Source organism: Stenotrophomonas sp. Ste86, from assembly GCF_024519465.1.
GTDB lineage: Bacteria > Pseudomonadota > Gammaproteobacteria > Xanthomonadales > Xanthomonadaceae > Stenotrophomonas.
Genome location: NZ_JALJRW010000026.1, coordinates 1 through 54,774, shown reverse-complemented (window position 1 = coordinate 54,774; position 54,774 = coordinate 1). Strand labels below are relative to the sequence as shown.

45 protein-coding genes and 3 tRNA genes are annotated in these 54,774 nt (G+C 67.3%); 20 read left to right on the top strand and 28 right to left on the bottom strand.

The window, feature by feature from the left end; genetic code table 11:
* Positions 1–208: 208 nt before the first annotated feature.
* Positions 209–295, bottom strand: a tRNA-Leu gene (locus tag NR101_RS17190).
* 187 nt (positions 296–482) lie between these two features.
* Positions 483–569: transfer RNA gene (locus tag NR101_RS17185), tRNA-Leu, on the bottom strand.
* A gap of 153 nt (positions 570–722) precedes the next feature.
* On the opposite strand from NR101_RS17185, the gene NR101_RS17180 reads away from it, so the two are divergent.
* Entirely contained in the window at positions 723–1,409 is a 687-nt protein-coding gene (locus tag NR101_RS17180) for a glutathione S-transferase family protein (protein ID WP_256777433.1), read from the top strand.
* Between the two features lie 75 nt (positions 1,410–1,484).
* Here the strand turns inward: NR101_RS17180 and NR101_RS17175 are convergent.
* A tRNA-Leu gene (locus NR101_RS17175) sits at positions 1,485–1,571 on the bottom strand.
* Positions 1,572–1,831: 260 nt separating this feature from the next.
* Between NR101_RS17175 and rnr the strand changes: the two genes are divergently transcribed.
* The 3 genes from rnr (at position 1,832) to rlmB (ending at position 5,664) form a co-directional block, all read left to right on the top strand.
* The gene (gene rnr, locus NR101_RS17170; protein ID WP_256777436.1) at positions 1,832–4,165 is read left to right on the top strand and encodes a ribonuclease R; all 2,334 of its coding nucleotides are present in this window, start codon (positions 1,832–1,834) and stop codon (positions 4,163–4,165) included.
* A 129-nt stretch (positions 4,166–4,294) separates the two neighbouring features.
* Positions 4,295–4,756: a GFA family protein gene (locus NR101_RS17165; protein WP_256777432.1), complete on the top strand. Its 462-nt coding sequence runs from the start codon at positions 4,295–4,297 to the stop codon at positions 4,754–4,756.
* A 161-nt stretch (positions 4,757–4,917) separates the two neighbouring features.
* Positions 4,918–5,664, top strand: a complete 747-nt coding sequence (rlmB, locus tag NR101_RS17160) for a 23S rRNA (guanosine(2251)-2'-O)-methyltransferase RlmB (RefSeq protein ID WP_256777431.1) — start codon at positions 4,918–4,920, stop codon at positions 5,662–5,664.
* Positions 5,665–5,811: 147 nt separating this feature from the next.
* Here rlmB and NR101_RS17155 read toward each other — a convergent pair whose 3' ends face one another.
* The 3 genes from NR101_RS17155 to NR101_RS17145 are packed head-to-tail and all read right to left on the bottom strand — an operon-like array spanning position 5,812 to position 10,456.
* A complete protein-coding gene (locus NR101_RS17155) occupies positions 5,812–7,248 on the bottom strand; it encodes a TolC family protein (protein ID WP_256777430.1) in 1,437 nt (478 codons plus the stop codon).
* Positions 7,248–9,218, bottom strand: coding sequence for a MacB family efflux pump subunit (locus NR101_RS17150; RefSeq protein WP_256777429.1), 1,971 nt, complete (start codon positions 9,216–9,218; stop codon positions 7,248–7,250). The genes NR101_RS17155 and NR101_RS17150 overlap by 1 nt, the downstream gene beginning before the upstream one ends.
* Positions 9,215–10,456 (bottom strand): efflux RND transporter periplasmic adaptor subunit, encoded by a 1,242-nt coding sequence (locus NR101_RS17145; protein WP_256777428.1) that lies wholly within the window; start codon positions 10,454–10,456, stop codon positions 9,215–9,217. The genes NR101_RS17150 and NR101_RS17145 overlap by 4 nt, the downstream gene beginning before the upstream one ends.
* A gap of 201 nt (positions 10,457–10,657) precedes the next feature.
* On the opposite strand from NR101_RS17145, the gene NR101_RS17140 reads away from it, so the two are divergent.
* The 4 genes from NR101_RS17140 (at position 10,658) to NR101_RS17125 (ending at position 16,198) form a co-directional block, all read left to right on the top strand.
* Positions 10,658–11,386, top strand: a complete 729-nt coding sequence (locus NR101_RS17140; protein WP_256777427.1) for a response regulator transcription factor — start codon at positions 10,658–10,660, stop codon at positions 11,384–11,386.
* Positions 11,383–12,786: an ATP-binding protein gene (locus NR101_RS17135; RefSeq protein WP_256777426.1), complete on the top strand. Its 1,404-nt coding sequence runs from the start codon at positions 11,383–11,385 to the stop codon at positions 12,784–12,786. The genes NR101_RS17140 and NR101_RS17135 overlap by 4 nt, the downstream gene beginning before the upstream one ends.
* A 153-nt stretch (positions 12,787–12,939) precedes the next feature.
* Positions 12,940–15,963, top strand: coding sequence for a ligand-binding sensor domain-containing diguanylate cyclase (locus NR101_RS17130; protein ID WP_256777425.1), 3,024 nt, complete (start codon positions 12,940–12,942; stop codon positions 15,961–15,963).
* Positions 15,964–16,033: 70 nt separating this feature from the next.
* Entirely contained in the window at positions 16,034–16,198 is a 165-nt protein-coding gene (locus tag NR101_RS17125) for a hypothetical protein (protein WP_256777424.1), read from the top strand.
* A gap of 76 nt (positions 16,199–16,274) precedes the next feature.
* On the opposite strand, the gene rnt is transcribed toward NR101_RS17125, so the two are convergent.
* The 14 genes from rnt to NR101_RS17055 form a co-directional block, all read right to left on the bottom strand.
* Entirely contained in the window at positions 16,275–16,862 is a 588-nt protein-coding gene (rnt, locus tag NR101_RS17120; RefSeq protein WP_256777435.1) for a ribonuclease T, read from the bottom strand.
* Positions 16,863–16,968: 106 nt separating this feature from the next.
* A complete protein-coding gene (locus NR101_RS17115; RefSeq protein ID WP_256777423.1) occupies positions 16,969–17,478 on the bottom strand; it encodes a DoxX family protein in 510 nt (169 codons plus the stop codon).
* A gap of 23 nt (positions 17,479–17,501) precedes the next feature.
* The gene (locus NR101_RS17110; RefSeq protein ID WP_256777422.1) at positions 17,502–18,257 is read right to left on the bottom strand and encodes a putative DNA-binding domain-containing protein; all 756 of its coding nucleotides are present in this window, start codon (positions 18,255–18,257) and stop codon (positions 17,502–17,504) included.
* Positions 18,250–19,092 (bottom strand): DUF692 domain-containing protein, encoded by an 843-nt coding sequence (locus NR101_RS17105; protein WP_256777434.1) that lies wholly within the window; start codon positions 19,090–19,092, stop codon positions 18,250–18,252. Before NR101_RS17105 ends, NR101_RS17110 begins: the two co-directional genes overlap by 8 nt.
* 16 nt (positions 19,093–19,108) lie before the next feature.
* Positions 19,109–19,486 (bottom strand): hypothetical protein, encoded by a 378-nt coding sequence (locus tag NR101_RS17100; protein WP_256777421.1) that lies wholly within the window; start codon positions 19,484–19,486, stop codon positions 19,109–19,111.
* Between the two features lie 669 nt (positions 19,487–20,155).
* Positions 20,156–20,863, bottom strand: a complete 708-nt coding sequence (gene phoU / locus NR101_RS17095; protein ID WP_256777420.1) for a phosphate signaling complex protein PhoU — start codon at positions 20,861–20,863, stop codon at positions 20,156–20,158.
* Between the two features lie 35 nt (positions 20,864–20,898).
* Positions 20,899–21,729, bottom strand: a complete 831-nt coding sequence (pstB, locus tag NR101_RS17090) for a phosphate ABC transporter ATP-binding protein PstB (protein WP_256777419.1) — start codon at positions 21,727–21,729, stop codon at positions 20,899–20,901.
* A 19-nt stretch (positions 21,730–21,748) separates the two neighbouring features.
* Positions 21,749–22,615, bottom strand: a complete 867-nt coding sequence (gene pstA, locus NR101_RS17085; RefSeq protein WP_256777418.1) for a phosphate ABC transporter permease PstA — start codon at positions 22,613–22,615, stop codon at positions 21,749–21,751.
* The gene (gene pstC / locus NR101_RS17080; RefSeq protein ID WP_256777417.1) at positions 22,615–23,583 is read right to left on the bottom strand and encodes a phosphate ABC transporter permease subunit PstC; all 969 of its coding nucleotides are present in this window, start codon (positions 23,581–23,583) and stop codon (positions 22,615–22,617) included. Before pstC ends, pstA begins: the two co-directional genes overlap by 1 nt.
* A gap of 134 nt (positions 23,584–23,717) precedes the next feature.
* Positions 23,718–24,809 carry a phosphate ABC transporter substrate-binding protein PstS gene (gene pstS, locus NR101_RS17075; RefSeq protein WP_256777416.1) on the bottom strand — a complete coding sequence of 364 codons (1,092 nt, stop codon included), beginning with the start codon at positions 24,807–24,809 and terminating at the stop codon, positions 23,718–23,720.
* Positions 24,810–25,871: 1,062 nt separating this feature from the next.
* Positions 25,872–27,458: a multidrug efflux MFS transporter permease subunit EmrB gene (gene emrB, locus NR101_RS17070; RefSeq protein ID WP_256777391.1), complete on the bottom strand. Its 1,587-nt coding sequence runs from the start codon at positions 27,456–27,458 to the stop codon at positions 25,872–25,874.
* A gap of 7 nt (positions 27,459–27,465) precedes the next feature.
* A complete protein-coding gene (gene emrA, locus NR101_RS17065) occupies positions 27,466–28,647 on the bottom strand; it encodes a multidrug efflux MFS transporter periplasmic adaptor subunit EmrA (RefSeq protein ID WP_256777390.1) in 1,182 nt (393 codons plus the stop codon).
* A gap of 10 nt (positions 28,648–28,657) precedes the next feature.
* Positions 28,658–30,151 (bottom strand): efflux transporter outer membrane subunit, encoded by a 1,494-nt coding sequence (locus tag NR101_RS17060; RefSeq protein ID WP_256777389.1) that lies wholly within the window; start codon positions 30,149–30,151, stop codon positions 28,658–28,660.
* Entirely contained in the window at positions 30,148–30,591 is a 444-nt protein-coding gene (locus NR101_RS17055; protein WP_256777393.1) for a MarR family transcriptional regulator, read from the bottom strand. The genes NR101_RS17060 and NR101_RS17055 overlap by 4 nt, the downstream gene beginning before the upstream one ends.
* Before the next feature lie 148 nt (positions 30,592–30,739).
* On the opposite strand from NR101_RS17055, the gene NR101_RS17050 reads away from it, so the two are divergent.
* Both NR101_RS17050 and parC read left to right on the top strand, forming a co-directional pair.
* Complete coding sequence (locus NR101_RS17050) at positions 30,740–31,618, top strand: helix-turn-helix transcriptional regulator (protein ID WP_256777388.1); 879 nt, start codon at positions 30,740–30,742, stop codon at positions 31,616–31,618.
* A gap of 58 nt (positions 31,619–31,676) precedes the next feature.
* The gene (gene parC / locus NR101_RS17045) at positions 31,677–33,920 is read left to right on the top strand and encodes a DNA topoisomerase IV subunit A (protein WP_256777387.1); all 2,244 of its coding nucleotides are present in this window, start codon (positions 31,677–31,679) and stop codon (positions 33,918–33,920) included.
* A 392-nt stretch (positions 33,921–34,312) separates the two neighbouring features.
* On the opposite strand, the gene bfr is transcribed toward parC, so the two are convergent.
* The 3 genes from bfr to asnB all read right to left on the bottom strand — a co-directional run bounded on the left by bfr (position 34,313) and on the right by asnB (position 38,133).
* A complete protein-coding gene (bfr, locus tag NR101_RS17040) occupies positions 34,313–34,801 on the bottom strand; it encodes a bacterioferritin (RefSeq protein WP_256777386.1) in 489 nt (162 codons plus the stop codon).
* Positions 34,802–34,967: 166 nt separating this feature from the next.
* A complete protein-coding gene (locus NR101_RS17035) occupies positions 34,968–36,368 on the bottom strand; it encodes a cation:proton antiporter (RefSeq protein WP_256777385.1) in 1,401 nt (466 codons plus the stop codon).
* Positions 36,369–36,441: 73 nt separating this feature from the next.
* On the bottom strand, positions 36,442–38,133 hold the full coding sequence (asnB, locus tag NR101_RS17030; protein WP_256777384.1) for an asparagine synthase B: 1,692 nt from the start codon (positions 38,131–38,133) through the stop codon (positions 36,442–36,444).
* Between the two features lie 367 nt (positions 38,134–38,500).
* Here asnB and NR101_RS17025 point away from each other — a divergent pair, with 367 nt between their 5' ends.
* Together NR101_RS17025 and NR101_RS17020 are read left to right on the top strand one after the other, a co-directional pair.
* On the top strand, positions 38,501–39,394 hold the full coding sequence (locus NR101_RS17025) for a tetratricopeptide repeat protein (protein ID WP_256777383.1): 894 nt from the start codon (positions 38,501–38,503) through the stop codon (positions 39,392–39,394).
* A 153-nt stretch (positions 39,395–39,547) separates the two neighbouring features.
* On the top strand, positions 39,548–40,231 hold the full coding sequence (locus NR101_RS17020; protein WP_256777382.1) for a pentapeptide repeat-containing protein: 684 nt from the start codon (positions 39,548–39,550) through the stop codon (positions 40,229–40,231).
* Between the two features lie 236 nt (positions 40,232–40,467).
* Here NR101_RS17020 and dapE read toward each other — a convergent pair whose 3' ends face one another.
* From dapE to map, 5 genes are read right to left on the bottom strand one after another with little or no spacing between them, the layout of a single operon-like run.
* Positions 40,468–41,595 carry a succinyl-diaminopimelate desuccinylase gene (gene dapE, locus NR101_RS17015; RefSeq protein ID WP_256777381.1) on the bottom strand — a complete coding sequence of 376 codons (1,128 nt, stop codon included), beginning with the start codon at positions 41,593–41,595 and terminating at the stop codon, positions 40,468–40,470.
* Positions 41,592–41,954 carry an arsenate reductase gene (locus tag NR101_RS17010; RefSeq protein WP_256777380.1) on the bottom strand — a complete coding sequence of 121 codons (363 nt, stop codon included), beginning with the start codon at positions 41,952–41,954 and terminating at the stop codon, positions 41,592–41,594. The genes dapE and NR101_RS17010 overlap by 4 nt, the downstream gene beginning before the upstream one ends.
* A gap of 8 nt (positions 41,955–41,962) precedes the next feature.
* Positions 41,963–43,024 carry a 2,3,4,5-tetrahydropyridine-2,6-dicarboxylate N-succinyltransferase gene (gene dapD / locus NR101_RS17005; protein ID WP_256777379.1) on the bottom strand — a complete coding sequence of 354 codons (1,062 nt, stop codon included), beginning with the start codon at positions 43,022–43,024 and terminating at the stop codon, positions 41,963–41,965.
* Positions 43,024–45,669: a [protein-PII] uridylyltransferase gene (locus NR101_RS17000; RefSeq protein ID WP_256777378.1), complete on the bottom strand. Its 2,646-nt coding sequence runs from the start codon at positions 45,667–45,669 to the stop codon at positions 43,024–43,026. The genes dapD and NR101_RS17000 overlap by 1 nt, the downstream gene beginning before the upstream one ends.
* Before the next feature lie 2 nt (positions 45,670–45,671).
* Positions 45,672–46,445, bottom strand: coding sequence for a type I methionyl aminopeptidase (gene map / locus NR101_RS16995; RefSeq protein WP_256777377.1), 774 nt, complete (start codon positions 46,443–46,445; stop codon positions 45,672–45,674).
* Between the two features lie 259 nt (positions 46,446–46,704).
* On the opposite strand from map, the gene NR101_RS16990 reads away from it, so the two are divergent.
* The 8 genes from NR101_RS16990 (at position 46,705) to tsf (ending at position 54,539) form a co-directional block, all read left to right on the top strand.
* Positions 46,705–47,235 carry a spore coat U domain-containing protein gene (locus tag NR101_RS16990; RefSeq protein WP_256777376.1) on the top strand — a complete coding sequence of 177 codons (531 nt, stop codon included), beginning with the start codon at positions 46,705–46,707 and terminating at the stop codon, positions 47,233–47,235.
* Positions 47,236–47,244: 9 nt separating this feature from the next.
* A complete protein-coding gene (locus tag NR101_RS16985) occupies positions 47,245–47,985 on the top strand; it encodes a molecular chaperone (protein ID WP_256777375.1) in 741 nt (246 codons plus the stop codon).
* Positions 47,986–47,998: 13 nt separating this feature from the next.
* Complete coding sequence (locus NR101_RS16980) at positions 47,999–50,344, top strand: fimbria/pilus outer membrane usher protein (RefSeq protein WP_256777392.1); 2,346 nt, start codon at positions 47,999–48,001, stop codon at positions 50,342–50,344.
* Complete coding sequence (locus NR101_RS16975; protein ID WP_256777374.1) at positions 50,341–51,390, top strand: spore coat U domain-containing protein; 1,050 nt, start codon at positions 50,341–50,343, stop codon at positions 51,388–51,390. The genes NR101_RS16980 and NR101_RS16975 overlap by 4 nt, the downstream gene beginning before the upstream one ends.
* Before the next feature lie 68 nt (positions 51,391–51,458).
* Positions 51,459–51,737, top strand: coding sequence for a hypothetical protein (locus NR101_RS16970; protein ID WP_256777373.1), 279 nt, complete (start codon positions 51,459–51,461; stop codon positions 51,735–51,737).
* The gene (locus NR101_RS16965) at positions 51,737–52,453 is read left to right on the top strand and encodes a fimbria/pilus periplasmic chaperone (RefSeq protein ID WP_256777372.1); all 717 of its coding nucleotides are present in this window, start codon (positions 51,737–51,739) and stop codon (positions 52,451–52,453) included. Before NR101_RS16970 ends, NR101_RS16965 begins: the two co-directional genes overlap by 1 nt.
* Positions 52,454–52,667: 214 nt before the next feature.
* Positions 52,668–53,534 carry a 30S ribosomal protein S2 gene (rpsB, locus tag NR101_RS16960; RefSeq protein WP_256777371.1) on the top strand — a complete coding sequence of 289 codons (867 nt, stop codon included), beginning with the start codon at positions 52,668–52,670 and terminating at the stop codon, positions 53,532–53,534.
* A gap of 126 nt (positions 53,535–53,660) precedes the next feature.
* Positions 53,661–54,539: a translation elongation factor Ts gene (tsf, locus tag NR101_RS16955; protein ID WP_256777369.1), complete on the top strand. Its 879-nt coding sequence runs from the start codon at positions 53,661–53,663 to the stop codon at positions 54,537–54,539.
* Positions 54,540–54,774 lie beyond the last annotated feature (235 nt).

Below are 54,774 nucleotides of genomic sequence, written 5' to 3'. Positions count from 1 at the left end.
ATGGCGTACGCGAGCCTCCAGGGATGGATTCACGGCGTGTCCCGCGAACTCACACATCCCCGCCCAGCCCGGCGCAGGCGCAAACGCAACGCACTGGCTCTGGGCTCTGGCTCTGGGCTCTGGCCTTGGCTTCAAAAAAAAAGAAACAAACCCCAAACCCCACACATGAAAAAACCCGCTTGCGCGGGTTTGATCATTGTCTGAGTCATGGTGCCCAGGAGAGGACTCGAACCTCCACGAAGTTGCCCCCGCTAGCACCTGAAGCTAGTGCGTCTACCAATTCCGCCACCTGGGCGACTCAGGAGGAGAATTCTGCGGGAGAACTGAAATTGTGTCAACAGCATGTCGCGGAAAATTTCGACGGCCGCGCGCTGCCCCATCACCGCGCTGCATGTCGCGAAAGTCGTGCGTTCCAAGCGCGTGTCATCGAACGCCAGAAACGAAAAAACCCGCTTGCGCGGGTTTGATCATTTACCGAGTCGTGGTGCCCAGGAGAGGACTCGAACCTCCACGAAGTTGCCCCCGCTAGCACCTGAAGCTAGTGCGTCTACCAATTCCGCCACCTGGGCGACTCAGGCGGAGAATTATGCGGAAGCATTCGAACACTGTCAATGCATGCCCAAGTCACATCCGAGCGAGAGCGCTGGCGGGTGGCGCGGCGCGGCTTGACCGGGGCGGCAGACACTGAAAATACTCGCCCCACCAAGCAGCAAGGCGTTCCCATGGCGACCCCGATCCTGCATGTCCACCCGCTTTCTTCGTGCTGCCAGAAGGTGCTGATCGCCGCCCGCGTGCTGGGTGTGGCGCTGGACGAGCGCCTGTTGAACCTCGGCGACCCGGTCGAGCGAGCCGCGTTCCGGGCGCTGTGGCCGCTGGGCAAAATGCCGCTGCTGGTGGAGCAGGGCGCGCCCATCGGCGAGACCAGCATCATCATCGAACACCTGCAGCTTCATCACGCCGCCGACGGTAGGCGGCTGCTTCCGCAGGACCCGGCGCAGGCCCTGGAGGTGCGGCTCTGGGACCGGGTCTGCGACCTGTACGTGATGACCCCGATGCAGGCGCTGACCGCTGCCCTGCTGAAGCCGGGCAGCGACGGGAATGGCGCTGCGACCGAGGCCGCCCGCGCGACCCTGCTGAACAGCTATGCCCTGTTGGACCAGCAGTTGGACGGGCGTCGCTGGCTGGCGGGCGAAGCCTTCACCCTGGCCGACTGCGCCGCGGCGCCGGCATTGTTCTATGCCGTGGCTTACGTGCCGCTGCCGGATGCGCATGCGGCACTGTCTGCCTATGTGGAACGGCTGATGGCGCATGCGGACGTGGCGGCAGTGATCGATGCCGCCCGGCCCTGGTTCAAGCACTTCCCGGGAAGGGCGGGACTGGCGCGCCGCTACTACATTCCCGATGCCTGACCCGGCCAGGGTGACGTGGGCAGGCCCCGGAAACGAAAAAACCCGCTTGCGCGGGTTTGATCATTGTCTGAGTCATGGTGCCCAGGAGAGGACTCGAACCTCCACGAAGTTGCCCCCGCTAGCACCTGAAGCTAGTGCGTCTACCAATTCCGCCACCTGGGCGACTCAGGAGGCGAATTGTGGAGATACCGACGGCCCTTGTCAACGCTTTTACGAAATTTCTTCACAAACCTGCATATGGATGCGCCTCGACTGCCTCTGCACACCGTCAGCGGTTACCATGGAGGGCAATGAAACCAAAGAAACCGACCCGGGGCGCGAAAGCCCCCAAGTCCCCGGCGCCCCAGGCTGCCGGTCCGTCGGGCAAGCCCCGCGCTGCCGCCAAGAAGGCCGGCAAGCTGCCACCGTGGATGCCCGAATCGATGAACACCCCGGCGCCAGCGCGTGGCGGCAACCGTGGCGGTCCGAAACCGGACGCCGGCGCGCCGATCCCGACCCGCCGCCGCCCGCACCCGACATCTACCGACATGAACGTCGTCGACCCGCACGCCGCGCGCGAAGCAGAGCGCTACGCGCAGCCGATCGCCAGCCGTGAGGCGATCCTGCAGCTGCTGGAACGCTGCGACGGTCCGCAGACCGCTGACGAGATCGGCGTCCATCTCGGCCTGACCGAGCCGGACCGCGCCGATGCACTGGGCAAGCGCCTGGGCGCGATGGTGCGAGACGGCCAGCTCGTACAAAACCGCCGCGGCGGCTTTGCCCCGGTGCAGGCCACCAACCTGATCACCGGCGTGGTCATCGCCAACCCGGAAGGCTTCGGCTTCCTGCGTCCGGTGGAGGGTGGGGATGACCTGTTCCTGCCGCCGTATGAAATGCGCAAGGTCATGCACGGCGACCGCGTGTTGGCCAACGTCACCGGCATCGACCGTCGTGGCCGTCGCGAAGGCAGCATCGCGCGCGTTCTCGAGCGCGGGATGACCCGTCTGATCGGCCGCTTCAGCGTCGAGTTCGGCATCAACTACGTGGTGCCCGACGACAAGCGCGTGCAGCGCAACGTACAGATTCCGCCGGACCAGACCGGCGATGCCCGCGACGGCCAGCTGGTGGTCTGCGAGCTGACCCAGGCACCGGATACGCGTCGCCCGCCGATCGGCCGCATCATCGCGGTGCTTGGCGACAAGCTGACCGCATCGCTGATCGTGGAAACCGCGATCCATGGCCACGAGCTGCCGTTCGAGTTCCCGCAGGAGGTGCTCAACGAGGCCTCGGCGGTGCCGATGGTGGTCGAGCCGGACAGCATCGGTGGGCGCGTGGATCTGCGCACCACGCCGCTGGTGACCATCGATGGCGAGGATGCCAAGGACTTCGATGACGCGGTTTACTGCGAACCCAACGCCGAAGGCTTCCGCCTGGTGGTGGCCATCGCCGATGTGTCCAACTACGTGCGTCCGGGCACCCCGCTCGACGATGAAGCACAGAAGCGCGCCACCTCGGTGTACTTCCCGGGCTTCGTGGTGCCGATGTTGCCGGAGACCTTGTCCAACGGCATCTGCTCGCTGATGCCCAAGGTCGACCGGATGTGCTTCGTCTGCGATATGCAGGTGAACCGCGACGGTGACGTGATCCATTCGCGCTTCTACGAAGCAGTGATGAATTCGCACGCACGCCTAACCTATAACCAGGTCTGGCAGGCGGTGGGCGAGAACGATGTCGCGGTGCGCAACCAGATCGCCGCGGTACTGCCGCAGGTCGAGCACCTGCACCAGTTGTACAAGGTGCTGGCCAAGGCGCGTACCCGTCGCGGTGCGATCGAATTCGAATCCTCCGAAGTGCGCTTCGTGCTGGACAACACCGGTGAGGTGTCCCAGGCCGGCATGCTGGTGCGCAACGATGCGCACAAGTTGATCGAAGAATGCATGATCGCGGCCAACGTGCAGGCCGCGCGGTACCTGCTGCACAAGCAGGTGCCGGCGCCGTACCGCGACCACGCCAAGCCGCCGGAAGCCAAGTACGACGACCTGCTCGAGTTCCTCAAGGAATTCAAGCTGAGCCTGCCGCCGTGGGCCAAGGTGCAGCCGGGCGATTACACCAAGCTGCTCAAAAAGGTGCGCGAGCGCCCGGACGCGGCCCTGCTGGAATCGGTACTGCTGCGCAGCCAGAGCATGGCGGTGTATTCGCCGGACAACCAGGGGCACTTCGGTTTATCGCTGGATGCGTACGCACACTTCACCTCGCCGATCCGTCGTTACCCGGATTTGCTCGTCCACCGCGCGATCAAGTACGCGCTGTCGGGCGGCTCGCTGGACAAGTACACCTACTCGGCACGCGAAATGGCCGCCCTGGCCGTGCAGTGCTCCGAACGCGAACGCCGTGCCGACGAGGCCGAGCGTGAAGTGGACGAGCGCTACCGCGCGGCATGGATGGAAAAGCACGTCGGTGGCCAGTTCGATGGCGTGATCAGCGGCGTAACCAGCTTCGGCCTGTTCGTCGAACTGGACGAGTCCAAGGTCAACGGCCTGGTCCACGTGACCCAGCTGCCGCACGACTATTACCAGTTCGACGCCACCCGCAAGACGCTCAGCGGCGAGCGCCGTGGCAAGGCGTACCGGTTGGGTGACCGGGTGCGGATCCTGGTGCTCAAGGCGAGCATGGAAGAGCGCAAGATCGACTTCCGCCTGGTCGAGGAGAATGACGACGAGACGGCCGAACTGCCGCCGCGTGGTCAGCCCGCCAAGCGCAAGAAACAGAAGTACTGAACGACGCGCGTACCGGGACCACCCGGAGCGCAGCCCCGGTAGTGCCGGCCGTTGGCCGGCTCCACGCATACAACGATCGGAGTACCGGCCCCAGCCGGCTCCATACCCACCACGATCGGAGCGCATCCCATGCCCGACGACCTCCCCGAATACAGCGGCGGCTGCCAATGCGGCGCGATCCGCTTCCACGTCCGTGGCGAACTGACCGACAGTTCGATCTGTCACTGCCGCATGTGCCAGAAAGCGTTCGGTGCCTACTACGCGCCGCTGGTCTCGGTACGCCGGGTTGAATTCAGCTGGACCCGGGGCGAGCCACGCCGGTTCGCCTCGTCCAACCTGGTCAAGCGCGGCTTCTGCCCTGAATGTGGCACGCCGCTGACGTATGAAGCGCCCGACGGCATGGCCGTCGCCGCCGGTGCCTTCGACGATCCCGCCCGCCTGCCACCGACCGTGCAGTACGGGGTGGAAAGCAAGCTCCCGTTCGTGGATGGATTGGGCACCCTGGCCGACATCCGCGACGAGGACGATCCGGAAATGGCGCTGCTGCAGGGGCTGGTCTCTCATCAGCACCCTGACCACGACACCCCGTGAGGGTGGGGCGCAGGGCGTGAAAAGTGCGGATCTGCGCGCGCCAGCGCGGCCCGCCCAGTGGGTCGCCAGGGCCCCGTGGGCCATGGGGTGAACGCCCGGCAGGGCAGGGCGGGCCCTGATGCTCTACCATTACCACCCCCTGTACCGGTCGTGCCCCCGCAATGAGCAAGCAAAGCCAGTGGATCGTCGGCGTCAACGCCGTCGCCTCTTCAATCGAGAACGATGCCGAGAACGTCCGCGAGGTGCTGATCGAAGCCAGCGCGAAGAATCCGCGTCTGGTCGAGATTGAAGAGAATGCGCGGCGCAAGGGTATCGACGTGCGCAAGGTCAACACCCAGGCGCTGGACGGCGTGGGTGGTTCGGTGCGCCACCAGGGCGTGGCGGCGCGCTACCAGGCGGCACGCACCTACGGTGAAAACGAACTGGAAGGCCTGGTCGAGGCCGCCGAGGGCAAGGCCCTGCTGCTAGTGCTCGACGAAGTACAGGACCCGCACAACCTCGGTGCCTGCCTGCGCAGCGCGGCGGCGGCCGGTGCCACGGCGGTGATCATTCCCAAGGACAAGTCGGCCACGGTCAACGCGACCGTGCGCAAGACATCGGCCGGCGCTGCCGACCGCATCCCGGTGGTGGCGGTGACCAACCTGTCGCGCTGCCTGAAGGACCTGCAGAAGCTGGGCGTGTGGATCTACGGCCTGGCCGGTGAAGCCACCGCGTCGCTGTACTCGATCGACCTGAAGGGCAACGTGGCGCTGGTACTCGGCGGCGAAGCCGACGGCCTGCGCCGCCTGACCCGTGAAAACTGCGACAGCCTGGTCAAGATCCCGATGCCGGGCGACATCGAAAGCCTCAACGTGTCGGTTGCCACCGGCGTGAGCCTGTTCGAAGCAGTCCGCCAGCGCGGTCTGTAACCGCGCACCCGTAGAGCCGACCGTTGGTCGGCTGCTCTACGCGGTGGCCTGCAGCCGACCAACGGTCGGCTCTACGGGGTGGTGGGTAGCCGACCAACGGTCGGCTCTACGGGGTGGTTGGTAGCCGACCAACGGTCGGCTCTACGGTTACCCCGCGCTGCCGCCCAGCGCCTTGAACAACGTTACATCGTTGATCAGCTGCTTCTGCTTCACCGAGGCCAGCGACAGCTCCGCATCGCGGCGGGTCTGCTGCGCTTCCAGCCAGGTGCGCAGGTCCGTGGCGCCGACCCGATAGCGCACCTCGTACATCCGCTCGATCTCCACCGCTTCATCGAACGATGCCTGCGAGGCCGCCACCTGGGTGGCGAACTGCTCGCGTGCCGACAGCGCGTTGTCCACCTCCGACAGGGCCGTGTACAGCGTGCGGCGGAAGTCGTTGGCGGCCATCTGGTAATCGGTGCCGGCCAGGCGGGTGTTCAACCGCGCCTGACCGATGTTGAGGAACGGCAACGACAGACCGGCACCCAGCGTAGCCACCGGATTCTGCAGCACGTTCGACAACGACGTCGCGCTGCTGCCGACGCTCCCGGTCAGGCTCAGCGCGGGGTAGTACTGGGTGGCGGTGACCTTGATCGTCTTCAGGCTGTTGCGCAGCCTCAGTTCGGCCGCGCGCAGGTCCGGGCGCCGGCCCAGCAGTTCGGCCGGCAGGCCTTCGGCCACCACCGGGCGTCCACCGTCCAGCAACTGCTGCGGCTCGTCGTCCAGCGGCCACGGCTGCCCGTCCAGCAGCACCGTCAACGCGTTGCGGCTGGCCACCCGCTGCTGTTCCAGCGCGCTTTGCGTGGCCCGTTGCGCTTCCAGGCTCTGGGTGGCCTGGCGGACTTCCAGGCGCGATACCGCACCGGCGTCGAAGCGTGCCTGCACCAGTTGCCGGGTGCGCTGCAGGCGGTCCAGGTTGGCTTGGCCGGCGCGGATCGACTGATTGAGGAAGGCCAGCGTCCAGTACTGCGTGGCGACGTCGCCGATCACCAGCAACGCGGTGTTCTGCAGGTCTTCCTCACGCGCCTGCGCTTCCCACTGGGCGATGTCGCGCTGGGTGCGCAGGCGGCCCCACAGGTCGATTTCCCACTGCAGCGACACACTGGCCGAACTGCCGCGATTCCACTGCGCGCCCTGGTCGATCGGACGACTGCCGTTGCTGCCGACGCTGCCCGAAGGCTGCGGCCACAGCGCGTTGTCGGCCAGCCCGGCCTGCAGGCGGGCGCGCTGCACGGCCAACCCGGCCGAGGCCAGGTCGGTGTTGGCGGCCAGGGCGCGGTCGATCACCCGCGCCAGGCGCGGATCGCCGAACTGGGTCCACCAGGGATCGTCGCGGACCTCGGTGCGGTCGGTATGCGGCAGGGTCTCCACCACGTCAGTGGGGACATTGCGCGAGGCATCGCCGCGACCATAGCTGGCCGGCACGCTGGGAGCGTCGACGGCGTAATGGCCGGTGCTGACGCAGGCCGACACAGCCAGCGTGGTCACGCAGGCCAGGGCGAGCGGGCGCAGGTGGCCGCGGATGAGCGGGAAAAGGGGATTCATCATTCGCGCGCCAGCGCCTCCACGGGATCAAGTTGGGCGGCACTGCGCGCCGGAAGAAAACCGAACGCCACGCCGATCAGGCTGGAGCAGGCGAACGCGGCGACGATCGAAGCCGTCGAGAACAGCATCTGGAAATCCGGGGCGAATTTGCCGAACAACCAGCCGACGATCAGCGACAGGCCCACGCCGAGCAGGCCGCCAAGCAGGCACACCAGCACCGCTTCAATCAGGAACTGCTGGCGGATGTCGCTCTGCCGCGCACCGACGGCCATGCGCACGCCGATCTCGCGGGTGCGCTCGGTGACCGACACCAGCATGATGTTCATCACCCCGATGCCGCCGACCAGCAACGCGATCGCGGCGATCGCGCTGATCAGCAGCGTCATGGTGCGCGTGGTCTGTTCGATGGTTTCGCGGATCTCGGCGCTGTTGCTGAGGAAGAAGTCCTCGGTGCCGTGGCGCATGATCAGCAGCTTGGAGATGGCCGCCTGCGCGGCATCCATCGGTGTGCTGTCGTCCACCCGCACGGTGATGCTGGAGACGTAACTTTGCCCAAGCATGCGCGACATCACCGTGGTGTAGGGCACCCACACGCCCAGGCTGGTACTGCTGCCCATGCCGAAACTCTGCCGCTGTGCGACGCCGATCACCCGCACCGGCACGTTGCCGAGCAGGATCACCTGGCCGATCGGATCTTCACCGGACGGGAAAAACTGGGTACGGGTGTTCTCGTCGATCACCGCGACCTGCGCCAGGCCCTTGACCGCATCGCCGTCGAAGAAGCTGCCCGCGCTCAAGGTAACGCCCTTGACCCGGAAGTACTGCTCACCCACGCCGCTGACCTGCGCGGTCGCCGACTGGTTGCGGTAGCGCGCAGTCACCGACGAGGACACGCTGGGAGTGGCGCTGTCCACATAGCTCTGCCGCGCCAGCGCGTCGGCATCGCTGGCCTTGAGCGTCTGCACGCGCGCCGAGCGCATGTCGCCGAAGCCGCGACCGGGATAGACATCGATGGTATTGGTACCCAGCGCGCTGATGTTCTGCAGGATCTGCTGCTGCGAGCCGTTGCCCATCGCCACCACCGACACCACCGAGGCAATGCCGATGATGATCCCGAGCATGGTCAGGAAGGTGCGCAGACGATGGGCGTTCATCGCCAGCAGCGCCATCCGGAACGCTTCGGTGAAGCGATCGCGGGCGGCCCGCCAGCTGTTGCCGCCGCCCGCGGCCACGGTCGGCTGGCGCTGCGCGCGGTAGCTGGGCGCGGACGGGTTGGTGCGGTCGGTGATGATCTCGCCGTCGCGGATTTCGATGATGCGCTGTGCGTGTTCGGCCACGCTCATGTCGTGGGTGACGATGATGATGGTGTGGCCTTCGGCATGCAGCTCGCCGAGGATGCCCATTACCTCCTCACCGGATTTCGTGTCGAGCGCACCGGTCGGTTCGTCGGCCAGGATCACCTCGCCACCGTTCATCAACGCGCGCGCGATCGACACGCGCTGCTGTTGGCCGCCGGAGAGCTGGCCGGGCGTGTGGTTCATGCGGTCGCCCAGGCCCAGGCGCTGCAGCAACTGTTCGGCACGCGCGGTACGCACCGGCCCCGGGCTGCCGGCGTAGACGGCCGGCACGGCCACGTTGCCGCGCGCATCCAGGTCGCCGAGCAGGTGGTAGCGCTGGAAGATGAAGCCGAAATGCTCGCGGCGCAGCGCCGCCAGTTCGTCCGGCAGCATGCTGCCGGTCTCGCGCCCGGCCACCTGGTAGCTGCCGCGGGTGGGGCGGTCCAGGCAGCCGAGGATGTTCATCAGCGTCGACTTGCCCGAGCCGGACTGGCCGACGATGGCGACCATCTCGCCAGCGCCGATGTCCAGGTTGACGTCGCGCAGCACCGCGATGGTGTCATCGCCGGCGGGAAACTCGCGGCGCAGGTCACGCAGGCGCAGCAGCGGCGTGCCCATCGAGGCCGGACTCATCGACGCGGCCCGCCCATGCCGGCCCCGCCCATGCGCATCTGCGCGCCCCCGCGGCGGCCACCGCCGGCACCGGTTGCGGCTGCACCGCCTTCACCGACCACGACTTTCTCGCCTTCCTGCAACCCGGACAGCACTTCGGCATTGGCGCCGTTGTTGATCCCGATCCTGACCTTGCGCGGGGTCGGCACGCCGTCCTTGTCGGCCACGCGCACCATGTACTGGCCGTCGCGGGTCTTCGGGCCCAGCGCGACGGCGGGAATGGTCAGCACGCCCTTGGCCTGGCTGAGCATCACCGAGACCTGCGCGGTCATGTCGATGCGCAGCGTACCGTCGGGGTTTTCCACGTCGAACAGCGCGTTGTAATACACCGCGCTGCTGGAGCTGGAACTGGAGGAACTGGAACTGGACGAACTGTCGTTGGCGATCGACGACGGCGCCGGATTGATCTGGCGCAGCGTGGCGTGGTACTTGCGGTCCGGCTCGCCCAGGGTGGTGAAGTACACCGGCATGCCGGCCTTGATCTTGACCACGTCGGCTTCGGAAACTTCGGCGTTGACCGTGACCAGGTCCAGCCGCGCCAGCATCACGATGGTCGGTGCGGTCTGGTTGGCGTTGACGGTGCGGCCTTCCTCGGCGACCACCGCCACCACGGTGCCGTCCATCGGCGCGGTGATGCGGGTGTAGGCCAGGTTGGCGCGGGCGGTGCCCAGCTCGGTTTCGCGGCCTTTGATCTGCGCATCGTAGGACTGGATCTGCGCGCGGGCGGTTTTCAGCTTGGCGTCGGCGGCGTCGTATTCGGCGCGCGAGGTCGCTTCGGCGGCCAGCATCTGCTGCTGCCGCGCGAATTCCAGCTCGGCCTCGCGCAGGCTGGCCTGCTGCACCGCGCGCTGCGCCTTGACCTGGTCCAGCGTGGCCTCGGCGTTGAGCACCTGGTTCTGCTGGGTGGTGGCATCGATCTCGGCGATCAGGTCGCCTTGTTTGACCGTATCGCCCAGCTGCACCCGCAGCGATTTGATCTGGCCGGAGGCCTGCGCGCCCACGCTGACCAGCTTGTAGGCATCGATCACCCCGGTGGCCTCCACCGTCTGCTCGATGTCGCCACGGCCAACCGGGGTGGTGGCCAAGGTCGGGGCGGTCGGCTTGCGCAGGTACCATGCGACAATCGCAGCCAGCACGACGACAACGGCGATCAACAGCAGCACGCGGCCGCGACGGGTGATGGGCAGGCGGGGCTTCACGATGATCGTCTACTCGGCAGGCCGGGATGCGGCGTTGTCAGCATTGTGAAGACCGCACCCGTGCGGCTCAACACTCGCCCTGTGTCGCGAGGTAACCAAAGGCCTGCTTTTGTATGTCGCCGTGTGTCTGTTGCCTGCTTTGAAACATGCGTACGCAAACCACTGGATGCGGTTCAGCTCCCGACAGGGGATCATGGCCGCATGGAGACTCCCAATCCGATGCATCGACTGCTGATCGTCGACGACGACCACGACATCCGCCAGCTGCTGGCCGAACAACTCGGCCGCGCCGGCTACCAGGTCAGTACCGCCAGCGATGGACAGGCCATGCGCCAGGTCCTCGAGCGCGAGCACGTGGACCTGATCGTGCTCGACCTCAACCTGCCACGCGAAGATGGCCTGACCCTGTGTCGCGATCTGCGCGCGCGGTCTAGCACGCCGGTGATCATGCTCACCGCACGCAGCGAGCCGATCGACCGCGTGCTGGGCCTGGAGATGGGCGCCGACGACTACCTCGGCAAGCCGTTCGAGCCGCGCGAGCTGCTGGCGCGCATCCGCAACGTGCTGCGCCGTACCGAAGCGCTGCCGGCCAACCTGGAGCCGCTGGCGATCCGCCGGGCACGCTTCTCGCAGTGGATCTTCGACCTGGAGCATCGCCACCTGCTTGATCCCGATGGCCGCGTGGTGGTGCTGTCCGGGGCGGAGTTCCGCTTGCTGCGGGTGTTTGTCGGGCATGCCAACAAGGTCCTCTCGCGCGAACAGCTGGTGGCGCTGAGCAGTGGCCGCAGCTATGAATCGCAGGATCGGGCGATCGACCTGCAGGTCAGCCGGCTGCGCAACAAGCTGGCCGATGACGGTGGCAGCGATGGGCTGATCAAGACCGTGCGCAACGAAGGCTATGTGCTGGCCACGGCAGTTACCCTGGAATGAAACGCCTGGGCCGGTTCTTCGCCTCGATGGTCGGGCGCCTGTTCCTGATCCTGCTGCTGGGCATGAGCGTGGCGGCGATCGGCGCGACCATGCTGGCCAGTGCCAAGCGGCAGCAGGAGTTCGAGCGGCAGAATCTCAACCGCATCGCCGACCGCCTGCAGGGCTTCGTCAACATGCTCGATGGCAATCCCGAGCTGCGCGACCGGCTGCTCGACAGCGGTGGTCCGAGCGTGCGGCGGCTGCCGCCGGGCGCACGGGTAGGTCCGCCGGATGCCGCGCTGATGGAGGTCCTGGATGACCGGCCGGGGCCGGTGTCGAGCAGCCAGGTCGCCTTTACCTCGTTCCGTTCGTGCCTGCCGCGTCTGCCCGAACTGCCGCACCCGAAGAAACCGCGCAACGGCCCACCGCGCGAGCGCGATCCGGCCTTCATCCCGCCCAAGTGCCGGATGGTGGCGCTGCGCCTGAGCGATGGCACGCCGCTGCAGCTGGCGCTGGACTCGCCGGCGGTGGCGCACAACGGCATCCTGGCGGTGGACCCGCTGTTCCTGACCCTGCTGGTGATGGCCATCGCGGTGCTGGCCTACGTGGTTGCGCGGATGGCCAGTGCGCCATTGCAGCGGCTTGCCTCGGCGGCCGCCGCGCTGGGCGACGACCTGCAGGGCGCGCCGATGCCGGTGACCGGGCCACTGGAGGTCAAGCGCGCCGCCGAAGCCTTCAACGCGATGCAGAAACGCCTGCAGCGGCACCTCGGCGAGCGCACCCAGATGTTGGCGGCGATCACCCACGACCTGCAGACGCCGGTCACCCGGCTGCGCCTGCGCCTGGAGAACGTCACCGATGACGCCCTGCGCGAGCGCCTGATCGGCGATCTGGCCGCGATGCAGGCGCTGATCCGCGAGGGCCTGGAGCTGGCGCGCAGTGCCGAAAGTGCCGAGCAACGTGCAGCGCTGGACCTGGATTCGCTGCTGGAGAGCATCGTCGAAGACGCCGTGGAAGCCGGCGCCGACGTGCGTTTCGACGAGCCCAGCGGCGCGGTGTTGATGCTGCGGCCGCTGGCCATGCATCGGCTGTTTTCCAACCTGGTGGACAACGCGGTGACCTACGGCCAGTCGGCGCGGGTCAGCGTGGAGCAGGACGCGGACAAGGTGGTGGTGCGCATCCGCGACCGGGGACCCGGCCTGGCAGACGACGAGCTGGAGGCGGTGTTCGACCCGTTCGTGCGGCTGGAGACCTCGCGCTCGCGCGAAACCGGCGGCGCCGGGCTGGGCCTGACCATCGCGCGGGCGCTGGCCGAGAAGGATGGCGCGCGGCTGGCGCTGCGCAACCATCCGCTGGGCGGGCTGGAGGCGGTGGTGGAGTGGCCGGCGAGCCTGCGCGCGGCGGGCAGCCGTCCGGGCTGAGCGCTCTCGACACAAAGCGGCGTGGTTTTGCCTACTATGGGCAACCCCACCCGCTTACTTTCGCATGAGCGCGCCTTTCCCCGTCGCTTGCAAGTCCAGTGCACCGCCGCCCGTCGCACGGCCTCCCGCCCGTTTCCTGGCTGGTCCTAACGGATGAGCCAAGCGGGGTGCGGTAGCCGGTGGCGGCCGGTGCAACGCAGTGTCCATCGGCGTCTCGGCGCAGCCCTGTTGTGGCTGTGCCTGTGCTGCGCACTGCCGTGGCCGCTGTCGGCGCAGGACGGCCCCCCGCCGCTGCGCGATTACGCCACCGATGTGTGGACCTCGCGCAACGGCCTGCCGCACAACTCGCTGCGCGACATCGCCCAGACCCCGGAAGGGCATTTGTGGTTCGCCACCTGGGAAGGCCTGGTGCGCTACAACGGGCTGGATTTCACCGTGTTCGACCGCAGCACCAAGCCGGGCCTGCGCGACAACGGTGTTGGCGCGCTGTTCGTCGACCGTGCCGGTGCGCTGTGGATCAGCGACTCGCGCGGCAACGTCACCCGGCGTGGCGCGGATGGACGCTGGCAGGTGTTCGAACACGCACCGGGCGCGCCGGAGGTGCTGATCCAGGCGATGCAGATGGACAGCCATGGGCGGCTGTGGCTGCTGTATGAAGGCCAGGGCATCGGCAGCCTCGGCCCGGACGGGACCTTCCAGTACCAGAAGCCGCCGGCCGACGTGCCGATGGCGATGAGCTTCACCAAGCTGGTGGTGGACGCGCAGGACCGGGTCTGGGTGGGCACGCTGGACGGGCTGGTGGTGCGCGACAACGACGGCGTGCTGCGGCGCGCGCCGGAGAGTTTCGGGCTGGGCCGTGGCCTGGTCTGGCCATACCGCGCCCCGGACGGGGTGATGTGGATCGTCGCCGGCGAGCGCGTCTACCGCATGCAGGATGGGCTGCCGCAGTTGCAGCACCGCCTGCCCGGGGTGATGCATATCACCGCGATGCTGCAGGACCGACATGGCGACCTGTGGCTGGGTACCGAGAACCAGGGCCTGCTGCGGCTGTCGCGGCACGGGCTGGAGCGCCTGCCGAACGGGTTGTCGCTGCCGGGCGGACGGGTGGTCAGCCTGCGCGAAGATGCCGAGGGCAGCATCTGGGTGGGCGCCAACGGCGGTTTGTACCGCCTGCGCGAAACCTTGTTCAGCAGCTTTACCGAGCGCGATGGACTCAGTGGCGATTACGTACGCACGGTGCTGGAAGACCAGAATCGGCAACTGTGGATCGGCAGCGCCAACGGCCTGGACCGTCGCGATGCGCAGGGCCGGTTCGTACCGGTTGCATTGCACAACAGCGGCGGCAAGACGCCTTCGGTGCTGAGCCTGGCCCAGGACCATGACGGCGACCTGTGGGTAGGCACCTTCGGCGATGGCGTGTTCCGGCTGGATGCACAGGGCCGCACGCGGCGGTTCTACGGCACCGCCGACGGGCTGCCGGGCGGCAACATCCGCGCGATGAGCGTGGACCGCGCCGGCGCGGTGTGGGCCGGTACCCAGAAGGGTGTGGTGCGGATCGACGGCAACGGCGTGCACGTGCCCGACATGCCCGGAATGCCCGGTGGGCTGATCACTGCGATGACACACGACGCCGATGGCGCGTTGTGGATCGGCACCATCGAAGGGATCAAGGTGCTGCGCGGTGATCGCGTGCAGAGCATCGACCTGGCCCCGCTGGGCGGTGGCCGCAGCGTGTTCGGCTTCCAGCAGATCGACGATGCGATGTGGATCAGCAGCGATCGTGGCCTGTACCGCTGGGAGGACGGCACGCTGGCGCGGGTCGGGTTGGAGCAGGGCATGCCGGTGGACACGGTGTTCCAACTGGTGCCCGACCGGGTCGGCAACGTCTGGATCAGCAGCAACCGCGGGGTCCTGCGCACCGACATGGCCATGCTCAACCAGGTCGCCGATGGCCGTGCCCAGCGGATCGAGGTCGAGCATTACAACGAGATCGATGGCATGGCCAACTCGCAGGCCAACGGCAGCTCCGGGCCGTCGGCGATCCTGCGCCAGGACGGCACGTTCTGGGTGGTCACCGCCGGCGGCCTGAGCACCGTCGACCCGCTGCGTCTGCAGCGCTTCCGCGAGCGGCTGGCACCCCCGGCGGTGATCGAGAACGTACTGGTCGATGGCAAGCCGCTGCACTGGCAGGGCAGCGACCACAACAGCATCCCCGGCGGGCGTCGACTCAGCGTGAGCTATGTGGGCTTGAGCTACCTGATGTCCGAGCGGATCCGTTACCGCACCAAGCTGACCGGGCTGGACAATGGCTGGATCGAACGCGGCCAGCAGCGCAGCGTCGAATTCGTCGGCCTGCCGCCGGGCAACTACACCCTGCACGTGTCCGCGGCGCATCCCGGCGGCAGCTGGAGCGACAGCGAGGCAGTATGGGAGTTCACCGTTGAACCGTTCCTGTGGCAGCGGCGCACGGTGCAGCTGATCGGCGTGCTGCTGTTGGTGGCCGGGCTGATCGCGCTGTACCGCTATCTGATCAACCGCTACAAGGCCAGCAATATCCGCCTGGCGCGGATGGTCGACGAGGCCACCCGCGACCTGCAGGCGCAGACGGTCAACCTGCAGGCCTTGAACCAGGAAAAAACCGAGCTGGCCGACCGGCTGGCAGTGCAGGCCGAGCAGTTCGGGCGGCAGGCGCGCGAGGATGCGTTGACCGGGCTGCCCAACCGGCGCGCGTTCGACGAAGCGCTGGCGCGCGATTTCGCTCGCTCCCAGCGCAGCGGCCATCCGTTGTGCCTGGTGGTCCTGGACATCGACCACTTCAAGGAGGTCAACGACCAGCACAGCCACAGCGTCGGCGACCTGGTGCTGGTGGAAGTGGCGCGGGTGATCGCCTCGGCCTGCCGCGACTCGGACATGCCGGCGCGTACCGGCGGCGAAGAGTTCACCCTGCTGCTCAATGACACCCGGCTGGCCGAAGCGGCGCAGGTCTGCGCACGCCTGCGCGGGCTGTTCCATGACCATCCGGACTGGGCCGGCGTGCCCGGCCTGAAGGTGACCTTCAGTGCCGGCCTGGTCGAGCTGGATGCGGCCGACCGCACCCCGATGCTGCTGTATCAGCGCGCCGATCGCGCGTTGTACCGGGCCAAGAGCGAGGGGCGCGACCGCACCGCGATCGGGTAGAGCCGACCGTTGGTCGGCTGCACGCGATGATCGACACCCGGTAGAGCCGACCGTTGGTCGGCTGCACGCGATGATCGACACATCGGTAGAGCCGACCGTTGGTCGGCTGCGCGCGATGATCGACACCCCGGTAGAGCCGACCGTTGGTCGGCTGCACGCGATGATCGACACCTCGGTAGAGCCGACCGTTGGTCGGCTGCACGCGATGGGTGGTGTGCAGGCGGTTGGCGCTTGAGAGCAGCCGACCAACGGTCGGCTCTACCTTCGGGGGGTATGTGCCGCGCTTGAGAGCAGCCGACCAACGGTCGGCTCTACGGTCGCGGCCACGCGTTGGCGATGGTGCAAAACAGCTTGGCGGTCTGCTCGGTGTCGTACACCGCGCTGTGTGCTTCGTCGGCGTCCCAGCCCAGGCCTGCGGCGGCGGCCGCACGCGCGAGCACGGTCTGGCCATAGGCGATGCCGGCCATGGTGACGGTGTCGAACACGCTGAAGGGATGGAACGGATTGCGCTTGTGGCCCACGCGGTTGACCGCGGCATTGACGAAGCCGAGGTCGAAGTGCGCGTTGTGGCCGACCAGGATCGCGCGCTGGCAGCCGTATTTCTTCACTGCCGCGCGGACCGGGGCGAAGATGTGGTCCAGCGCGTCCTTTTCGGATTTGGCCAGGCGGAACGGGTGGTCCAGGATGATGCCGGTGATCTCCAGCGACTTCGGGTCGATCTCCAGCCCTTCGGCCGGAATCACGTGGGCGCTGGCGGTCTGGCCGGGGTAGAGCAGGCCGTTGTCGTCCATTTCGATCGGCACGGCGGCGATTTCGAGCAGCGCATTGCGGTTGCAGTCGAAGCCACCGGTCTCCACGTCGATCACTACCGGCAGGAAGCCGCGGAAGCGCTGGGACATGGCCAGGTTCACTGCCGGGGCAGCAGGCGCCGGAGCGGCGGTGGGGGGCAAGGCGGCATCTGTCATGCGGCGATTCTAGCAGAGGGGGACTGTACGCCCCCCGCGCTCAGGCCAGCGAAGGCGTGCGTGCCAGACAGCGCTGCAGCAACCGGTCCAGGCTCAGCGGGCCGGCCCCTTGCAGGACCAGCGGCAGCAGCATGGCCATAAACAATACGGGCAGCTTGAAGTTGCCAAAGCCCTGGTCGGTAATGGCATAACCCATGGCCAACTCGCCCAGCCCGTCCCAGTGCATGGGCCAATGCACGGCGGCGGTGGCCACCACGGTCAGAACCAGCAGGCTGCTGGCGGCCATGCGCGTGCCCAGGCCGACCAGCAGGCAGGCCGCGCCCACCAGTTCGAACCACGTGGCCAGCTGCCAGTTGACGCTGGCCGGTACCTGGTCGAAGGGAAACGGGAACGCCTGCTGCAGCTCGCCGAACCAGTTGCTGCCGTGCAGTTTCTCGCGGCCGGATTCGAAATACTCCCAAGCCAGCAGAAGGCGCAGGCCAAGCGGGGCAATCCACGGGCCGAGCGGGTCCAGCCGGCCGCGCAGGGCGGCCAGATACGGTGTCTTCATCAACGGAATCCTTGGTTGGGGGATCAAGAAGCGGGAGGGGCCGGGCCGATCACGCCGCTGTCCTGGAACTGGTGCAGCAATGCTGACCCGGGGGCGAGCAGCGCATCGGCGGGCAGGCCGTGGGCGCGTGCAAGTTGCTGCAGGTGCCACGTGCCGGCATGGCCGGGCTGCTGGCCGATCTGTTCCAGCAAGTGCGCGGCCATCGGGCTGATGGTCGCAAAACGCACCTGCCCATCCGGGTCACGCCGCACCAGCAGCCCGGTGGGGTCGTCACCTGGTGTGTGGGGAGCGTCGTCGCTGCCCAGCCGGTGCACCGGCCAGTGGTACAGCAGCGGCCACGCCAACGGCGAGCGCAGCAGGGGGACGTGCATCGGGTCCAGCCCGGGCGTGGCCGGCAGCGGCTGGGCATCGAGCTGGTACAACGCGGTTTCCACCCACTCGTAGTGCGCCAGTTCGGCCAGCGCCGGGTGTGGCAGCGTCGGCTGGACCTGCAGCCACTGCACGAACTCGGCGGCCAGTTCAGTAAACAGCGGGGTCTGCGCGCGGTGTTCGGCCACGAAGCGCCTTACCAGCACGGTCCACTCGGGATCGCCCAGCAGCTGCACGCAGACCGGAAAGCCGGTGCCCAGCAGGCCCAGCAGGTTGTTGAACACCAACCGCCGGTAGACCGCCAAGCGCCGTGCGTCCAGCCCGGCGGGCGGAGCCACCTGTGCCGGGTCGCGCAGGTGGGTGGTGAGTGCCCGCTGTTGGGCGTGCAGGCGGGCCGGTGCGTCACTCATGGTGGGCTCCTGCGTGCGCGGCCATCAGCTGGCGGATGGTGCGCAATTCGTCGCGCAGTTCGGGGTAGGGCGGAAAGTTGAAATCGCGTTCGAGCAGGGTGGGGCGTGCACCGATGCGCGCGTAGGTGCGGGCCAGCAGGTCCCAGACCGGATCGATCACGGCGCTGCCGTGGGTGTCTATCTTGAGGTCCGCAGCTTCGTCCAGGTGGCCGGCCACGTGCAGGCAGACGATGCGCTCGGCGGGCAGGCCGGCGATGAACGCGTCGGCGTCGTAGCCATGGTTGCAGGCGTTGACGTAGACGTTGTTGACGTCCAGCAGCAGGTCGCAATTGGCTTCGGCCAGCACGGCGTTGGTGAAGGCCAGTTCGTCCATGGCCGGTTCCGGCGCCAGGTAATAGGAGACGTTTTCCACCGCGATGCGCCGGCCCAGGACATCCTGCACGCGGGCGATGCGTGCGGCGGTGTGGTGCACGGCTTCGTCGGTGAAGGGGATGGGCAGCAGGTCGTAAAGGTGGCCATCGTCGCTGCAGTAGCTGAGGTGCTCGCTGTACAGCGGTACCCGGTGCTGGTCGAGGAACCGGCCCACCTGTGCAAGCAGTCGGGTGTCCAGCGGCGCGGTGCTGCCCAGCGACAGGGACAGGCCGTGGCAGCTCAGCGGGTAGCGCTGGGCGAGGTCGGCCAGGGCCTCCCCGGCAGGGCCGCCCACGCCGATCCAGTTTTCCGGGGCGCATTCGAGGAAGTCGAGGTCGCCGGCCGGGGCATCACGCAGGGTCTGCAGCAGTGCGCGGCGCAGGCCCAGCCCGGTCGCCGCCGCAGGCAGCGGCGACCGGTGCATGCCCGGGGCGATGGGGTCAGTGCCTGGCACCGCACTTGCCTTCGCCGCACTTGCCTTCCGCGGCCTTCTTGTCGCCGGCGGCTTTGGTCTTGGCCTCGGTGCCCTTGCCCTTGTCGGCGCCGCACTTGCCTTCGCCACACTTGCCTTCGGCGGCCTTGGCGCCGGTTGCGGTGGCCGTTTTGTCAGCGGCCTGGGTGCCGGTCTTGTCGCCATGGGCGCCACACTTGCCTTCACCGCACTTTCCTTCGGCGGCCTTGGTCGCGGCCTGGCCGGCAACGAGGTAGCCCTGGGCCAGGTCGGTCATGCTCAACGCGGACGCTGATGCAGTGGCGCCCAGGCCAGCGGCCAACGCGGTAGCGGCCAGCAGGGACATCGAACGGGTGGATTTGGTCATCGAAACGGAACTCCTTTGGTGGTGAGCCAGTGGCCCGGAATGGAGCCGCAGGTGCAGCGCCTGGATGGATCATGTCCTGCGAACCCTCAACGAATCCTCCCATGCAGTTAAACAATCGGTGAATACAATTTGTTGCCGAAGGCGCAGCCTGCGATGCCGCCCGTGAACCGGTACGCGCTGAAGGGACCACCAGCAGCATTCTGCCTTCCGCGAGAAACAAGGTTGTTCTCCCCCGGCAGGGAACCGTGCTGTTCCAAAGACTCTGGCGGGAAGGTGCAGGGCGCGCTTCATGCTTGCCATCTGGACGGGAGAACGACCCATAAAGGTGCTTCTCCCTTCTGAGGGGAGCATCTTGGTGCAGGGCCGTCGCAGCCTGAGGACGACGCTACGCGTGTGGACGGGCAGTGCCCGCGGCGCGTGTATCGGGCTGTGTCTTCGCTCGGGTCTGTCGCGCGCGTGATAGCCCCGTGGCGGTCGGCAGGCCCCTGGCGCAAATGTCCCCTGGCCGCGTGGCGGCCTCCTCCTATATTTTGCCCAGCGCCCGATCCACCGACTGCCGCGCCCGGAAAGGGTCAAAACACGCTTCTGCTTGCTCCGCATAGGGGAGAAAAGCAAAAAAAAGCCGCCACCCGAAGGCAGCGGCTTTTGCTTTTGTTGCAGCGGGGGAACTCAGACGTGATCGGTGCTGCTGGTTTCGTCGCGCTTTTCGCGCGGCGGCAGGACCTGTTCGCCGTGTACCAGGAACCAGACGTTCTCGGCGATGTTGGTGGCATGGTCGCCCACCCGTTCCAGGTTCTTGGCCATGAACAGCAGGTGCGTGCACGGGGTGATGTTGCGCGGGTCTTCCATCATGTAGGTCAGCAGCTCGCGGAACAGCGCGGTGTACTGCGCGTCCAGGCGCGCGTCGTCATCGCGCAGCGTCAGGGCAGCGGCGGCGTCGTTGTCGCGGTAGGCCTGGATGGCGCGGCGAACCTGCTCGGCGGCCAGCCGGCCAAGCGAGCGCAGGCCTTCGATCTGCGGCAGCGGCGGCACCTTGCTCAGCGCGATCGAGCGCTTGGCCACGTTGGCGGCGTAGTCGCCGATACGCTCGATATCGGCCGGGATGCGCAGGCCGGCGAGGATCTCGCGCAGGTCGCGGGCCATCGGGCCACGCAGCGCCAGGCGCATCACGTCGTGGCTGATCTGCTGTTCCAGTGCGTCGATCGCTTCATCGTTGGCGATGATGCGATGGGCGGCGTGGTCGTCGCGCTTCTCGATGACGTCCATGGACGCCTCGAGCTGGGCGACGGCCATCTCGCCCATGCGCACGATCTCGGCCACCAGGCGTTGCTGCTCTTCGTCGTAGCTCTTGACGATGTGGTCGTTGGGAATGCTCATGCGGTTCTATCCAGAGGTTCGTGGGCGGGCCAGGATCAGCCGAAGCGGCCGGTGATGTAGTCTTCGGTCTGCTGCTTGTTGGGCTGCGAGAAGATCACTTCGGTGCGGTCGTGTTCGATCAGGTCGCCCAGGTACATGAAGGCGGTGTAGTCGGACACGCGCGCGGCCTGCTGCATGTTGTGGGTGACGATGACGATGGTGTAATCGTGCTTGAGCTCTTCGACCAGCTGCTCGATGCGGCTGGTGGAGATCGGGTCCAGCGCCGAGGTCGGCTCGTCGAGCAGCAGCACGTCCGGGCGCAGGGCCACGGCGCGGGCGATGCACAGGCGCTGCTGCTGGCCACCCGACAGGCCCAGCGCGCTCTGGTTGAGCTTGTCCTTGACCTCGTCCCACAGCGCGCCCTGGCGCAGTGCCTGTTCGACGCGCACGGTCATGTCGGCCTTGGACAGCTTTTCGTGGTGGCGGATGCCGTAGGCGACGTTCTCGAAGATGGTCATCGGGAACGGCACCGGCTTCTGGAACACCATGCCGACCTTGCTGCGCAGGCGGTTCATCGGGTACTTGGGCGAGAGGATGTTCTCCCCGTCCAGCAGCACCTCGCCGCGCGCTTCCATCTTCGGGTACAGCGCGTAGATGCGGTTGAAGATGCGCAGCAGGGTGGACTTGCCGCAGCCGGACGGGCCGATCAGCGCGGTGACGCGCTTTTCCGGTATTTCCAACGCGATGTTCTTCAGTGCGTGGAACTTGTCGTAGTAGAAGTCCAGTCCACGCGCGGCCAGCTTGATCGGCGCCGGGGTCTGCAGGCTTTGATGCGAGGCCGGCACCACGATGCGCTGCATCGGCACGGCGTTGGAGAGATCATTCATGGCGAGGTCCGCGGAGAGGTCAGTCATTGGAGATACGGTTGCGCAGCAGGATGCCGCGCGCGGAGAGGCTGACCAGCAGCACGAACACGGTCAGCACCAGCGCGCCGGCCCAGGCCAGCGTCTGCCAGGATTCATATGGGCTGCCGGCGAACTGGTTCATCACCACCGGTACCGAGGCCATCGGCTGGAACACGTTGTTGTTCCAGTACTGGTTGCCGAAGGCGGTGAACAGCAGCGGCGCGGTTTCACCGGAGATGCGCGCCAGCGCCAGCAGGATGCCGGTGACGATGCCGGCCGCGGCGCTGCGGTACAGCACCTGCACGGTCACCTTCCACTGCGGAATGCCCAGCGACAGCGCCGCTTCGCGCATCTGCGAGGGCACCAGGCGCAGCATTTCATCGGTGGTGCGCACCACCACCGGCAGCACGATGAAGGCCAGCGACAGCGCACCGGCAAACGCCGAGAACTGCCCGCCGGTCTGCATCACGTACAGGGTGTAGACGAACAGGCCCAGCACGATGGACGGTGCCGAGAGCAGGATGTCGTTGACGAATCGCACCACCGTGCCGGTCTTGCGGAAGTTGCCGTACTCGGCCAGCCAGGTGCCGGCCAGCACGCCGAGCGGCGTCCCGATGGCGATGGCCAGGCCACACATCACCGCGCTGCCGAAGAACGCATTGGCCAGGCCGCCTTCCTGCATCGGCGGCGGTGTCATTTTGGTGAACAGGTCCAGGTTGATCCCGGCCAGGCCCTTGGAGGCCAGCGTGAGCAGGATCCAGCCGAGGAAGAACAGGCCGAACAGTGCGGTCAGGCAGGACATGAGCAGCGCGACGACGTTGACGATGCGGCGGCGCAGGTACAGCGGTTGGGCGTTGGCGGTGGACATCAGTTGCCCTCCTTGCGGGCCAGGCGCATCAGCATCAGGCGGGCAATGGCCAGCACCACGAAGGTCACGATGAACAGCACGAAGCCGAGCAGCAGCAGTGCCGAGCGGTAGGTTTCGGTGGCCTCACCGAAGTCGTTGGCGATCAGCGCGGCGATGGTGGTGCCCGGCTCCAGCAGCGACGGCGACAGACGCACGCTGTTGCCGATCACGAAGGCCACGGCCATGGTTTCGCCAAGCGCGCGGCCCAGGCCGAGGAAGATGCCGCCGATCACCGCCGAGCGGGTGTAGGGCAGCACGATGTCCCAGCTGACTTCCCACTTGGTCGAGCCCAGCGCGTACGCCGATTCCTTCAGGCGGGTAGGCACGGTGAGGAACACTTCGCGCATCACCGAGGAAATGAAGGGGATGACCATGATGGCCAGCACGAAGCCGGCGGTGAGTACGCCGATGCCCAGCGGCGGGCCCTGGAACAGCGGGCCGATGATCGGTAGCGTGCCCAGGTGGTCGTTGAGGAACGGGGTGATGTATTCGGTCATCACCGGCACCAGCACGAACAGGCCCCACATGCCGTAGATGATCGAGGGGATGCCGGCCAGCAGTTCAATGGCGGTACCGACCGGGCCACGCAGCCAGCGCGGCGCGACTTCGGTGAGGAAGAAGGCGATGCCGAAGCTCACCGGTACCGCGATGACCATCGCGATCAGCGCGGTGACCAGGGTGCCGTAGATCGGGGCGAGGGCGCCGAATTTGTTCTCGACCGGATTCCATTCGGACGAGTAGAAGAAGCTCAGGCCCTGCTCCTGCAGGGCATGGCGGCCGCCCCACAGCATGGAGAGCGCGGCGCAGGCCAGTGCGACCAGCACCAGGATGACGGTGGCGATCAGCACCCATCGGAACAGGCGGTCGTTGCGGGCATCACGCAGGTCGCGGTTGGACGGTGCGGGTACAGGCAGGGCGATGGCATTCATTGGAAAGGCGTGGGCCCGGAAAGAGAAGAGGTCGTGCCGGGCGCTGCCCGGCAACACGTTCGTAGCGTGGTGCTGCCGGGCAGCGCCCGGCCCTACGACCGGTCAGGCCCGCGCTGCACGCGGGCCCGGCTTTTTCACTTGAACTCGGTGGACCAGTAGGTTTCGATCTGGGTGACCAGTTCGGCCGGCAGCGGCACGTAGTGCAGTTCGTTGGCCTGCTTCTGGCCGTTTTCGAAGGCCCACTTGAAGAACGCCAGGGTTTCCTTGCTGCGCTTGGCATCCTTGGGCTGCTTGTGCATGAGCATGAAGTTGGTGGCGGTGATCGGCCACGCCTGGTCGCCCGGGGCGTTGGTGATGACCAGGTTGAAGTCCTTGGCGCTGGCCCAGTCGGCACTGGCGGCAGCGGCGGCGAAGGTGTCGGCGGTGGGCTGCACCCAGTTGCCGGCGGCGTTCTGCATGGAGGCGTACGGCATGCCGTTCTGCAGCGCGTAGGCCAGTTCGACGTAGCCGATGGAGCCCTTGATCTGCTTCACGTACGAGGCGACGCCTTCGTTGCCCTTGCCACCCACGCCATCGGGCCACTGCACCGAGGTGCCTTCGCCGACCTTGCTCTTCCAGTCCGGGCTGACCTTGGCGAGGTAGTTGGAGAAGTTGAAGGTGGTGCCGGAGCCATCGGAACGGTGGACCAGGGTGATCTTGCCGTCAGGCAGCTTGACGCCCGGGTTGGCGGCGACGATGGCCGGGTCGTTCCAGGTCTTGACCTTGCCCAGGAAGATGTCGGCGAGCAGGGCACCGCTGAGGCGCAGTTTGCCGGCTTCGAGGCCGTCGATGTTGACGACCGGGACGACGCCGCCAATGGCCGAGGGGAACTGGCCGAGGCCGGCCTGGGCCAGCTCTTCGCTGCTCAGCGGCTTGTCGGAGGAACCGAAATCAACGGTGCCGGCCTTGATCTGGGCGATGCCGCCGCCGGAGCCGATGGACTGGTAGTTGATTTTGGCGCCGGTGGCGGTGTTGTAGTCGGCCGACCACTTGGATACGAGCGGGAAGATGAAGGACGCGCCGGCGCCGGAGATTTCGGCGGTGAGCTTGTCGCCGGCGGCCGGGGCTGCGGCGGGTGCGTCGGTGGCCGGCGCGGCGGCCTGGCCTTCGGCGCCCGGCTTGCAGGCGGAAAGGCCCAGCGCGATGGCCAGGGAAAGGGCGGTCAAGCCAGCCGTGTGCAGTTTCATGCGTCACTCCGTAGCGGGATAGGGGCCGGTCTCTCCGGCGACGCTGCTATGAAATGATGTTTTTGTTACAGCCGTATGACGGTGTGACCGGGGGCACGTGGAGGGCTTGTGGGGCTTGGGTTTCCCCAAAATCCTGGAGCGGAAAGCGTGATGCACGGGGTGCCAGGTGCGCCTTGGCTGGGCGGGGGTGTGGGGGTTCGCGGGACAGGTAGCCAGTACGTTCCGGGTTGGCCTTTGGGGTTTGGGGTTGCCCAAAATCCTGAGGCAGGAAGCAGGAAGCAGGAAGCAGGAAGCAGGAAGCGGGAAGCGGGAAGCGGGAAGCGGATGCGGGGGGCTGGGTACGCCTTGGCTGGGCGGGGGTGTGTGGGTTCGCGGGACACGCCGTGAATCCATCCCTGGAGGCTCGCGTACGCCATCCATGGCGTACGACGGTCCCGCGAACCCACACACCCCCGCCCCAGACAGTGGGCCGGTGGCCATCGAAGAAGCAGAAGAGCGAAGGACAAGCACGGCAGAACTCGTGCTCGTTTTGTGCTCGTTTTGTGCTCGTGTGTGCTCGTGTGTGCTCGTTTTGTGCTCGTTTTGTGCTCGTGTGTGCTCGTGTGTGCTCGTGTGTGCTCGTGTGTGCTCGTGGGTGCTCGTGGGTGCTCGTGGGTGTGGGTGTGGGTGTGGGTGTGGGTGTGGGTGTGGGTGTGGGTGTGGGTGTGGGTGTGGGTGTGGGTGTGGGTTTGGGTGTGGTTGGTTTCGGTTTCGGTTGTGGATGTGGATGTGGAATTGGTGTTGGCTGTTCGTTGCGCACCAGCCAACTGTCTGGGATGGGTACGGGTGGGTTGGCGGGACCGTCATGCGCCATGGATGGCGCATGGGAGCCTCCAAGGATGGATTTACGGCGTGTCCCGCCAACCCACCCGTACCCATCCAAGCCCGTAGAGGCGCACACCCACAGCCGTTGCCCTGCCGTTGCCCTGCCCCTGCTCCACCTTCGCCTCGCGCGCAAAAACAAACGCCCACAAAAAAACCCCGCCTTCCGACGGGGTTTTTTCGTATCAGCTCACCCGCTGATCAATGCCCGCCGGCCGACGCTGCACCTGCGCCCGCACCGAACGGCGGCTTGGCCAGCCACAGGAAGGCGATGATCGCCAGGAAGATCCAGCCCAGCAGGAAGAAGATGTCGTTGAAGCCCATCTGCGACGCCTGGTGGTTGATCATGTTGTTCAGTACCGCCGCGCCATGTTGCACGTCACCCTGCCCCATCGCCGCCACCTGATCCTGCATGCCCGGCTGATAGACCGAAATGTGCTCGGTCAGATCCGCATGGTGCACCTGCGTCCGGCGCGCCCACAGCCACGTCGTCAACGATGCCGCGAAACTGCCGCCCAGCGTCCGCAGGAACGTTGCCAGACCCGAACCCGCCGCGATCTCGCGACCGTCCAGGTCCGACAGCAGAATCTGCAGCACCGGCATGAAGAACAATGCCACGCCGATGCCCATGATCAACTGCACGCCCGCCACGTGGGTGAAGTCCACCTGCAGGTTGAAGCCCGAGCGCATGAAGCTGGTGAAGGACAGGAACACGAACGCAAACGAAGCGATCATCCGCATGTCGAAACGCGACGCATATTTGCCCACGAACGGCGTCATGATCACCGGCAGGATGCCGATCGGTGCCGTCGCCAGGCCCGCCCAGATCGCCGTGTAACCCATGTCGCGCTGCAACCACTGCGGAATCAGCAGCGACACACTGAAGAAGGCCGCATACGCCACCACCATCGCCAGCGTACCGGCGCGGAAATTGCGGTGCCGGAACAGCTTCAGATCCACGATCGGGTCCTTGTCGGTCAGCTCCCAGATCAGGAACACCGTCAACGCCACCACCGCCACACAGGCCAGCACCACGATCTTGGGAGAGGAGAACCAGTCTTCGTCGTTGCCCAGGTCGAGCACCAGCTGCAGTGCGCCCACGCCGATCACCAGGGTGATCAGGCCGACGTAATCCATCTTCGGCTTCTCGATCTGCTCCGGGCGGCCCTTCAACTGGCTGCCCACCACCATCGCCGCAAAGATGCCCAGCGGCACGTTGATCAGGAAGATCCATTCCCAACTGTAGTTGTCGGTGATCCAGCCGCCCAGGATCGGGCCGCAGATCGGCGCCACCACCGTGATCATCGCCAGCAGCGCCAGCGCCTGCCCACGTTTCTCGCGTGGATAGATCGACACCAGCAAGGACTGGGTGATCGGATACATCGGCCCGGCCACGAAGCCCTGCAGCGCGCGCGACAGCACCAGCATGCCCATGCTCTGGGCCAGGCCGCACAGCAGCGAGGTGATCACGAAGGCCAGCGTCGCCCAGATGAACAGCTTGCGTTCGCCGAAGCGGCGGCTCAGGAAGCCGGTCAGCGGCAGGGCGATCGCGGTGCTGACCGCGAACGAAGTGATGACCCAGGTGGCCTGCTGCGAACTGGCGCCGAGGTTGCCGGCGATGGTGGGCAGCGAGACGTTGGCGATGGTGGTGTCGAGCACCTGCATGAACGAGGCCATCGCCAGGCCGACGGTGCACAGCGCGACGCTGGGCGGTAGGAAACCGGCAGCCGCACCGGGCGCCGACGGTGCGCCCGGGGTGCCGGGCGCGGCGGGAGCTTGTGCGGACATGGTGGCCTCAGTTCGCCTTGGCCTGCTGCGGCAGGTTGCCCTGGATGATCGTATGGATCATGTCATCGGCGCTGTGCAGCTGCTTGGCGTAGACGTCGGTGTCGAACACCTGGCCCTTGGCAAACTGCGTCGGCAGCACGGTGCCCTTCTGGTCGCGCAGGCTCACTTCGGCCTTGATCGACAGACCGATGCGCAGCGGATGCTCGGCCAGCTGCTTGGCATCGATGGCGATGCGCACCGGAACGCGCTGCACGATCTTGATCCAGTTGCCGCTGGCGTTCTGCGCCGGCAGCAGCGAGAACGCCGAACCGGTGCCCAGGCCCAGGCTATCGATGCGCCCCTTGTACTTGACGTCACCGCCGTACAGGTCCGAACGCAGCTCCACTTCCTGGCCCAGGCGCATGTGGCGCAGCTGGGTTTCCTTGAAGTTGGCTTCCACCCACATCTGTTCGGTGGGCACCACCGCCATCAGCGCGGTGCCCGGCTGCACGCGCTGGCCGACCTGCACCGAGCGACGGGCGACATAGCCGCTGACCGGCGCGACGATGCCGGCGCGGGCGTTGTTGAGGAATGCCTGACGCAGCTGCGCGGCGGCAGCCTGCACGTCCGGCTGGGTAGCGATCACGGTGTCATCGACCAGCGCATTGCTGCGCTCGAAGGTTTCGCGCGAACCGGCCACGGCCGCTTCGGCGCCGGCCAGCTCGTCGCGGGCGTGGGCCAGTTCTTCGTTGGAAATCGCACCGGTGGCGGCCAGCCCCTTGCGGCGGTTGAAGTCCTCGCGGACCCGCTTCAAGGTCACCTGGCGCGCGTTCAAATCCGCCTGCGCGCCTTCCACGCTGCGGTAGAGGCCGCGCGTCTGGCGGACGGTCTTGGCCAGGTTGGCTTCGGCCTGCTGCAGTGCCACCTCGGTATCGGCCGGGTCCAACTGCACCAGCAACTGGCCACGTTCGACGCGCATGCCGTCATCGGCGTTGATCGCCACCACGGTGCCGCTCACCAGCGGGGTGATCTGCACCTGGTTGCCCTGCACGTAGGCATCGTCGGTATCTTCGAACCAGCGGCCGAACATGAAGTACCACAGGGCCAGCGCGGCCAGCAGCAGCACCACGATGACCAACAGGCCGCGCAGCAGCTTGCCGCGACGGGACGGAGCTGCCGGGGCGGCAGCGGGAGCGGATGTCTGGCTCATGGGATGTGTCTCAGGAATGCGTGGAATCGGGGGTGGCGGCAACCGGGGCAGCGTCGCTGGACGGCGTAAAGCCGCCGCCCAGTGCCTGGCTCAGTCGCACCGAAACAAGGATCTGACGCGACTGCAGCTCGGCCAGTCGCTGCTGGGAGGCCAGCAACTGCTCTTCGACACTGAGCACGTCCAGGTAGCTGCCGATGCCGGCGCGGTAACGCTGGTCGGCCAGGTCATGGGCGGCACGTGCGGTGCTTACCGCCTGGGCCTGCGCAGCAGCCTGGTCGGCCAGCGAGCGCACCGCGTTGACCTGGTCGGCCACATCGCGCAGTGCATTGACCACCGACTGGTTGTAGTCGGCCACGGCCAGGTCGTACTGGGCGTCGGTCTTGTCCAGGTTGGCACGCAGGCGGCCACCGTCGAAGATCGGCAGGCTCAGCGCCGGGCCGAGGAAGGCGAAGGTCGAACCGCTCTTGAGCAGCTGGTCCACTTCACTGGACACGACCCCGCCGAGCGCGGTCAGGTTGAGGCTGGGATAGAACTGCGCCTTGGCCGCGTGGATCTCGCGACCGGCCGCTTCCACCCGCCAGCGCGCGGCGACGATATCCGGGCGACGCCCGAGCAGTTCGCTGGGCAGCACGCCCGGCAGCTGCAGTGCCAGCGGATTGAGCATCTGCGGGCGCACGATCTGCAGGCCGCGGTCCGGGCCCTGCCCGACCAGCGCGGCCAGCGCGGTGCGGGCCTCGTCGATCTGCTGCTGCGCGGCCTGCCGTTGCTGCTGCGCGGCCGGGATCCGGGCTTCGGCCTGGCGGGTCTGGAGGTCGCTGTCGATGCCGGCGGTACGCCGTTGCCGGGTCAGGTCCAGGGTCTTCTGCGAGCGCGCCAGTTCTTCGCTGGCCACATCGTGCAGCGTCCACGCATAACCCAGCTGTGCGTAGGCTTCGGCGATGGCCGCCGACAGGTTCAGGCGCGCAGCCTGGGCATCCACTTCGGCGGCATGCCCGCTGTCCACGGCCGCTTCCCAGGCGGCGCGCTTGCCGCCCCACAGGTCGATGCCGTAGCTGAAGCTCAAATAGGCCTGGCCGCTGCCGGCATAACTGCCACCCAGCTCGTCGCCGACCATGGATTCGGGCAGGCGCACGCCGGTGTAGCCGCCGGAGGCGGACAGCTTGGGCAGGCGGTCGGCATGGGCGGTACCGATCTGCGCGCGGGCCTGGCGCAGGCGGGCATCGGCCGCATCCAGCCCGGGATTGCGCTGCAGGCCTTCGGCGATCAGTGCATCGAGCTGGGGATCACCCAGCGCGCGCCACCAGTCGGTGGCGGGCCAACCGGGCTGGCTCAGCCCGCTGGCGGCCAGGGTGCGCTGGGTCTGCAGGCTGTCGGGGTCGAGCAGCCGGCCGTGCGGCGCCAGGCCGCGGCTGCTGGCACACGCGGCCAGCGCAAGCGCCAGCACGGACAGCAGCACCGGCCGCAACGGGCGCAGTGAAATAGTGCGATCAGGGAAGGAGGTCATGGCGTAATCAAGGAGTCACGTACACGGGTCATGAGGGAAAGCAGGTGGGCGCGCTCGTCCGTGGACAGATCGCGCATTGCGTCGTCGATGGTCTGGTCGCCGCGCTGCTTCAGCCGGGCCCACAGTTGGCGGCCTTCATCAGTCAATACGATCTGCAACGCACGCCGGTCCTGGGCATGCGGCTCGCGCCGCACACAGCCCATTGCTTCCAGCTTGTCCAGCAGGCGGGTCACCGCGCTGGGCACCTGGTCCAGGGCCTGGGCCAACTCGTTGGCGGTGCACGGGGCCTTGACCGAGAGCACCTTCAATCCGAGGTAGTGGGTAAAACCAATGCCGAGGTTTTCCTCAGCCATCGACGTGTCGAGCTGACGGACCAGGCCGTCGCGCACCTGGCGCAACAACAGGCCGAAGCTGGGGGGAGTGGCTTCAGGACAGATCATCATGCGGCGCACTTTACTTCCAGAAGATATATTTCTCAATGGAACTATTCAATCTGGAACAAAATACTGTGTTGCACCAAACAGAACGCTGATGGGGGTGGGACACCTTAATAGCCAGCCCTGATGGCCCGGTATTACAATCTGGACAATGAATAGCATTTTCAGGCCAGAGGACGCCGTACTCCCCCCGCCGCTGGTACGCCACGAGGTGCTGGACTGGCTCGAGCGCGACGACGGCGTGCCGGTGCTGGGCTTCCAGATCGAGAGCGCGCGCGGGCTGGAACGCGAGATCGACTGGCATGAGCACCGCCGGGCCCAGCTGATCTGCGTGGAGGTCGGGCTGCTCAACACCCGCACCCGCCACGGCAACTGGTCGCTGCCGCCGGGCTGCGCCGGCTGGATGCCGCCGGGCGAGCCGCACACCGTGGACATCTCTGGACCGCTGCGTGGCTGGGGCCTGATCATCAGCCCGGCGCTGGCCCATGACCTGCCCGACGAGCCGTGCGTGATCGCCATTTCCGACCTGCTGCAGGCGCTGGCACTGCGGGTGACCCGCTGGATGCCCGCCCCCAAGGCCGATCTGCGCCAACAGCACATGATCGAGGTGCTGCTCGATGAGATCCGCAATGCGCCGCGCCAGCGCATGCACCTGCCGATGCCGCAGGACCGGCGGCTGCTGCGGATCGCCTCGCAGCTGATCGCCGATCCGGCCGACGGCCGCAGCCTGGAACAGTGGGCGCACTGGGCCGGGCTGTCGCCGCGTACACTCACCCGGCACTTCCGCGACGAGACCACGCTCAGCTTCGCCCAGTGGCGCCAGCAGGCGCGCCTGGCCGAGGGTCTGCGGCGTCTGTCGGATGGGCACAGCGTGTCCGACATCGCCTACGAGCTGGGTTTCAGCAGCCCCAGCGCCTTCGTCACCGTGTTCCGCCGCCACTTCGGCTGCCCGCCCGGGCGCTACCTGGCACGGACCGGACACCCCCTCAATCCATCACGCGGCTTGGCATCCCCGGCCGCATCCGGATAATCGTCCGCCTGCGAGGGCGACAGCCGTCGCCGTCCCTTGCCACAGGTAACAATCCCGCATGACCGATCTTGCCCGCCCCGCGTTCCACGGCTTTGAACAGCTGCCCCTGCGCGAGTACGCCGAACGGGCGTACCTGGACTATTCGATGTACGTGGTGCTCGACCGCGCACTGCCGTTCATCGGCGACGGCCTCAAGCCGGTGCAGCGCCGCATCATCTATGCGATGAGCGAGCTGGGCCTGAATGCCGCCTCCAAGCCGAAGAAATCCGCGCGTACCGTCGGTGATGTGATCGGTAAGTACCACCCGCACGGTGACAGCGCCTGTTACGAAGCGCTGGTGCTGATGGCCCAGCCGTTCTCCTACCGCTATCCGCTGATCGAGGGCCAGGGCAACTTCGGTTCCACCGACGATCCCAAGTCGTTCGCGGCCATGCGTTACACCGAGTCCAAGCTGACCCCGATCGCCGAGGTGCTGCTGGGCGAAATCAACCAGGGCACCACCGACTGGACCCCGAACTTCGACGGCACCCTGGAAGAGCCGACCTGGATGCCGGCGCGCCTACCGCACCTGCTGCTCAACGGCACCACCGGCATCGCCGTGGGCATGGCCACCGACGTGCCGCCGCATAACCTCAAAGAGATCGTCAGCGCGCTGCTGCACCTGCTCGATGATCCGGACGCGACCATCGCCGACCTGTGCGAACACGTGAAGGGCCCGGACTATCCGAGCTTCGCCGAGATCATCACCGCGCCGGCCGACCTGCGGAACATGTACGAAACCGGCTACGGCAGCGTGCGTGCGCGCGCAACGTACTTCAAGGAATCGACCAATATCGTCATCAACGCGCTGCCCTTCCAGGTATCGCCGTCGAAGGTGATCGAGCAGATCGCCGCGCAGATGCGCGCCAAGAAGCTGCCGTGGCTGGAAGACATCCGCGACGAGTCCGACCACGCCAACCCGGTGCGGGTGGTGCTGGTGCCGCGCTCCAACCGCGTGGATGCCGACCAGCTGATGGGCCACCTGTTCGCCACCACCGACCTGGAGCGCAGCTACCGGGTCAACCTCAACGTGATCGGGTTGGACGGGCGTCCGCAGGTGAAGAACCTGAAGATGCTGCTCAGCGAGTGGCTGCAGTTCCGCGCCACCACCGTCACCCGCCGCCTCACCCATCGCCTGCAGAAGGTCGAGCGCCGCCTGCACCTGCTGGACGGCCTGCTGGTGGCCTTCCTCAACCTGGATGAAGTGATCCGCATCATCCGCACCGAGGACGAAGCCAAGCCGGCGCTGATCGCGCGTTTCGCGCTGAGCGAGGAACAGGCCGAGTACATCCTGGACACCCGGCTCAAGCAGCTGGCGCGCCTGGAAGAAATGAAGATCCGTGGCGAACAGGACGAGCTGGCCAAGGAGCGCGACAAGATTCTGTCGATCCTGGACAGCAAGGCCAAGCTGAAGAAGCTGATCCGCGACGAACTCACCGCCGATGCGAAGAAGTTCGGCGATGACCGCCGCTCGCCGCTGGTGCAGCGTGGCGCGGCGCAGGCCATCGATGAAACCGAGCTGGTGCCGAGCGAACCGATGACCGTGGTGCTGTCGGAGAAGGGCTGGATCCGTGCGGCCAAGGGCCACGACATGGACCCGTCCACGCTGTCCTATCGCGACGGCGATGCGTTGCTGGGGGCGGTGCGTGCGCGCAGCACCCAGCAGGTGGCGTTCCTGGACAGCGAGGGCCGCGCGTATTCGACCCTGATCCACACCCTGCCCTCGGCGCGCGGCAACGGCGAACCGCTGACCGGCCGCTTCTCGCCGGCGCCGGGCAGCGCGTTCATGACCCTGGCCAGTGGCGAGAACAACACCCGCTTCGTGCTGGCCTCCACGCACGGCTACGGCTTCGTGACCCGCTTCGAGAACTTGACCGGGCGCAACAAGGCCGGCAAGGCGATGCTCAACCTGACCTCCGGCTCGAAGGTGCTTACCCCGGCGGTGGTCGCCAATCCGGAAACGGACCGCATCGTGGCGGTGACCAGCTCGGGCAACCTGCTGGCGATCGCCGCCAGCGACCTGCCGGAATTGGACAAGGGCAAGGGCAACAAGATCATCGACATTCCCAAGGCCAAGCTCGCCACCGAGCGCGTGGTCGCGGTGGTGTCGGTCGCCCCGGGCAACACGCTGCTGGTACGCAGCGGTGCGCGCACGATGAACCTGTCGTTCAAGGACCTGGACACCTACCTGGGCACGCGGGCGACGCGCGGCCATCTGCTGCCGCGTGGCTGGCAGAAGGTGGAAGGATTGGCGGTGGAGTAACCCGGTCAGCGGCCGGTTGCGGTTCTTTCCGACGCCGCGGGGAGCCGGCCAGCGGCCGGCACTACTGGTGCAGCGCGGAGCCGGCCAGCGGCCGGCACTACCGGTGCGGCGGTTCTTTCCGGTGCGGCGGGAACCGGTCAGCGGCCGGTGTTGCCGATCACGCGCACACAAAAAGGCCGGGTTTCCCCGGCCTTTTTGCTTGATTCAACGTCGGCTGGCTGGCGGATGCTGGCGGGCGGACGCGGGTTTGATGCGGCGTGCTGGCGAAGGCTGGCTGGCGCGCGGTGGAACCAAGGCGTCGGTAGTGCCGGCCGTTGGCCGGCTCCCCGCGATGCCCGAACGGATACGCCGGGGGCCGCGATGTGCGCAGCACATCGTGGGGCTGAAGCGCGTCAGTGCGCCGCCGTTCCCTTGGCATCCATCTTGCTGGTCTGGTACAGCGCCAGGCCGATGCGCTTGATCAGGCCCAGCTGCTGTTCCAGCCACCAGGCGTGGTCTTCCTCGGTGTCCTTGAGCTGCACCAGCAACATGTCGCGGCTCACGTAATCCTGGTGCTGCTCGCACAGCTTCATGCCGGCAGCCAGGTTGTCGCGCACGCTGTATTCGGTGTCCAGATCCTTCTGCAGCATTTCTTCCACGGTCACCCCGGGCTCGAACGCATGCGGGCGCATGTCCGGGGTGCCGCCCAGGAACAGGATCCGGCGCAGCAGCGCATCGGCGTGCTGGGTCTCTTCTTCCATCTCGTGGTTCAGGCGTTCGTACAGCGCGAACAGGCCCTGGTCCTCGTAGCGGCGCGAATGGATGAAGTACTGGTCACGCGCAGCCAATTCGCCGCGCAGCAGTTCCTTCAAGCACGCGATGACGTCCGGATTGCCTTTCATGGGGGAGCTTCCTGGTGGATCGATGGCCGCCATGGTGCCGCATCCGGAAATCCAATGATCTAATCGGAATCAGTTGCAGTTGCGCGTCTTCCGGGCTCTACATGGCCCTCACGGGCCTTCAACCGAGGGCGCACCGTGGTGGATGGCAGCCGACCAACGGTCGGCGCTACGTCGTGGCACCGGCCCTGCCCGTCCCGCGTTCCATCCAGTTCAACAGCGGGCCGGTCATGGCCGTGGTCACCAGCGCCATGATCACCAGCACCGCGAACAAGCGGTCACCGAGGAAGCCCAGCTCGTAGCCCAGGTTGAGCACGATCAGCTCCATCAAACCGCGGGTGTTCATCAGCGCACCCAGCTTCCACGCTTCGTGGTTGTCCATGCCGGCACTGCGGGCCGCGCTCCAGGTGCCGATCAGCTTGCCCAGCGTGGCCACTCCGATCACCACCAGGCACAGCAGCAGATCGCTGGCCTGCAGTGCCTCGGCGCGCATGCGCAGGCCGGTCATGGCGAAGAACAACGGCAACAGCAGGGTCACTGCGAACGGCTCGACCTTGGTCGCCACGGTGTGTCGCAACGTCGCATTGCCGGAGACTGCCACGCCGGCGGCGAACGCGCCGAACAGCGCGTGGATGCCCAGCATTTCGGTCACCAGCGCGCAGCCCAGTGCCATCAGCAGCATCACCAGCAGCCAGCGCCCTTCCTGGCCGGGGGCGATCACCTGCCGCGAGAACCATGGCCGTACCACCGCCAGCATCACGCCGACAAACGCCACCACGCAGACCAGGTTGATCGTCGCCGGCCCCCACCCCTGCGCCTGTGCGGCGGCCACGATCAGCGCCAGCAGGCACCACGCGGTGGCATCGCCCAGCGCAGCGCAGGCGATCGCGGTCTGCCCGAGCGGCGTGCTGGTCATGCCGCGGTCGGCCAGGATCCGCAGCAGCACCGGGAAGGCGGTGATGCTCAATGAAATGCCGACAAACAAGGCAAAGCCGGTGAAGCCGACCCCGCTCGGTGCGTGCGCGCGGTACAACCAGATCGCCAGCCCGACACCAAGCACGAACGGCACCGCAATGCCGGCATGGCTGACCACGAAGGCGAAGCGACGACGCCCGCGCAGCCCGCCCAGGTCCAGTTCGGCCCCGGCCACCAGCAGGAACATCAGCACGCCCAACTGACTGAGCAGGCCCAGCGACCCCAGCGACGCGGGCGGGAACAGCGCGCCATGCAGCTGCGGCAACAACGCCCCCAGCACCAACGGCCCCATCATCAGGCCGGCGGCCATTTCCCCGATCACGCCCGGCTGGCCGAACCGCCGGAACAGCCACCCGGCGCCCTTGGCCACCAGCAGCAGCGTCAGCAGTTGCATCAGGAACAGACCCAGCGGCGCGTGCAGGTGGGCGGCCCAGTCGGTGCCCAGCGACGACTCGGCGCGGGCCACCTGCACGGCAACGTTCGGGCCGGCGTAGCGTGCCAGCGCGAGGCCAACCAGCAGTGGCAGCGCCACCCAGCCCAGGTAACGCCACGCCAGCCCGCTGCGGCGCATGCCGCCGGTGGTATCTGCTTCCATTACCGATCCCCATCGATTGAGGGGCGATTCTACCGCTGCACGGCGCGGCTGCGCCGTGCAACGCATGCGCCGATCAGGCCAGCGCCTGCTCGTGCACGCCGGCCACCGCACGGCCGGAGGGGTCGGCCATGCTGGCAAAGCTGGCATCCCAGGCAATCGCCGCTGGCGACGAGCACGCGATCGACTTGCCACCCGGCACCGTTTCGGCCGCGGCCTGGGTCGGGAAGTACTGCTCGAAGACGTGGCGGTAGTAGTACGCCTCCTTGGTCTGCGGCGGGTTGTGCACGAACCGCTTGTCGGCCGCAGCCATCACCCGGTCGCTGATCTGTGCGTCGGCATGCGCCTTGAGTCCGTCGATCCAGCCATAGCCGACGCCATCGCTGAACTGCTCTTTCTGCCGCCACAGGATCGAATCGGGCAGATAGCCTTCGAAGGCTTCGCGCAGCACTGCCTTTTCGATGCGACGTGCGCCCTGCGCCCCCTGCCCGACCATCTTGTGGCGCGCGTCGATGCGCATGGCCACGTCGAGGAACTCGCGGTCCAGGAACGGCACGCGCGGCTCCACGCCCCAGGCCATCATCGACTTGTTGGCGCGCAGGCAGTCGTAGTTGTTGAGTGCATCGAGCTTGCGCACCAGTTCCTCATGGAACTCGCGTGCGTTGGGCGCCTTGTGGAAGTACAGGTAGCCACCGAAGATCTCGTCGCTGCCCTCGCCGGACAGCACCATCTTCACGCCCATCGCCTTGATCCGCCGCGCCAGCAGGAACATCGGGGTGGAGGCGCGGATGGTGGTGACGTCGTAGGTTTCCACGTGGCGGATCACCTCGGGCAATGCGTCCAGGCCTTCTTCGAAGGTGTACTCGAAGCCGTGGTGTACCGTGCCCAGGGCTTCGGCGGCGATCGCCGCCGCGGCCAGGTCCGGCGACCCTTTCAGGCCGATGGCGAAGGAGTGCAGACGCGGCCACCACGCCTCGCTTTTATCACCGTCCTCGACGCGATGGCGCGCGTAGCGTGCGGCCACCGCGGCCACCAGCGAGGAGTCCAGGCCGCCGGACAGCAATACGCCATAGGGCACGTCGGTCATCAACTGGCGGTGCACGGCGCGCTCGAAGGCCTCGCGCAGCGCAGCAAGGTCGGCCTCGACACCTTCGACCGCATCGTAGTCGCGCCAGGGCCGCTCGTAGTAGCGGGTCAACGTGCCGGTGGCGCTGTCGTACCAGTGGCCAGGCGGGAACTGCGCCGCATCGGCGCAGATATCCACCAGCGACTTCAGCTCGGAGGCCACCACCAGGCGGCCGTCCTTGTCATGACCCCAGTACAGCGGCACCACCCCGATCGGATCGCGCGCGATCAGCACGCGCTGCTCGTCGCGATCCCACAGCGCGAAGGCGAAGATGCCGTTGAGGCGGTTGAGGAACGCGGCCGGGCTGTCCTGCCGGTACAGCGCGTTGATCACCTCGCAGTCCGAACCGGTCTGGAACGCGTAGGGCTGGGCCAGCTCGGCCTTCAGTTCGCGGTGGTTGTAGATCTCGCCGTTGACCGCCAGCGCCAGCCCGCCGTCCTCGGACAGCAGCGGCTGCGAACCGCCGGCCGGGTCGACGATGGCCAGCCGTTCGTGCACCAGGATGGCGCCGGCATCGACGTACACCCCGCTCCAGTCCGGGCCACGATGGCGCTGGCGCTGCGAGAGATCCAGCGCATGGCGGCGCAGCGCGCTGAGGTCGTCGCCGGCCTGCAGGCCGAAAATACCGAAGATCGAACACATGGGAACAACTCCTGATGATGGGGGAATACACGTATTGCAGGCATTCGACCGGCCACCCAGGCCCGGAAGGGATAAACCCGGGCCACAAAAAAACCCGCATCGGTCGATGCGGGTTTTCTGGGGTCCGGGCGTGCTGCTTGTACTAGCCCTGGTCGCAGTCCCGCATCGGCCGCGCACGATTATTCGCGCGCAGATTATTGCGGTTGGTATTGCTGACAGCGGTGGCCGGGAACGAGGACATGGACCGACCGTAACCGGCTTTGGGCGGCGGTGCAACTGTTGCGATGGCAACCGATTCGGCCCCGGCGTTCAGCGGCCGCGACGGTGCGCTCCGGGATAATCGCCGGCCCCCTGCTGGATGTCATGGATGAACCTGTTCTCCCACCGCCCGTTGCTGTGCGCCCTGGCGCTGGCCGTTCTGAGCGGTTGCGCCGCTGCCCCGACCCGCCCGGTCAGCGACACCGAACGCGACGCGCTTGCCAGGGCCGCCGATGGCCAGTTCGATTCCGCCCTGCGCGTGGCGAAGATGTACCACGCCTGGAATGATCCGCGCGCCCTGGACTGGTACGCCCGTGCGGCCGCCGCCACGCCGCGTACCCACCACAGCACCAGCGCCGAAGAGACGCTCGGCACGATCCTCGAACGCGGCCGCCTGGACAGTGGCGAGGGTCCGCAGAAGCCCGGGGCGGTGGTGATGAAGGCATCACCGCGCAAGGCCTTCCACTGGTACCACAGCGCCGCCTACCACGGCTCACCGTATGCCATGCACGATCTGGAGAAGTGGTACGAGCGGCGCGGCGACATGGCCGGCGCGCTGCGTTGGCGGCTGCGGTCTGCGGTGTACCTGCGCGAGCTGTACAAGCTCGACGCACTGCGCGCGGCCACACGTGGCTCGGCCAAGTCCGGCAATCCGGTGGCCACCGGCCCGGCGCCGAACGCGCTGATCGCACGCATCCAGCGTCGCGCCGAACGCGGCGATGCCGAATCGCAGGTGGATCTGGGCACGCTCTACGAAGCCGGCATCGGCGTGGTGCAGGACAAGGCCGACGCATTGCGCTGGTACGCGCGCGCCGGCACGCAGGGCAATGTGTACGGCCAGTACCTCAGCGGCCTCGCCCTGGGTCGGGGCGGCGATGGTCTGCAGAAGAACGTGGATGCAGCGGCGGCATGGTTCGCCAAGGCCCATGCGCAGGGCTTCTACATGGCCGAAGAATCCTACTGGCGCGAGGCGATCGCACCGCCGTTCTGGACGTTCGAATAGCGCCCGTGGCACCGACATGTGCCCGGCCTCTCGTCCCGCTGTCGGGAACAGCCGACCAACGGTCGGCGCTACGTTGGGTCGCTGACGCTGTACACACTCCCGGGCACTGCACAAGGCTGCCCTGTGCTCTGCATATCGCCCAGAATGGAACGCATGAGCAACGCCATCTTCCGCGACGAAACCATCCACCGTGAGCGCATGCAGGCGATCATCGCCGCACATCCGCGTGCGGCCACGTTTGAATCCTGCCGCTTCGACGGCGGCGATTTTTCGCGGCTGGACATGGATGGCGTCCAGTTCAACCAGTGCTCGGTGACCGGTGCCAATTGGCTGGCCGCCTCGCTGGAGGAAAGCCGCTGGAGCAAATGCCGGGGCGCCGAGTGCGATTTCAGCTCGGCGCTGCTCAGCGATGCGCGCTTCTCGCACTGCGACCTCAACAACAGCCACTGGCGCCGTGCGACGTTGTCCTCGGTGCAGTTCGCCGACTGCAAACTGACCGGCGCGCACCTGCAGGAAGTAACCGGCTGGGCGCTGGAGTTCCGCGACTGCCTGCTGGTCAGTGCCGACCTGCGCGGGCTGTCGTTCCGCAAGGCGCAGCTGGACGGGATGGATTTCTCCGATGCGGAGCTGTCCGGCTGTGATTTCCGCGATGCGGTGTTCAACGGTGGCAGCCTGCGCAACGCGCAGACCCGATTGACGCGTTTCGAGGGCGCGGACCTGCGCGGAACGGACATCAGCGGGCTCAACGTGATGGACGCCAAGCTGTTCAAGAAAGCGGTGATTTCGCAGCGCCAGGCCGCGGCGGCGTTGGCGGCGTTCGGGTTGATCGTGGCGTAAACGCCCGCTGCAACCCGGCAGGGCCGGCCACTGGCCGGCGCGTCCTTTGGTCTGAAGACGTGGCGCGCACCCGGCGAAAGGCAGCCGAGCATGGCTCGGCTCTACCGGGTTCTGGCGAAAGGCAGCCGAGCGTGGCTCGGCTCTACCGGGTTTCTGGCTAACGGGTAGTGCCGAGCCATGCTCGGCAACCGCGACGGTCACGCAAGCCGGCTAGCGGCCGGCACTACCGGCAGAATTCAGGCCAGCAGGCGCTCGATCAGGCGGAGGTACAACGCCGGCAGTTCTTCCAGGTCGGCGACCGATATGTTCTCGTCCACCTGGTGGATGCTGGCGTTGACCGGCCCCACTTCGATGCACTGCGCACCGAGCGGTGCGATGAAACGGGCGTCGGAAGTGCCACCGCCGGTGCTTTCCTCCGGCGCGGCACCGGCGAACTCGGCCAGCACCTCGCGCGCCACGCGGCGCAGCGTGCCTTCAGGGGTATAGAACGGCTCGCCGCTGCGATGCCATTTGAGCGTGTAGTCCAGCGCGTGCCGATCCAGCAGCGTGACGATGTCCTGCTCCAACCGCGGCGCGTCCCAGTGCGGGTTGTAGCGCAGGTTGAACAGCACCTGCAGCTCGCCCGGGATCACGTTGTTGGCCCCGGTCCCGGCGTGGAGGTTGGACACCTGCAGGCTGGTCGGCGGGAAGCTCTCGTAGCCCTCGTCCCACTGCCGTGCGGTCAATTCGGCGAGCGCCGCCGCAGCCAGGTGGATCGGGTTGCGTGCCTTGTGCGGGTACGCCACATGGCCCTGCACGCCTTTGACCGTCAGCGTTGCCGACAGGCTGCCGCGCCGCCCCACCCGCAGCAGATCGCCCAACACCGCCGTGGAGGACGGCTCGCCGGTGATGCACCAGTCGATGGACTGCCCGCGCTCGCGGAACAGCCCGGCGATACGGCGCACGCCATCGATGGCATCGCCTTCCTCGTCACTGGTCAGCAACACGGCCAGCGTGCCGGGGTGGTCCGGATAGGCGGCAATGAACTGCTCGGCAGCCACCACGAAAGCGGCCACGCTGCCCTTCATGTCGGCTGCGCCGCGTCCGTACAGCACGCCATCGCGGATCTGCGGGTCGAACGGATCGCTATGCCACGCGTCCACCGGTCCACTAGGCACCACGTCGGTGTGGCCGAGCAGCACCAGCACCGGCGCACCGCTGCCGTGGGTGGCCCACAGGTTGTCGACCTCGCCCAGGCGCAGGTGTTCGCACTGGAAGCCGGCACGCGCCAGGCGCCCGCCGAGCAGGGCCTGGCAACCGGCGTCGTCGGGCGTCACCGACGGCCGCGCGATCAGGTCGCAGGTGAGCGCGAGCACATCGTTCACGCGCCCACTCCGAAGCGCTGCTTGAAGCCGTTGTCCGAGAAGCCCTGGGTCATCACGCCATCGCCGGTGACCACCACCGGACGCTTGATCAGCTGCGGATGCTCGCGCAGCAGCAGTTTCCATTCGGCATCGGAGGCGGCCGCCTTGCGGTTCTCCGGCAACTGCCGCCAGGTGGTCGAGGATTTATTGACCAGCGCGGCGAAACCACCGGCCCGCCCGGCCCAATCGACCAGGGTCTCCGGGGTGGGCGGGGTGTCGCGGTAATCGACAAAGGCATGCGCCACCTCGAAGCGGTCCAGCCACTTGCGCGCCTTCTTGCAGGTGTCGCAGTTCTTCAGTCCGTAGACGGTCGTGGTCATGGCAGGGCTCAGTCGGCCAGGCCGCGCAGCAGGTCGTTGACGCTGGTCTTGCTGCGGGTCTTTGCATCGACCTGCTTGACGATCACGGCGCAGTAGAGCGAGTGCGAACCGTCCTTGGACGGCAGCTGGCCGGATACCACCACGCTGTACGGCGGCACCGAGCCGTAGCTGATTTCGCCGGTGGCGCGGTTGTAGACGCGGGTGCTCTGGCCGAGGAACACGCCCATGCCGATGACGCTGTGGTGGCCGACGACGAAGCCTTCCACCACTTCCGAACGCGCACCGATGAAGCAATGGTCTTCGATGATGGTCGGGCTGGCCTGCAGCGGCTCGAGCACGCCGCCGATGCCGGCGCCGCCGGACAGGTGGCAGTGCTTGCCGATCTGCGCGCACGAACCAACGGTGGCCCAGGTGTCGACCATGGTGCCCTCGCCCACGTAGGCGCCGATGTTGGTGAAGCTCGGCATCAGCACCACGTCCTTGCCGAAGTAGCTGCCGCGACGGGCGATCGCACCGGGCACCACGCGCACGCCGGCGCGACGGAACTTGGCTTCATCGAAGCCGGCAAAGCGCGATTCCACCTTGTCCCAGAACGGTGCCGGGCGCGCGTCGACCACCGCCATGTCGTTCACACGGAAGTACAGCAGCACCGCCTTCTTGAGCCATTCGTTGACCTTCCAGCCACCGTGGCCATCGGGCTCGGCGACGCGGAACTCACCGGTTTCCAGGCCATCGATGACCCGGCCGACCAGCGGCTTGGTCGAGCCTTCCAGTTCGTGCAGGGTCAGCGTGGCACGGCGCTCGAAGGCGCTTTCGATGCCGAACTTGAGTTCTTCCACGCCCGGGGTGGCCGGCTTGCGCAGCGACTTGCGGGCGATGGTGGCATCGCGGCTTGCGCTGCGCTTGGCCGCACTTTCGGCCGGCGTGGCGACGACCTTGGGGGCCGGCACCTTCTTCGCCGCGGCCTTCTTCACTGCCACCGGCTTGGTGGCAGGCGCGGCCTTGGGGGCAGCAGTCTTCTTGGCCGCTGCGGTCTTGGCAGCGGTCTTCTTGGCAGGCTTGGTGGCCATCAGTGGGGATCTCCGGCGTTTCGATCAGGGTCCAGGCAGGCGAGCATCGCATCGTGCAGCTGCTGCCTGGCGGATTCGGTAAGGGGGTGGTCGTGTTCGTCGCTGATCACGAACATGTCTTCGGCGCGCTCGCCGAAGGTGGCGATGCGCGCGTCATGCACGCGCAGGCGTTGGTTGCGCAGCACGAAGGCCACGTCGGCCAGCAGCCCGGGGCGGTCGGGCGCAACCAGGCTGAAACGCGTGCCATGGCTGCCATGGCTGCCATCGCCGCCATCGCGGAATTCGATGCGCGGGGCAAAGCGAAAATGCCGCAGCTGGCGCGGGATCACCCGGCGCGACGGACGCAGCCGGGTCAGGTCGCCGGCCAGCGCCTCGCGCAGCGCCGCTTCCAGCCGCAGCGCGTCGCCATCGGCGAAGCTGTCGGCCGGGGTCACTTCGAAGGTATCGAAAATGGTGTCGACCGGGCCGTCCAGCACGCGCGCACGATGGATGCCGTAGCCCTTGCGGTCCAGGGTCATCACGATCGCGGCGAACAGGCCATCGCGGTCGGGCGAATGCACGAACACTTCCAGTGCCTGGTCGTCGGGGGTAATCCGACGCACCTTGACCAGGGTCTGACCCTGCTTCACCGGGACCAGTGCAGCGGCCTGCCAGGCCAATTGCTCGGGGCGAAGCCGGATGAAGCTCTCATCGGGCATCACGGTGAACTGGCGCTCGATGGTGGCGTCGTCGTAGCCGCGCTCACGCACCAGCTGGCGCACCGACTCGCGCGCTTCGGCCACGCGCTCGGCGGCCGGCATCTGGTTTTCCAGCCCGTCGCGCAGCGCGCGCCGCGCGGCGAAGTACAGGTCGGCCAGCAGCCGGTCCTTCCAGGCGTTCCACAATTTCGGGCTGGTCCCGGCGATATCGGCGCAGGTCAGCAGGTAGAGGTAATCGAGCCGGTCGCGGCTGGCTACCAGCGTGGCAAAGCGATGGATCACGTCCGGATCGGAGATGTCCTGCTTCTGCGCGGTGATCGACATGCGCAGGTGCTGCTCGACCAGCCAGGCCACCAGTTCGGTGTCCGAACTGCTCAGCGCAAGCGCCTGGCAGAACGCGCGTGCATCCACCGCGCCGAGTTCGGAATGGTCGCCGCCGCGGCCCTTGGCGATGTCATGGAACAAGCCGGCCAGCAGCAGCAGTTCCGGCTTGCGCAGGCGCGGCCACACTTCGTGGGCGATCGAGAAGCGCTCGTCGGCGCGACTGCTGGCAAACAGGCCGATGTTCCGCAGCACCATCAGCGTGTGCTGGTCCACGGTGTAGACATGGAACAGATCGAACTGCATGCGCCCGGACACTTGCGCGAATGCGGGAATCCACTGGCCCAGCACGCCCAGGCGCGCCATCCGCGCCAGCGTGTCGACCGCGCGCGGGCTGCGCAGCAGGGCCAGGAACTGTTCGCGGGCGGCAGCGCTGGCCTCGGTGTACGCCGCCAGCTCCGGCAGCGCCTCGGCCAGCGCGCGCGCGGTCAGCGAATGCAGGCCACGCACGTCCGGGTTGTAGGCCCAGCTGGAGAACAGTGCGAACACCTGCTCGATGTCGCCTTGCGGCCACGCCGCGTCGTTGGCGGCCAGGTAACCACGGCGCAGCGAGAAACCCACGCTGACCGGTTCGGGCACCGCCTCGCCATCAAACTGCTCTTCAAATCGCTGCAGCAGACGGTCGCTGATCCGCCGCACGACGCTGGCACTGCGGTAGAAGCCCTGCATCATCTTTTCCACCGCCAGGCTTTCGAGGTCGTCCTCGAAGCCCAGGCGCGTGGCCAGCGTCTTCTGGTAATCGAAGCGCAGCCGCTCCTCCGGCCGGTTGGCCACCAGGTGCAGGCCGAAGCGCAGCCGCGCCAGCGCGCAGCGCTCGCGCTTCAGCGCGGCCGCTTCGTCCGCGCCGAGATGGCCCAGCCCGACCAGTGCTTCCAGGTCGCGCACGCCGAAGGCACGCAGTGCCATCCAGCCCAGCGTGTTGAGGTCACGCAGCCCGCCCGGGCCGTCCTTGATGTCCGGCTCCAGGTTGTCGGCGGTGTCGCCGAAGCGCTGGTGGCGGGCCAGCAGCTCGTCGCGCTTGGCCAGGAAGAATTCGCGCGGCGGCCACAGGTCGTCGGTGTTGACCGCCGCCTTCAGCGCCAGGCGTGCCGCCTCTTCGGCCAGCAGCGGCCGCGACTCGATCAGCGCGGTCATCACGGTTTGATCCGCGCTGGCATCGATGCACTCGGCCGCCGAGCGCACCGCGTGGCTGACCGGCAGCCCGCAGTCCCACAGCAACGCAAACAGTCGCGCCAGGCTGGATTCGTGCTGGCGCTGGTGCCCGGGCTCGCCGAACACCAGCAGGTCGATATCCGAACGCGGAAACAGTTCGCCGCGCCCGTAACCGCCCACGGCAAACAGCGCCAGGCCATTGCCGGCCGGCAGGCAACGCTGCCAGGCCAGCCGGATCAGGTGGTCGGCCGCGCGCGCGCGCAACGCCAGCAGGCGCTCGATGTTGTCGCCCTGGTCGAAGCGGCGGTACAGCCGCGCGTCGGTCTGCTGCAGCGATTGCCGCGCCAGCGCCGACCATTCCAGGTCGGTGACGGACGCTGCCGGCGCGTCCAGGATCGGGCTCGCCGGCAACATGCTCAGACCTGCGATTCGCCGGGCGAGAGAGTCAGCACGTCCACGCCGGTCTCGGTGACCGCGATCATGTGCTCCCACTGCGCCGACAACTTGCGGTCCTTGGTCACCACGGTCCAGCCATCGGGCAGCACCTTGTTGTAGCGGGTGCCCTCGTTGATCATCGGTTCGATGGTGAAGGTCATGCCCGGCTGCAGCACCAGACCCTGGCCCGGACGGCCGTAATGCACCACCTGCGGCTCGTCGTGGTAGACCTTGCCGATGCCGTGACCGCAGTACTCGCGTACCACGCTGAAGCGCTCGCCTTCCGCCAGGCTCTGGATCGCGTGGCCGATGTCGCCCAGCGTCGCGCCCGGCTTTACCGCACGGATGCCGGCCCACATCGCCTGGTAGGTGGTGTCGACCAGGCGCCGGGCCATCGTCGACGGCGTGCCGGCGTAGTACATGCGGCTGGTGTCGCCGTGCCAGCCGTCCTTGATCACGGTGACGTCGATGTTGACGATGTCACCGTCCTTGAGGACTTTGGCTTCGCTGGGGATGCCGTGGCAGATCACGTTGTTGACCGACGTGCAGACCGTCTTGGGGAAGCCACGGTAGCCGACGTTGGCGGGCGTGGCCTTCTGCACGTTGATGATGTGGTCGTGGCAGATGCGGTCCAGCTCTTCGGTCGTCACGCCGGGCTTCACGTACGGGGTGACGATGTCGAGCACCTCGCTGGCCAGGCGGCCGGCGATGCGCATCAGTTCGATTTCCTCGGGGGTTTTCAGATTCACGCTCATAGCCGCCATTATCGCCGATCCGGCGGCCAATCTGAACGGGATCGGTGGAACGCCGACAGCCGGGGTTTGGGCGAGGGGGCGCCCTCACGAACCTGAACTTAGGCGACACCCATCACACATTTCGCGATCTTGCCGAAAACGCCCATAGATTTCTTCAAATCTCACGGGCTGCGCACAACACCAACCCTATAACCGGGAATACACCGCAACACCGATCGGCAGCATCGTTTTGTTCATGTAAGGACCCAGTCCAAGGAGCATGCCCGTGCGATTTCTCCGTCCTACCCTGATGTGCGTGGCGCTGGCCAGCCTGGCCGCACCGGCCCTGGCGGCCGACACCACCACCTTCAACGTCAAGATCATCATTACCAAGGCCTGCACGATCACGGCCGCGGCCGCCACCGACGTGGACTTCGGCTCGGCCCTGTCCACCGCCACCACCCCGTCCAACGCCCAGGGCACGATCACCGCGCAATGCTCGGCGCTGACCCCCTACACGATTGCGTTGAATGCCGGCTCCAACGCGGGCACCGCCAATGACGTGACCACCCGGCGCATGAAGAACACCAACGCGGCGGTCACCACCAACAACTTCGTCGGCTACCAGCTCTACCAGGACGCCGGGCACGCCAATGTCTGGGGCGCCACTACCGGCACCAACACGGTGGCTGGCATCGGAACCGGTCTGGCCGTGCCGTACACGGTGTACGGCCAGATCGCCAACCCGAGCGTCAACAACGCCGCGACGGGTAACTACCAGGACACGGTCACCGCCACCATCTCCTACTGAGGGCAGCCCATGCCAATGACCGCACGGGTCCGCCCCTGGCGGCGCCTGGGACTGGCCTGCGCCCTGTCTGTCCTCTCCTGCAGCACCAGCCTGGCCGCCAGCCTGCAGGTGGCGCCCACCTCCCTGCAGTTGGGCCCCCGGCAGAACGCCGACGCATTGTGGATCAGCAACAGCGGCACCGCGCCGGTGCAGGTGCAGGTGCGGGTCTATCGCTGGCAGCAGCAGGGCGGTCAGGACCAGCTCACCCCCACCGGGGACCTGCAGGTGAGCCCGCCGATGCAATCGCTGGCCGCCGGCCAGCAGCAACTGGTGCGGGTGGTGCGCAGTGACCCGCAGGCGCCGTCGCAGCAGCTGGCGTACCGGGTGATCGTCGACGAACTGCCGACCCTGGATCCGGGCCGCACCGGCATGCAGTTCGTGCTGCGTTATTCGCTGCCGGTGTTCGTCCAGCCGCTCGATACCACCCCGCCCAAACTGCAGGCGCGGCAGATCACCCTGGACGATGGCCGGCCCGCACTGGAAGTGAGCAACGCCGGTGGCACCCACGCACAACTTGCCGATCTGGCCATCGGCAGCGCCGAACGCCCGCAGACCGTACATCCGGGCCTGCTCGGCTACGTGCTTGGCGGCCAGACCATGCGTTGGCCGTTGGATCTCCCCCCGGCCCGACTGGCCGGTGCCACCTTCATGGCCAGGATCAATGGTGAGTCGGCCCAGACGCCACTGCCCGTCGCGCCACCGGCTCGCTGAGGCCTGCGCGCGGATGCTGCTCAGCGCCAGCCTGCTGCCATGGACGATCCACGCGGCAGAAAGCGGGCTGGACGCCTCGGGCGCGTCCGGCGACGCCGTGCTGCCGGCACCCACCCCGCTGACGGCCGCGCAGACGCTCTATCTGGATGTCACCCTCAACCGCGCACCCCGGGGACTGCTGCCCTTCACCCAGCAACTGGGCCGTCTGTTCGCCACGCCGGCCACGCTGCGACAACTCGGCTTTCCGGCGCAGGGCGATGCGCCGGTGCCACTGGACCTCCTGGCCGGCGTAGTGCTGCGCTATGACGCCTCGCTGCAGACGCTGTCGCTGGATGTGCCACTGGACCAGCTCGCCCTGCCGACCACCCGGCTGGAGCGCGCGCAGGAAACCACGCCCCATGCGTCGGCCTCGCCAGGCGCACTGCTCAACTATGACCTCTACGGCAGCCACAACGAGGCCGGCGGCAACCTGGCGCTGACCAGCGAACTGCGCGTGTTCGGGCTCGGCAATGGCGTGCTGGAAAACAGCACCGTGCAGCGCACCTACCAGGTGCCCCAACAAGGCTGGCGGACCGACAGCGTGCGCCTGGATACCCATTGGCAACTGGATTTCCCCGACGCCGCGCTGACCCTGACCGTGGGCGATTTCTACAGCGGCTTCGTCGACTGGAGCCGGCCGGTGCGGATGGGCGGCATCCAGATCGGACGCAACTACGGCCTTCAGCCCTATCGCCTGCTGACCCCCACGCCGACCTTCCTCGGCGAAGCGGTGGTGCCCTCCAACGTCGAGCTGTATGTCGACGGCTTGCGCCAGTACAACGGCCAGGTGCCGGTCGGCCCGTTCCAGCTGGCCGCACAGCCGGGCATCAACGGCACCGGCAATGCCCAGGTGGTGATCACCGATGCGTTCGGCCGCATCCAGACGCTGGATTTCGCCTTCTACGGCACCCAGCAACTGCTTGCAAAGGGATTGTCGGACGGGTCGCTCGGCGTCGGCCGGATGCGCCGCGACTACGGCATCCGCTCCTTCGCTTACGACGCACAGACCGTGGCCAGCGGCACCTGGCGCTATGGCGTCAGCGACCGCTTCACCGCCGAACTGCATGCCGAGGGCGGCGGCGGCGTGGGCAATGCCGGCGCCGGCGGCTGGTGGCTGCTGGGCGGCGCCGGGGTGATCAATGCAGCGTACGTGCACAGCCGCCAGGATGGCCGGGAAGGCGGCCAGTACGGGCTGGGATACAGCTGGAACAACCGCCGTTTCAACGTCAACCTGTCCAGCCGACGCACCCACGGCGACTACCGCGACCTCGGCGCGCTGCAGGACAGCCTCCCCGCCCAGATCAGCGAACAGGCCACCCTGGGTGTGAACCTGGACGGAGCCGGCGCTGTCAGTGCCAGCTACCTGCGCCTGCGCTACCGCGATGGCGAGGACAACCGCTACGCCAGCCTGTTCTGGTCGGCCAACCTGGGGCGGCGCTGGTCCACGTATCTCTCGGTCAACCAGAACCTGGATGACCGCCAGGACCGCAGCATCTACCTGTCGCTGGCGGCCGCCCTGGGGCGCAACCGCCAGGCCAGCGTGTCGACCCAGCGCAATGGCGAGAACACCACCTACGTGGCCGACCTGTCCCAGCCGGTGCCGGGCGACGGCAGCCAGGGCGGCGTAGGTTGGCGCGTGCAGGCGCGTGGCGGCGACGATGGCGGCGGCGGGCTGGCCGAGGTGGGTTGGCTCAACCGGGTCGGGCGTTACGCCCTGGGTTACTCACGCCAGGGCGATACCGATTACGGCTATGCCAGCGCCAGCGGCAGCCTGGTCTGGATGGGCGGGCACGTGTTCGCCGCACGCGAGGTGCCCGATGCCTTCGCCGTGGTCTCCACCGGCAGCTTCGCCGGCGTGCCGGTGCGGTTGGAAAACCGCCTGATCGGCAGTACCGACCGCAACGGCCTGCTGCTGGTGACGCCGCTGCTGTCCTGGCAGCGCAACCGGCTGTCGATCGACACGCTCGACCTGCCGGCGGACATCCGCGCAGCCGAGGTAGACCGCTGGGTCACCCCGCGCCAGAGCGCCGGCATCGGTGTCGATTTCGGCCTGCGGCGCACCCATCCCCTCAGCGTGGTTCTGCACGACGACAACGGCCAGCCGCTACCGCCGGGCAGCGTGGTGCACCTGCCCGACGCGCGCACGGCGATCGTCGGCTACGACGGCCAGACCTATCTGGAAGACGTGGTCCTGCCCACCACCCTGCGCGTGGTCACCGCGCGCGGCGGGTGCACGGTGACGCTGCAGGCACGCTCCGGCGGCGAGCCGCGCCCGCGCCAGCTGGGCCCCCTGCGCTGCAGCGCCAGGGCCTCGCCGTGATCCGCGCGGCGGCCCTGCTGCTGATGGCCGTGCTTGGCGTGCTCGGTTGCGACACCGCGCGCGCCGACACCAACTGCGTGGTCACCACGCCGGTCACCCTCGCCTTCGGCACCATCACCAACGGCGCGGCCGGCGTCACCAACACCACCACCACCTTCACCGTCACCTGCAGCACCGCCGCGCTGAGCCTGCTGGCCACCGCCTCGGTGCGGCTGTGCCTGGGCATCGGCAACGGCAGCGGCGGCAGCACCATCCAGCCCACGCGCAGCTTGCGCAACGCCACCACCGACACCATGGCCTTCCAGCTGTATACCAACGCCACCCGCAGCACGATCTGGGGGCTTACCCCGGGCAGCAATCCGGGCGCGCAGGTGTTGGACCTCAATTACAACGTACCGCTGGTGACCGGCGGCAGCGGCACGGTCACCATCACCATCTACGGCCAGGTGCCGGCCGGGCAGACGCTCTCCGCAGGGACCTTCAGCAGCAGTTTCGCCGCTGCCGACACCACCGTGCGCTTTGCCTACAACGAAGTGCTGCTTGGCACCGCCTCGCCACCGCCCGCCTGCACCACCCCGGCCGGCGGCGGTGCGACCGGCAACAAGACCGTTGCCTCCGGCTTCCCGTTCACGGTCACCGCCAATGTGCTGCCGCAGTGCAGTACCTATGTCACCACCGACATGGACTTCGGCAGCAATGCCGGCGCCATCACCGGCAACATCGACCGCACCTCGACCATCGGCCTGACCTGCATCAACCGCACTGCCTACACCATCGGCCTGAACAACGGGCAGCATGTGCTCGGCACGACCACCCGGCGCATGCAGCACACCACCAATCCGGCGTACTTCCTTGCCTACGAGCTGTATCGCGACAGCGGCCGCAGCCAGCGCTGGGGCAACACCATCGGGGTGGACACCGCCACCGGCACCGGTACCGGAAACGCCCAGACCCTGACCGTGTACGGTCGTGCGCCGCCCACCTCGGGCAGCCTGCCCGCCCAGGGCAGCTACAACGATGTGATCACGGTGACCATCACCTACTGACGTCGCGGCGCCTCAAGCCCGGCGGCACCCCGGCCGATAACGGGCAGGCCTCTTCCCTGCGATGTTCCATGATCCTGCGACGGCTTCCCTCCGCCCCGGCCTGCCTGCTCCTGCTCGCGGGCCTCACCGCGTTACCGGCCGCCGCGCAGTCGCAGGGCGGCTTGCGCATCCAACTGCGGATCGTCGCCGACTGCACCTTCGCCGCCGCGCGCGTGTCGCATGCGGACTGCCCGGCACCGCACCAACGCAGCGATGCCCCCATCCCGGTTCCGGCCCAGGTGCGGGCATTGACCCCGGTCGATCCGGCCCGCGGCGACCGGCCCGACCGGGCCACGGTGACCTACTGATGCGCAATCTCGCCGCGCTGGCGCTGGCGCTGGCCCTGCAGCCCGCCGATGCCGGGGCGCTGCAGCTTTCCGTCGGCAGCGTGCAGGTACCGGCCGACCAGGCCGACGCCGAGCTGTGGCTGGACAACCCCGATCCGGCGCCGTGGTCCGGCCAGGCCCGGCTGTACCGCTGGGAACAACACGAAGACGCCGAGCAGCTGCAGCCGGCCGAGGACGTGGCACTGAGCCCATCGATACTGGAGATCCCGCCGGGGCAGCGGCAGCGCCTGCGGGTAGTCCGGCTCGGTGCCGCGCCGGCGCAGGTCCAGCAGGCCTATCGCCTGGTGATCACGCCGGATCCGGCGCTGCCGGCGGCGACCGCGCCACGCTACTCGCTGCCGGTGTTCCTTGATCCACCCGCCGCGCCCGAGGTGGCGTCGATGCTGCAGATCCGGGTGCGGCCGGGCCCGTCAGCGCAACTGCAGCTTTACAATGGCGGCCCTCGCCACGCCCATCTGGCCGACCTGGTGTTCATCGACAGCCGCGGCAGCCGCCAGGTCGTGATCGCCGGGCTGGCCGGCTATGTACTGCCTTACCAGCGGCGCACCTGGACGCTCCCGGCGCGCCCGGACCACTACGCCGCCGGCCGGTTCCGGGCCCGCCTGGACCATGCGGCCGAGGCCGATCTGCCCGAGCTGAACCCGGAGATTGCAGCCTCGACGCGCAGCGGGCTATAATCGACCGGATCTCCCGCCTCGTTCGATGCGGGGAACCGTCAACACCGGACGTCACCGGTGAATCCACACCTGCCGCCCATATCCGTGCCGGGGTGCTCCGCAAGGAGTTCGGTCACGGAAGCGACAGGGAAGCCAAACCCCGGAACCACCCGCCTTGCGGCGGACCGCCCAACTATTATCCGTGGCGGCCGGTTCCCTATCAGGAGTTACTGCAATGCCCCAGGTCACCATGCGTCAGATGCTGGAAGCCGGCGTCCATTTCGGCCACCAGACCCGTTACTGGAACCCCAAGATGGGCCAGTACATCTTCGGCGCCCGCGGCAAGATCCACATCATCAACCTGGAAAAGACCGTTCCGCTCTTCAATGACGCGATGAACTTCATTTCCAGCGTCGCGCAGAAGCGCGGCACCATCCTGTTCCTGGGCACCAAGCGCAGCGCCCGCGAGTCGATCCGCGAAGAAGCCGAGCGTTGCGGCATGCCCTTCATGAACCAGCGTTGGCTGGGCGGCACCCTGACCAACTTCCGTACCGTGAAGCAGTCGGTTGCCCGCCTGAAGGAACTGGAAGCCGGCGAAACCGACGGCAGCTTCGAGAAGCTGGTCAAGCACGAAGTGCTGGGCCTGCGTCGTGAGCGTGACAAGCTGGAAGCCTCGCTGGGCGGCATCAAGGACATGAACCGTCTGCCGGACGCGATCTTCGTCATCGACATCGGCCATGAAGACATCGCCATCAAGGAAGCCAAGAAGCTCGGCATCCCGGTGATCGCCGTGGTCGACACCAACTACAACCCGGAACTGGTGGATTACGCGATCCCGGGCAACGACGACGCCATCCGCGCTGTGCAGCTGTACGCCCGCGCCGCTGCCGATGCCGTGCTGGAAGGCAAGGCTGCTGCGCCGCACGCCGCCACCGTCCGCGAAGAAGAGTTCGCCGACGCTGCTGCCGGCGAAGAAGCCAAGCCGGCCCGCCGCGCTCCGGCCAAGAAGGCCGCTGCTCCGGCTGCTGCCGCTGCCCCGGCTGCCGATGCCCCGGCCGCCGATGCTCCGGCCGCCGACAAGGCTGGCGAAGCCCAGGCCTGATCCAGGCCCACGGTGGGCGCCGCGCGCCCACCGCTCCTGTCCGCTGCCGATGGCGCGATGACAGGACCCTGTCATACGGGCCGGCCACCATGCCGGCCCAACCCCTTTCTTTCGTGAGGAAATCCCGTGGAAATCACTGCTTCCCTGGTCAAGGAACTGCGCGAGCGCACTGGCGCCGGCATGATGGAGTGCAAGAAGGCACTCACCGAAAACGGCGGCAACATCGACGCCTCGGCCGAATGGCTGCGCAAGTCCGGCCTGGCCAAGGCCGACAAGAAGGCTGACCGCGTGGCTGCCGAAGGCATCATCGTGGCGGCTCAGGACGGCAACAAGGCCGTGCTGGTCGAAGTCAACTCCGAAACCGACTTCGTCGCCAAGGACAGCAACTTCCTGGACTTCACCAAGGCCGTTGTCGCCGCCGCCCTGAGCTCGGGCGCTGCCGACATCGACGCGCTGAAGGCCGCCAAGCTGCCGAGCGGCGAGACCGTCGAAGAAGCCCGCGCCGCCGTGATCGCCAAGGTTGGCGAGAAGGTCGACGTGCGTCGCATCGTGCGCCTGGAATCGTCCAACAACGTGGCCGCTTACGTGCACGGTGGCCGCATCGGCGTGCTGGTCGAGCTGGCCGGCGGTGACGCCGAACTGGCCCGTGGCCTGGCCATGCATGTGGCTGCGATGAATCCGCCGCACAACAAGGCAGCCGATGTGCCGGCCGAGTTCGTTGCGAAGGAGAAGGAAATCGAGCTGGCCAAGATGACCGACAAGGACAAGTCCAAGCCGGCCGACATCCTGGAAAAGATCATCAGCGGCAAGATCGCCAAGATCGTCAACGAAGTGACGCTGTACGGCCAGCCGTACGTGCTGGACACCAACCAGTCGGTCGAGCAGGTCCTGAAGGCCGCCGGTGCCGACGTGGTCGGCTTCAAGCGCCTGGCTGTTGGCGAAGGCATCGAGAAGGTTGTCGAAGACTACGCTGCCGAAGTGATGAAGCAGGCCGGTCTGGCCTGATCCCTCCCACGCCATCGCTTGCGGTGGTGTGATGGATCGAAAAAACCCGGCTTCGGTCGGGTTTTTTTGTGGGTGTTTGTTTTTTTTCGAAGCGGAAAGCGCGGAGCCGAAGCCAAAGCCAAAGCCAAAGCCAAAGCCGTTTGCTGGCTGCTTGGTTTTCAGTGCGGGCTGGCAGGCTTACCCCCTTGCCGGGACACGCCGTAAACCCATCCCTGGGGGCTCGCGGGCGCCATCC

Excerpts from the sequence above, each read along its gene's own strand:
- pstB (WP_256777419.1), bottom strand. The coding sequence starts at position 21,729 with ATGAATGATCTCTCCAACGCCGTGCCGATGCAGCGCATCGTGGTGCCG.
- NR101_RS17150 (WP_256777429.1), bottom strand. The coding sequence starts at position 9,218 with ATGAGTCCGGCCTCGATGGGCACGCCGCTGCTGCGCCTGCGTGACCTG.
- NR101_RS17115 (WP_256777423.1), bottom strand. The coding sequence starts at position 17,478 with ATGAAGACACCGTATCTGGCCGCCCTGCGCGGCCGGCTGGACCCGCTC.
- NR101_RS16980 (WP_256777392.1), top strand. The coding sequence starts at position 47,999 with ATGCTGCTCAGCGCCAGCCTGCTGCCATGGACGATCCACGCGGCAGAA.
- NR101_RS17135 (WP_256777426.1), top strand. The coding sequence starts at position 11,383 with ATGAAACGCCTGGGCCGGTTCTTCGCCTCGATGGTCGGGCGCCTGTTC.
- asnB (WP_256777384.1), bottom strand. The coding sequence starts at position 38,133 with ATGTGTTCGATCTTCGGTATTTTCGGCCTGCAGGCCGGCGACGACCTC.
- rpsB (WP_256777371.1), top strand. The coding sequence starts at position 52,668 with ATGCCCCAGGTCACCATGCGTCAGATGCTGGAAGCCGGCGTCCATTTC.
- NR101_RS17020 (WP_256777382.1), top strand. The coding sequence starts at position 39,548 with ATGAGCAACGCCATCTTCCGCGACGAAACCATCCACCGTGAGCGCATG.
- dapD (WP_256777379.1), bottom strand. The coding sequence starts at position 43,024 with ATGGCCACCAAGCCTGCCAAGAAGACCGCTGCCAAGACCGCAGCGGCC.
- rlmB (WP_256777431.1), top strand. The coding sequence starts at position 4,918 with ATGAGCAAGCAAAGCCAGTGGATCGTCGGCGTCAACGCCGTCGCCTCT.
- NR101_RS17055 (WP_256777393.1), bottom strand. The coding sequence starts at position 30,591 with ATGATCTGTCCTGAAGCCACTCCCCCCAGCTTCGGCCTGTTGTTGCGC.
- NR101_RS17155 (WP_256777430.1), bottom strand. The coding sequence starts at position 7,248 with ATGAATCCCCTTTTCCCGCTCATCCGCGGCCACCTGCGCCCGCTCGCC.
- NR101_RS17180 (WP_256777433.1), top strand. The coding sequence starts at position 723 with ATGGCGACCCCGATCCTGCATGTCCACCCGCTTTCTTCGTGCTGCCAG.
- rnr (WP_256777436.1), top strand. The coding sequence starts at position 1,832 with ATGAACACCCCGGCGCCAGCGCGTGGCGGCAACCGTGGCGGTCCGAAA.
- phoU (WP_256777420.1), bottom strand. The coding sequence starts at position 20,863 with ATGAGCATTCCCAACGACCACATCGTCAAGAGCTACGACGAAGAGCAG.
- emrB (WP_256777391.1), bottom strand. The coding sequence starts at position 27,458 with ATGTCCGCACAAGCTCCCGCCGCGCCCGGCACCCCGGGCGCACCGTCG.
- NR101_RS17130 (WP_256777425.1), top strand. The coding sequence starts at position 12,940 with ATGAGCCAAGCGGGGTGCGGTAGCCGGTGGCGGCCGGTGCAACGCAGT.
- NR101_RS16985 (WP_256777375.1), top strand. The coding sequence starts at position 47,245 with ATGCCAATGACCGCACGGGTCCGCCCCTGGCGGCGCCTGGGACTGGCC.
- NR101_RS17125 (WP_256777424.1), top strand. The coding sequence starts at position 16,034 with ATGATCGACACATCGGTAGAGCCGACCGTTGGTCGGCTGCGCGCGATG.
- NR101_RS17140 (WP_256777427.1), top strand. The coding sequence starts at position 10,658 with ATGGAGACTCCCAATCCGATGCATCGACTGCTGATCGTCGACGACGAC.
- pstS (WP_256777416.1), bottom strand. The coding sequence starts at position 24,809 with ATGAAACTGCACACGGCTGGCTTGACCGCCCTTTCCCTGGCCATCGCG.
- NR101_RS17165 (WP_256777432.1), top strand. The coding sequence starts at position 4,295 with ATGCCCGACGACCTCCCCGAATACAGCGGCGGCTGCCAATGCGGCGCG.
- NR101_RS17105 (WP_256777434.1), bottom strand. The coding sequence starts at position 19,092 with ATGCACCGGTCGCCGCTGCCTGCGGCGGCGACCGGGCTGGGCCTGCGC.
- bfr (WP_256777386.1), bottom strand. The coding sequence starts at position 34,801 with ATGAAAGGCAATCCGGACGTCATCGCGTGCTTGAAGGAACTGCTGCGC.
- pstA (WP_256777418.1), bottom strand. The coding sequence starts at position 22,615 with ATGTCCACCGCCAACGCCCAACCGCTGTACCTGCGCCGCCGCATCGTC.
- emrA (WP_256777390.1), bottom strand. The coding sequence starts at position 28,647 with ATGAGCCAGACATCCGCTCCCGCTGCCGCCCCGGCAGCTCCGTCCCGT.
- NR101_RS17000 (WP_256777378.1), bottom strand. The coding sequence starts at position 45,669 with ATGTTGCCGGCGAGCCCGATCCTGGACGCGCCGGCAGCGTCCGTCACC.
- rnt (WP_256777435.1), bottom strand. The coding sequence starts at position 16,862 with ATGTCCCAGCGCTTCCGCGGCTTCCTGCCGGTAGTGATCGACGTGGAG.
- map (WP_256777377.1), bottom strand. The coding sequence starts at position 46,445 with ATGAGCGTGAATCTGAAAACCCCCGAGGAAATCGAACTGATGCGCATC.
- NR101_RS17035 (WP_256777385.1), bottom strand. The coding sequence starts at position 36,368 with ATGGAAGCAGATACCACCGGCGGCATGCGCCGCAGCGGGCTGGCGTGG.
- parC (WP_256777387.1), top strand. The coding sequence starts at position 31,677 with ATGACCGATCTTGCCCGCCCCGCGTTCCACGGCTTTGAACAGCTGCCC.
- NR101_RS17050 (WP_256777388.1), top strand. The coding sequence starts at position 30,740 with ATGAATAGCATTTTCAGGCCAGAGGACGCCGTACTCCCCCCGCCGCTG.
- NR101_RS17060 (WP_256777389.1), bottom strand. The coding sequence starts at position 30,151 with ATGACCTCCTTCCCTGATCGCACTATTTCACTGCGCCCGTTGCGGCCG.
- NR101_RS16970 (WP_256777373.1), top strand. The coding sequence starts at position 51,459 with ATGATCCTGCGACGGCTTCCCTCCGCCCCGGCCTGCCTGCTCCTGCTC.
- NR101_RS17110 (WP_256777422.1), bottom strand. The coding sequence starts at position 18,257 with ATGAGTGACGCACCGGCCCGCCTGCACGCCCAACAGCGGGCACTCACC.
- NR101_RS17100 (WP_256777421.1), bottom strand. The coding sequence starts at position 19,486 with ATGACCAAATCCACCCGTTCGATGTCCCTGCTGGCCGCTACCGCGTTG.
- NR101_RS16965 (WP_256777372.1), top strand. The coding sequence starts at position 51,737 with ATGCGCAATCTCGCCGCGCTGGCGCTGGCGCTGGCCCTGCAGCCCGCC.
- NR101_RS17025 (WP_256777383.1), top strand. The coding sequence starts at position 38,501 with ATGAACCTGTTCTCCCACCGCCCGTTGCTGTGCGCCCTGGCGCTGGCC.
- NR101_RS17010 (WP_256777380.1), bottom strand. The coding sequence starts at position 41,954 with ATGACCACGACCGTCTACGGACTGAAGAACTGCGACACCTGCAAGAAG.
- pstC (WP_256777417.1), bottom strand. The coding sequence starts at position 23,583 with ATGAATGCCATCGCCCTGCCTGTACCCGCACCGTCCAACCGCGACCTG.
- NR101_RS16990 (WP_256777376.1), top strand. The coding sequence starts at position 46,705 with ATGCCCGTGCGATTTCTCCGTCCTACCCTGATGTGCGTGGCGCTGGCC.